The sequence below is a fragment of the Kineococcus rhizosphaerae genome, from assembly GCF_003002055.1.
Classification (GTDB): domain Bacteria; phylum Actinomycetota; class Actinomycetes; order Actinomycetales; family Kineococcaceae; genus Kineococcus; species Kineococcus rhizosphaerae.
Map to the genome: position 1 here is coordinate 1 of NZ_PVZF01000007.1, position 57,671 is coordinate 57,671.

The 57,671-nt window shown below is 74.4% G+C and carries 48 protein-coding genes and 2 pseudogenes; 17 read left to right on the forward strand and 33 right to left on the reverse strand.

Features of this window, described 5'->3' with window-relative positions; translation table 11 throughout:
* The 3 genes and pseudogenes from CLV37_RS28130 to CLV37_RS14095 form a co-directional block, all read left to right on the forward strand.
* Positions 1 to 409 (forward strand): annotated as a pseudogene (locus CLV37_RS28130) (hypothetical protein); the annotation flags it as partial.
* 322 nt (positions 410 to 731) lie between these two features.
* Positions 732 to 1,175, forward strand: a complete 444-nt coding sequence (locus tag CLV37_RS14085) for a hypothetical protein (RefSeq protein ID WP_106211444.1) — start codon at positions 732 to 734, stop codon at positions 1,173 to 1,175.
* A 504-nt stretch (positions 1,176 to 1,679) separates the two neighbouring features.
* A pseudogene (locus CLV37_RS14095) lies at positions 1,680 to 2,627 on the forward strand (RNA polymerase sigma factor); the annotation flags it as partial.
* Positions 2,628 to 2,677: 50 nt separating this feature from the next.
* Here the strand turns inward: CLV37_RS14095 and CLV37_RS14100 are convergent.
* On the reverse strand, positions 2,678 to 4,510 hold the full coding sequence (locus CLV37_RS14100) for a VanW family protein (protein WP_106211448.1): 1,833 nt from the start codon (positions 4,508 to 4,510) through the stop codon (positions 2,678 to 2,680).
* Between the two features lie 175 nt (positions 4,511 to 4,685).
* Here CLV37_RS14100 and CLV37_RS14105 point away from each other — a divergent pair, with 175 nt between their 5' ends.
* From CLV37_RS14105 to CLV37_RS14125, 5 genes are read left to right on the forward strand one after another with little or no spacing between them, the layout of a single operon-like run.
* Positions 4,686 to 5,288 (forward strand): TetR/AcrR family transcriptional regulator, encoded by a 603-nt coding sequence (locus CLV37_RS14105; protein ID WP_170127266.1) that lies wholly within the window; start codon positions 4,686 to 4,688, stop codon positions 5,286 to 5,288.
* The gene (locus CLV37_RS14110; protein WP_106211452.1) at positions 5,285 to 5,986 is read left to right on the forward strand and encodes an ABC transporter ATP-binding protein; all 702 of its coding nucleotides are present in this window, start codon (positions 5,285 to 5,287) and stop codon (positions 5,984 to 5,986) included. The genes CLV37_RS14105 and CLV37_RS14110 overlap by 4 nt, the downstream gene beginning before the upstream one ends.
* Positions 5,987 to 5,999: 13 nt before the next feature.
* The gene (locus CLV37_RS14115) at positions 6,000 to 8,180 is read left to right on the forward strand and encodes a YhgE/Pip family protein (RefSeq protein WP_106211454.1); all 2,181 of its coding nucleotides are present in this window, start codon (positions 6,000 to 6,002) and stop codon (positions 8,178 to 8,180) included.
* 11 nt (positions 8,181 to 8,191) lie between these two features.
* Positions 8,192 to 8,800 carry a flavin reductase family protein gene (locus CLV37_RS14120; RefSeq protein ID WP_106211456.1) on the forward strand — a complete coding sequence of 203 codons (609 nt, stop codon included), beginning with the start codon at positions 8,192 to 8,194 and terminating at the stop codon, positions 8,798 to 8,800.
* A gap of 55 nt (positions 8,801 to 8,855) precedes the next feature.
* Positions 8,856 to 12,305 (forward strand): bifunctional diguanylate cyclase/phosphodiesterase, encoded by a 3,450-nt coding sequence (locus CLV37_RS14125; RefSeq protein WP_106211458.1) that lies wholly within the window; start codon positions 8,856 to 8,858, stop codon positions 12,303 to 12,305.
* On the opposite strand, the gene CLV37_RS14130 is transcribed toward CLV37_RS14125, so the two are convergent.
* From CLV37_RS14130 to CLV37_RS14185, 12 genes are all read right to left on the reverse strand, one after another.
* Positions 12,283 to 13,011, reverse strand: coding sequence for a hypothetical protein (locus CLV37_RS14130; protein ID WP_106211460.1), 729 nt, complete (start codon positions 13,009 to 13,011; stop codon positions 12,283 to 12,285). The genes CLV37_RS14125 and CLV37_RS14130 overlap by 23 nt on opposite strands.
* Positions 13,012 to 13,163: 152 nt before the next feature.
* The gene (locus CLV37_RS14135; RefSeq protein WP_146149410.1) at positions 13,164 to 13,664 is read right to left on the reverse strand and encodes a CAP domain-containing protein; all 501 of its coding nucleotides are present in this window, start codon (positions 13,662 to 13,664) and stop codon (positions 13,164 to 13,166) included.
* Positions 13,665 to 13,740: 76 nt separating this feature from the next.
* Positions 13,741 to 16,344, reverse strand: a complete 2,604-nt coding sequence (locus CLV37_RS14140) for a diguanylate cyclase domain-containing protein (protein ID WP_106211465.1) — start codon at positions 16,342 to 16,344, stop codon at positions 13,741 to 13,743.
* Between the two features lie 90 nt (positions 16,345 to 16,434).
* Positions 16,435 to 17,460: a sugar phosphate isomerase/epimerase family protein gene (locus tag CLV37_RS14145; protein ID WP_245885411.1), complete on the reverse strand. Its 1,026-nt coding sequence runs from the start codon at positions 17,458 to 17,460 to the stop codon at positions 16,435 to 16,437.
* Positions 17,461 to 17,471: 11 nt separating this feature from the next.
* On the reverse strand, positions 17,472 to 18,665 hold the full coding sequence (locus CLV37_RS14150) for a Gfo/Idh/MocA family protein (RefSeq protein WP_106211467.1): 1,194 nt from the start codon (positions 18,663 to 18,665) through the stop codon (positions 17,472 to 17,474).
* 65 nt (positions 18,666 to 18,730) lie between these two features.
* Positions 18,731 to 19,768 carry a LacI family DNA-binding transcriptional regulator gene (locus CLV37_RS14155; RefSeq protein ID WP_170127268.1) on the reverse strand — a complete coding sequence of 346 codons (1,038 nt, stop codon included), beginning with the start codon at positions 19,766 to 19,768 and terminating at the stop codon, positions 18,731 to 18,733.
* 171 nt (positions 19,769 to 19,939) lie between these two features.
* Positions 19,940 to 20,680: a PIG-L deacetylase family protein gene (locus tag CLV37_RS14160; protein WP_106211472.1), complete on the reverse strand. Its 741-nt coding sequence runs from the start codon at positions 20,678 to 20,680 to the stop codon at positions 19,940 to 19,942.
* Positions 20,677 to 21,984: a glycosyltransferase family 4 protein gene (locus CLV37_RS14165; RefSeq protein WP_106211954.1), complete on the reverse strand. Its 1,308-nt coding sequence runs from the start codon at positions 21,982 to 21,984 to the stop codon at positions 20,677 to 20,679. The genes CLV37_RS14160 and CLV37_RS14165 overlap by 4 nt, the downstream gene beginning before the upstream one ends.
* Entirely contained in the window at positions 21,981 to 23,546 is a 1,566-nt protein-coding gene (locus tag CLV37_RS14170; protein ID WP_106211474.1) for a YcaO-like family protein, read from the reverse strand. Before CLV37_RS14170 ends, CLV37_RS14165 begins: the two co-directional genes overlap by 4 nt.
* Positions 23,543 to 24,478 carry an MBL fold metallo-hydrolase gene (locus tag CLV37_RS14175; protein WP_106211476.1) on the reverse strand — a complete coding sequence of 312 codons (936 nt, stop codon included), beginning with the start codon at positions 24,476 to 24,478 and terminating at the stop codon, positions 23,543 to 23,545. The genes CLV37_RS14170 and CLV37_RS14175 overlap by 4 nt, the downstream gene beginning before the upstream one ends.
* Before the next feature lie 18 nt (positions 24,479 to 24,496).
* Positions 24,497 to 25,591, reverse strand: a complete 1,095-nt coding sequence (locus CLV37_RS14180; RefSeq protein WP_106211478.1) for a Gfo/Idh/MocA family protein — start codon at positions 25,589 to 25,591, stop codon at positions 24,497 to 24,499.
* A 22-nt stretch (positions 25,592 to 25,613) separates the two neighbouring features.
* Positions 25,614 to 26,531, reverse strand: a complete 918-nt coding sequence (locus tag CLV37_RS14185; RefSeq protein WP_211298650.1) for an HD domain-containing protein — start codon at positions 26,529 to 26,531, stop codon at positions 25,614 to 25,616.
* Positions 26,532 to 26,835: 304 nt separating this feature from the next.
* Between CLV37_RS14185 and CLV37_RS14190 the strand changes: the two genes are divergently transcribed.
* Positions 26,836 to 27,789 (forward strand): sugar phosphate isomerase/epimerase family protein, encoded by a 954-nt coding sequence (locus CLV37_RS14190; protein ID WP_211298651.1) that lies wholly within the window; start codon positions 26,836 to 26,838, stop codon positions 27,787 to 27,789.
* 75 nt (positions 27,790 to 27,864) lie between these two features.
* Here CLV37_RS14190 and CLV37_RS14195 read toward each other — a convergent pair whose 3' ends face one another.
* The 6 genes from CLV37_RS14195 to CLV37_RS14220 form a co-directional block, all read right to left on the reverse strand.
* Positions 27,865 to 28,911: a ParB/Srx family N-terminal domain-containing protein gene (locus tag CLV37_RS14195; RefSeq protein WP_106211482.1), complete on the reverse strand. Its 1,047-nt coding sequence runs from the start codon at positions 28,909 to 28,911 to the stop codon at positions 27,865 to 27,867.
* Positions 28,912 to 29,103: 192 nt separating this feature from the next.
* Entirely contained in the window at positions 29,104 to 30,141 is a 1,038-nt protein-coding gene (locus tag CLV37_RS14200) for a Gfo/Idh/MocA family protein (protein ID WP_211298685.1), read from the reverse strand.
* 26 nt (positions 30,142 to 30,167) lie between these two features.
* Complete coding sequence (locus CLV37_RS14205) at positions 30,168 to 30,944, reverse strand: ThuA domain-containing protein (protein ID WP_106211486.1); 777 nt, start codon at positions 30,942 to 30,944, stop codon at positions 30,168 to 30,170.
* Between the two features lie 9 nt (positions 30,945 to 30,953).
* The gene (locus CLV37_RS14210) at positions 30,954 to 31,823 is read right to left on the reverse strand and encodes a carbohydrate ABC transporter permease (RefSeq protein ID WP_106211488.1); all 870 of its coding nucleotides are present in this window, start codon (positions 31,821 to 31,823) and stop codon (positions 30,954 to 30,956) included.
* A gap of 10 nt (positions 31,824 to 31,833) precedes the next feature.
* Positions 31,834 to 32,787, reverse strand: a complete 954-nt coding sequence (locus tag CLV37_RS14215) for a carbohydrate ABC transporter permease (RefSeq protein WP_106211490.1) — start codon at positions 32,785 to 32,787, stop codon at positions 31,834 to 31,836.
* Complete coding sequence (locus CLV37_RS14220; protein ID WP_106211492.1) at positions 32,780 to 34,018, reverse strand: sugar ABC transporter substrate-binding protein; 1,239 nt, start codon at positions 34,016 to 34,018, stop codon at positions 32,780 to 32,782. The genes CLV37_RS14215 and CLV37_RS14220 overlap by 8 nt, the downstream gene beginning before the upstream one ends.
* Positions 34,019 to 34,382: 364 nt before the next feature.
* On the opposite strand from CLV37_RS14220, the gene CLV37_RS14225 reads away from it, so the two are divergent.
* Complete coding sequence (locus CLV37_RS14225) at positions 34,383 to 35,624, forward strand: S8 family serine peptidase (protein ID WP_170127269.1); 1,242 nt, start codon at positions 34,383 to 34,385, stop codon at positions 35,622 to 35,624.
* 24 nt (positions 35,625 to 35,648) lie between these two features.
* Here CLV37_RS14225 and CLV37_RS14230 read toward each other — a convergent pair whose 3' ends face one another.
* From CLV37_RS14230 to CLV37_RS14245, 4 genes are all read right to left on the reverse strand, one after another.
* Positions 35,649 to 36,308, reverse strand: coding sequence for an HAD family hydrolase (locus CLV37_RS14230; RefSeq protein WP_106211496.1), 660 nt, complete (start codon positions 36,306 to 36,308; stop codon positions 35,649 to 35,651).
* A gap of 46 nt (positions 36,309 to 36,354) precedes the next feature.
* Complete coding sequence (locus CLV37_RS14235) at positions 36,355 to 37,233, reverse strand: MSMEG_6728 family protein (RefSeq protein WP_106211498.1); 879 nt, start codon at positions 37,231 to 37,233, stop codon at positions 36,355 to 36,357.
* A gap of 67 nt (positions 37,234 to 37,300) precedes the next feature.
* Positions 37,301 to 38,215 carry a D-isomer specific 2-hydroxyacid dehydrogenase family protein gene (locus CLV37_RS14240; RefSeq protein ID WP_106211500.1) on the reverse strand — a complete coding sequence of 305 codons (915 nt, stop codon included), beginning with the start codon at positions 38,213 to 38,215 and terminating at the stop codon, positions 37,301 to 37,303.
* 93 nt (positions 38,216 to 38,308) lie between these two features.
* Complete coding sequence (locus CLV37_RS14245; RefSeq protein ID WP_170127270.1) at positions 38,309 to 39,358, reverse strand: cation diffusion facilitator family transporter; 1,050 nt, start codon at positions 39,356 to 39,358, stop codon at positions 38,309 to 38,311.
* A 126-nt stretch (positions 39,359 to 39,484) separates the two neighbouring features.
* Between CLV37_RS14245 and CLV37_RS14250 the strand changes: the two genes are divergently transcribed.
* Positions 39,485 to 40,291: a hypothetical protein gene (locus CLV37_RS14250; protein WP_170127271.1), complete on the forward strand. Its 807-nt coding sequence runs from the start codon at positions 39,485 to 39,487 to the stop codon at positions 40,289 to 40,291.
* A gap of 10 nt (positions 40,292 to 40,301) precedes the next feature.
* On the opposite strand, the gene CLV37_RS14255 is transcribed toward CLV37_RS14250, so the two are convergent.
* Positions 40,302 to 40,673, reverse strand: a complete 372-nt coding sequence (locus CLV37_RS14255; protein WP_106211506.1) for a hypothetical protein — start codon at positions 40,671 to 40,673, stop codon at positions 40,302 to 40,304.
* Positions 40,674 to 40,957: 284 nt separating this feature from the next.
* Here CLV37_RS14255 and CLV37_RS14260 point away from each other — a divergent pair, with 284 nt between their 5' ends.
* Complete coding sequence (locus tag CLV37_RS14260; protein ID WP_106211508.1) at positions 40,958 to 41,794, forward strand: hypothetical protein; 837 nt, start codon at positions 40,958 to 40,960, stop codon at positions 41,792 to 41,794.
* A 3-nt stretch (positions 41,795 to 41,797) separates the two neighbouring features.
* Here the strand turns inward: CLV37_RS14260 and CLV37_RS14265 are convergent, their stop codons facing one another.
* Positions 41,798 to 43,063 carry a glycosyltransferase family 4 protein gene (locus tag CLV37_RS14265; protein ID WP_170127272.1) on the reverse strand — a complete coding sequence of 422 codons (1,266 nt, stop codon included), beginning with the start codon at positions 43,061 to 43,063 and terminating at the stop codon, positions 41,798 to 41,800.
* Positions 43,064 to 43,203: 140 nt separating this feature from the next.
* On the opposite strand from CLV37_RS14265, the gene CLV37_RS14270 reads away from it, so the two are divergent.
* Positions 43,204 to 43,605 carry a GNAT family N-acetyltransferase gene (locus tag CLV37_RS14270; protein ID WP_106211512.1) on the forward strand — a complete coding sequence of 134 codons (402 nt, stop codon included), beginning with the start codon at positions 43,204 to 43,206 and terminating at the stop codon, positions 43,603 to 43,605.
* A 40-nt stretch (positions 43,606 to 43,645) separates the two neighbouring features.
* Here the strand turns inward: CLV37_RS14270 and CLV37_RS14275 are convergent, their stop codons facing one another.
* Positions 43,646 to 44,551 (reverse strand): ROK family protein, encoded by a 906-nt coding sequence (locus CLV37_RS14275; RefSeq protein ID WP_106211514.1) that lies wholly within the window; start codon positions 44,549 to 44,551, stop codon positions 43,646 to 43,648.
* 205 nt (positions 44,552 to 44,756) lie between these two features.
* On the opposite strand from CLV37_RS14275, the gene CLV37_RS14280 reads away from it, so the two are divergent.
* Positions 44,757 to 46,982: an EAL domain-containing protein gene (locus tag CLV37_RS14280; RefSeq protein WP_106211958.1), complete on the forward strand. Its 2,226-nt coding sequence runs from the start codon at positions 44,757 to 44,759 to the stop codon at positions 46,980 to 46,982.
* A gap of 135 nt (positions 46,983 to 47,117) precedes the next feature.
* Positions 47,118 to 47,993 (forward strand): DUF4241 domain-containing protein, encoded by an 876-nt coding sequence (locus CLV37_RS14285; RefSeq protein ID WP_170127273.1) that lies wholly within the window; start codon positions 47,118 to 47,120, stop codon positions 47,991 to 47,993.
* On the opposite strand, the gene CLV37_RS14290 is transcribed toward CLV37_RS14285, so the two are convergent.
* Complete coding sequence (locus CLV37_RS14290) at positions 47,972 to 48,562, reverse strand: TetR/AcrR family transcriptional regulator (protein ID WP_106211518.1); 591 nt, start codon at positions 48,560 to 48,562, stop codon at positions 47,972 to 47,974. The genes CLV37_RS14285 and CLV37_RS14290 overlap by 22 nt on opposite strands.
* A gap of 52 nt (positions 48,563 to 48,614) precedes the next feature.
* On the opposite strand from CLV37_RS14290, the gene CLV37_RS14295 reads away from it, so the two are divergent.
* Positions 48,615 to 48,995, forward strand: coding sequence for a DUF1304 domain-containing protein (locus CLV37_RS14295; protein ID WP_106211520.1), 381 nt, complete (start codon positions 48,615 to 48,617; stop codon positions 48,993 to 48,995).
* 11 nt (positions 48,996 to 49,006) lie between these two features.
* Positions 49,007 to 50,011, forward strand: a complete 1,005-nt coding sequence (locus tag CLV37_RS14300; protein ID WP_106211522.1) for an NADP-dependent oxidoreductase — start codon at positions 49,007 to 49,009, stop codon at positions 50,009 to 50,011.
* Between the two features lie 53 nt (positions 50,012 to 50,064).
* On the opposite strand, the gene CLV37_RS14305 is transcribed toward CLV37_RS14300, so the two are convergent.
* The 6 genes from CLV37_RS14305 to CLV37_RS14330 form a co-directional block, all read right to left on the reverse strand.
* Positions 50,065 to 51,684 carry an FAD-dependent oxidoreductase gene (locus tag CLV37_RS14305; RefSeq protein ID WP_106211524.1) on the reverse strand — a complete coding sequence of 540 codons (1,620 nt, stop codon included), beginning with the start codon at positions 51,682 to 51,684 and terminating at the stop codon, positions 50,065 to 50,067.
* Positions 51,681 to 52,592, reverse strand: coding sequence for a carbohydrate ABC transporter permease (locus CLV37_RS14310; protein ID WP_106211526.1), 912 nt, complete (start codon positions 52,590 to 52,592; stop codon positions 51,681 to 51,683). The genes CLV37_RS14305 and CLV37_RS14310 overlap by 4 nt, the downstream gene beginning before the upstream one ends.
* Positions 52,589 to 53,488: a carbohydrate ABC transporter permease gene (locus CLV37_RS14315; protein WP_146149413.1), complete on the reverse strand. Its 900-nt coding sequence runs from the start codon at positions 53,486 to 53,488 to the stop codon at positions 52,589 to 52,591. The genes CLV37_RS14310 and CLV37_RS14315 overlap by 4 nt, the downstream gene beginning before the upstream one ends.
* A complete protein-coding gene (locus tag CLV37_RS14320; protein WP_106211530.1) occupies positions 53,488 to 54,834 on the reverse strand; it encodes an ABC transporter substrate-binding protein in 1,347 nt (448 codons plus the stop codon). The genes CLV37_RS14315 and CLV37_RS14320 overlap by 1 nt, the downstream gene beginning before the upstream one ends.
* Positions 54,835 to 54,901: 67 nt before the next feature.
* The gene (locus CLV37_RS14325; RefSeq protein WP_170127274.1) at positions 54,902 to 55,930 is read right to left on the reverse strand and encodes a LacI family DNA-binding transcriptional regulator; all 1,029 of its coding nucleotides are present in this window, start codon (positions 55,928 to 55,930) and stop codon (positions 54,902 to 54,904) included.
* 138 nt (positions 55,931 to 56,068) lie between these two features.
* The gene (locus CLV37_RS14330) at positions 56,069 to 57,478 is read right to left on the reverse strand and encodes an MFS transporter (RefSeq protein WP_211298652.1); all 1,410 of its coding nucleotides are present in this window, start codon (positions 57,476 to 57,478) and stop codon (positions 56,069 to 56,071) included.
* Positions 57,479 to 57,671: the final 193 nt, after the last annotated feature.

Sequence of the window (57,671 nt, forward strand, 5' to 3'; positions counted from 1 at the left end):
CGCACCGGTGCCCGCACCCGCCAAACCCGCACCGGTGCCCGCACCCGCCAAACCCGCACCGGCGCCCGCACCCGCCAAACCCGCACCGGCGCCCGCACCCGCCAAACCCGCACCCGCCAAACCCGCACCGGCGCCCGCACCCGCCAACCCCGCACCGGTGCCCGCACCCGCCAAACCCGCACCGGTGCCCGCACCCGCCAAACCCGCACCGGTGCCCGCACCCGCCAAACCCGCACCCGCCAAACCCGCACCGGCGCCCGCACCCGCCAAACCCGCACCGGCGCCCGCACCCGCCACACCCGCACCCGCCGGACCCGCACCCGCCAAACCCGCACCGGCGGATCGCGGGGCCGAGGAGGTCGCCCCGGTCAGGCCTGCGCCCGCTCGACCTGCGCCGGGGACGACCTGACGACCGACGGCGCCTGCGCTGTCCACGCTCGGGCGACGGAACCGTGACCGGGGGCGGCCACCGTCCGCGCTCCGGGTGGACGGCACGCGTACAGTCGAGGGAGTTCCACGTCGAAGTCGCGGTCGCCGCGGCACGGGGAGCGGTTCTGGATCGTGCCCGCTCCTGGTGACGGTGCTCCTCGAGCCGGTGGTCCCTGTTCGCCGACGTCGGCGCACCGGGTCACCCGGGTCGTCGACGGTCGGGTGGTGAGGTACGGCGCGTGCGTCGGCGGGATCACCCGCCGACGAGGAGGACGACCACCACCGAGTGAGGACACCTGACGATGAAGCTCCACAGCAGTGCGCACGGGGACGAACGGATCGTCGTGGTCGAGGGAGCCGTGGGTACCCCCGAGGTGGCCGAGTTGCGGGCCGGTTTGTTGGAGGCGGTGACGGGCGACGGAGGCCACGACGTCCTCCTGGACGTGCACGGGGTCCCGTCGTTCGCGGACGAGGCGCTGACGGCGTTGACGGCCGCCAGGTCGCAGGGGAAGTCCCTGCGTCGCCGTGTCGTGGTCCTCGACGACCAGGACGGCGCGACGTCGAGGAGCTTGCGGCGCAGCGGTCAGATCTTCCGCTTCCCGGTCCACCCGGACGCGGTCAGCGCCCGGGCCGCCCTGGCTGCCGACCGGGCGTCGGTGGCGGGTACCAACCCCGTGCGGCCCCCGGGCGACCGGGGTGCGGAACCCGTTCGAGCGCGGCCCGGACGGGCGGGTGAACCCCGGTGAGGCTCCTGTGCGCCGAGCACCTCCTGACCGGTGACGCCGAGGTCGAGGCGGCAACCGTCTGGAACGGGCGTGCGGTGTGCCGCGAGTGCCTGACCAGTCTCAGCGACAGGTCCACGACCGAGGGGTGGGACGTCGAGGAATCCCGCGACCGCGAAGAACGGCGCGCTGTGGACGACTTGCGTCGCTCCCCCCGGACGAACCGGTGAGCACCGGGCCGGCGACCGTCCCGCAGCCCGGCCGGGGCGGTGGTGTTCTGGTGCCCGACGTGGTGTGATGATCGCGCTCAGGGGTACATCGAGAGCCGTCGGTGCGTGCTTGGACGTCAGACCGGCGTGCAGATCGATGGCCGCGCACCGGTGCCGGTACCGCCACGGAAGGCCCCTCGTGTCCTCTCCACCCGTTTCCAGCCGGCCGCTACCGCCGGGAGCCGCCCCGGTCGTCGGGCCGGGTGGGTGGCACCGAGAACTCGTTCCCGTCGCCGTCTCCGCCGTCGGTCCCGCCGGGGAGGACGACGAGCCGGCTGCGAGGGTGCTCACCCCCGGGGCGAGCGGGGACCCGGTCAAGGACTACCTGCGGCTCATCGCGAAGGTCGCCCTCCTCGACGCCGAGCAGGAGGTCGAGCTCGCCCAGCGCATCGAGGCCGGTCTGTTCGCCGAGGAGAAGCTGCGCTCCGGCGGCGAGATCGACCCGGTCTTCAAGCGCGAGCTGTGGTGGATCAGCGAGGACGGCCGACGCGCCAAGAACCACCTGCTCGAGGCCAACCTGCGCCTGGTCGTGTCCCTGGCCAAGCGCTACACCGGCCGCGGCATGCTCTTCCTGGACCTCATCCAGGAGGGCAACCTCGGTCTGATCCGCGCGGTCGAGAAGTTCGACTACGCACGGGGTTACAAGTTCTCGACGTACGCGACGTGGTGGATCCGTCAGGCCATCACCCGCGCCATGGCCGACCAGGCCCGCACCATCCGCCTCCCGGTGCACGTGGTCGAGGTCATCAACAAGCTCGCCCGCGTCCAGCGGCAGGTGCTGCAGGACCTGGGCCGCGAGGCCACCGCGCAGGAGCTCGCCGAGGCGCTCGACATGACCCCGGAGAAGGTCGCCGAGGTCCAGAAGCAAGCCCGCGAGACGATCTCGCTCCACACGCCCCTGGGTCAGGAGGGCACCGCGGAACTGGGTGACCTCATCGAGGACTCCGAGGCGGTCGTCCCGGCCGACGCCGTCAGCTTCACGCTCCTGCAGGAGCAGCTGCACTCGGTCCTGGACACCCTGTCCGAGCGCGAGGCCGGTGTGGTCTCGATGCGCTTCGGTCTGGGGGACGGGCGGCCACGGACGCTCGACGAGATCGGCAAGGTCTACGGGGTGACGCGTGAGCGCATCCGGCAGATCGAGTCCAAGACGATGTCGAAGCTGCGCCACCCGTCGCGTTCCAACGTCTTGCGCGACTACCTCGAGTGATCCAGCGCGGCCCCGGCGGCCGTCGCGCCGACCGCGCCCGGGGGCGGCTCCTACTGCGCCGGTGTCCCGGCGGGAGCGCTGGGCGCGGCGCTCGCGGTGGCGCTGGGCTTCGGCGCCGACGGGTCCGGCCCGCAGACGACCCGGTTGTCGGAGTTGTAGACGGTCGTCCACGTCTCGCGCTGCTCCGGACCGCCCGCCACGGGCGTCATGACGCGGGTGACGTCGACGGTGAACCCCGTGTGCGGCGTGGAGTTCGGCGTGCAGCGGGCCGAGGTGTCGTAGACGGTCCGGCCGGTCTTCACGTTGCGCCGCGGTGAGGTGATCGACTCGACGTCCATGAACTTCGTCCCGTACATGGACACGACGACCTGGTTGCCGACGACACCGGCCTGGATGTAGACGCCGTGCCCGGAGTCGTTCTTGAACCGGTTGTCGATGCTGCGCCAGTCCAGGGTCGCCTCGCGGCCCTCGGGGTAGCGCGAGATGTACAGCGAGTGCGGCTTGTGCTCGATCTCGTCGAGGCCGGCGAAGAACACGTTGTTGAACAGGGTCGTGGACAGCTGCGAGACCCCGCCGCCGTAGTCGTCGACGAGCTTGCCGCCGGAGATGACGGGCGCCTTGTTGAACCCGCGCTCGGGGGTGCGCTCGCCGACGGTGTCGTTGAGGGAGAACTCCTCGCCCGGCTTCAGGATCGTGCCGTCCACGTACCGGGCGGCGATCCGGATGTTCTCGGTGCGCTTGGCGTCGGCGGTGAGCTTGGTGGAGAAGGTCGAGATCCGCTCGACGATGCCGAGCGACTGCAGCTCCTCGGTGCTGAGCGCGGGCTGCGACTGGGTGAGGGCCACCTCGGCCCGCCGCGTGGGGCTCGTCCCCGTGAGCGCCGCCGTGACGGCGGCCGCGAGGTCGGCCGGGGGCGCGGCCCGGCCGGCGACGGCGGGCACCACCTGCGGGCGGTCGCCGACGATCTCGATCCGCGCGTCCTGCGGCGGGGTCTCGAACTGCGGGTCGGCGGCGGTGACGGCGGCCTGCAACCTCTCGCCGTCGGCGACGAGCGCGGCCTTGCCGTCGACCGGGCGCACGGCCAGCGCGGGCGCGAACGCGGCGGGGGCGAGCGTGGCCTGGCGCCCCCCGCCGGCCACGACGAGGTCCCCCGCGACGGCGGGCCGGGCGATCGCGTCGACCGCGGCCCGGATCCCGGCGGCGTCGACCGCGGGCTGCACCGCGGTGACGGTCAGCGGGACGGCCCCGCCCGCCAGCCACCCGTCGGCGACCTTCCCGGCGGCGGCGTCGAGGTCCAGCGCCCGGCCCACCACGGGGTCGGTGACGGCGGGTTCGACGGTGCCGTCGGCGCGGACGTCGAACGTCACGGCCCCTTCGACGGGGGCGACGGCCACGGAGTCGGCGACGGGCTGCAGCGCGGCCCGCACGGCGTCGGTGTCGACGTCCACGACGGGCGCGACGGCGCTCCCGCCGGCCACGTGCCGCCACAGCTGGGCGGGCGTCCACGCCGGTCCGGCCAGCCGGTCGGCGGTGCGCTCGACGTCGACGGCCAGCCCCGCCCGGTCGGGGACGACCTCGGCGGTCGTGGCGGCCCCCGCCCCGCTCAGCGCGAGCGCCACCGGCTGCGCCTGCAGCTCCTGCGCCCGCTGCCCCAGGGTCCGTCCCAAGGCCGCGCGGTCCTGCCCGCCGACGTCCTGCCCGAGGACGGTGGTCCCCCGGGGGGCCTGGCCGCCGAGGGCGAGCGCCGCGGCGCAGTACCCGCCGGCGACCACGACGGCGCCGAGCCCGATCCAGGTCGCCGGCCGCCGAGCCCACGGCCGCCGCGGCCGTGCCCCGGCGGGCCGTGCCGTGTCCTGCTGCGCCGGACGGTCCGTGTTCGTCACCCGCTGGTCCCCCTGCTCGATCCCCCGTGACGGGCCCCGGTCCGGCCCGCGCGGCCCAGCCTAGGAGCCGGGTGTGCACCGGACGTGCTCTTCCCAGGGCCACCCGCCGGAGAACACCACTTCGATGCACAACGAATCGGATGCATTTCGTATCGAAGACGCGTACGCTGGTGCCGTGACCACGTCCGCGCCCACCCGGCGCCGCGCCGAGACCCGCGCCCGGCTCCTCGCCGCCGCCCTGGAGGTCCTCGGCGACCAGGGCCTGGCCCGCAGCAGCGTCGAGAGCGTCTGCGACAAGGCCGGCTACACCCGCGGCGCGTTCTACTCCAACTTCGCCACCATGGACGAGGTCGTCGCCGCCCTGCACGCGGCCCAGACCACCGAACTCGTCGACCGCGTCACCGAACGCCTCGCCGGCGGCCTGCCCGGCACCGACCTCGACCAGGTCGTCGCCCACGTCCTCGAGGTCCTGCCCGTCGACCGCCAGTGGCACGCCGTCCGCACCGAGTTCACCGCCCAGGCGCTGCGCAACCCCGAGGCCGCCCGCGCGCTCGCCGCCCAGCGGGCCCAGCTGCGCGAACGCCTGGCCCCCGTCCTCGTCGAGGCCCTGCACCGCCTGGGCCGGCGCCCCGCCGTCCCCGCCGACGAACTCGTCCGCGCCCTCGTCACCGCCCACGAGGGGCTCACCACCGCCCGGCTGCTCGGCGAACCCCCGGGCGTGGGCCGGCGCCTGCTGACCGCCGCCCTGGAAACCTTCACCGAGGAGGTCCCGACGTGACCGACACGCTCATCCGCGCCGAGGGGCTCGGGCTGCGCGCCGGCGGGCGCACCGTCTACTCCGACGTCGACCTCGACGTGCCCGCGGGCGGGACGCTCGTCGTGCGCGGACGCGCCGGATCGGGCAAGACGTCCCTGCTGCTCACCCTCGCCGGGCGCATGCGACCCAGCGCCGGGACGCTCACGGTCCTGGGGCAGACGCTGCCGCAGCGCGCAGCGGCGGTCCGGCGCCGGGTGGCGCTCGCCGAGGTGCGCGGCGTCAACGAGCTCGACGACGCCCTGACCGTCGAGCAGCACGTCGCCGAACGCCTCGTCCTGCACCAGCCCTGGCACCGCCCCTGGGCCGGCGGCCGGCAGGTCGCCGAGCAGCTCGAGCGCGTCGAGCAGTTCCTGGCCCTGACCGCCGAGGCCGGCGCCGACGTCCCCGCGCTGCGGCCCAAGGAGTTCGTCAGCGACGTCGACCCCCTCGAGCGCATGGTCCTCGGCGTGGTCCTCGCGCTCATCGGCAAGCCCGACGTGCTCGTCGTGGACGACGTCGACTCGTTGCGCCGCAGCGAGGACCGCCGCCGCGCCTGGGAGTCCCTGGCCGCCCTGCAGGAGACGACCCCGCTGACCGTGGTCGCGAGCTGCTCGGACGCCTCCGACGTCCGCTGGCACCCCGGCGACCACCGCATCCTCCTCGACCTCCCCGAACTGTGAGACAGGACACCCCGTGATCCCCCGTTTCTCCCTGCCCGGTCTCGAGCTCGCCCGGTTCCGGCGGGCCACGATCACCCGGCTCGCCCTCGTCGCGGTCGTCGTCGTCCCGCTCATCTACGGGGGCCTGTACCTGTGGTCGAACTCCGACCCGGTCAGCCGGTTGTCGAACCTGCAGGCCGCCGTCGTGAACTCCGACACGGCCGCGACCGTCACGGGCGTCGACGGTTCGCCGCGCACCGTGCAGGCCGGGCAGGACCTCGTCACCGAGCTCACCGGCCCGGACGCCGCCGCGGGGTTCAGCTGGCACGCCACGTCGGAGGCCCGGGCCGCGAAGGGCCTGGCGGACGGCGAGTACGCCGCGGTGCTGCGCATCCCGAAGGGTTTCTCGGCGGCCCTGGCCTCCACGGGCGGTGACGCCCCGCAGCAGGCGAAGCTCAGCGTCACCACGGACGACGCCGAGAACTACATCCTCGGCCAGGTCACGAACACCATCGCCACGACGATCCGCACGAAGGTCGCCGCGGGGGCCACGACGGACTACCTCGAGAACGTCTACGTCGCGTTCTCCAAGGTCCACGACTCCCTGGGGCAGGCCGCCGACGGGGCGGGCCAGCTCAAGGACGGCGCCACCCGGGCCGGCGAGGGCGCCGACTCCCTCGTCGTGGGGCTCGGCGACCTGGGCACGGGGGCCCAGCGGCTGGCCACCGGCACCGGGCAGCTGCGCACGGGTGCGGCGGACCTGGCCTCGGGGACCGCCCGGCTGGCCACCGGCGCCGACAGCGCCGCGGCCGGCGCGGGGCAGCTGTCCACGGGCCTGGGCCGGCTGCGCACGGCGACGAAGGACCTGCCCTCGCAGACGGCGCAGCTGTCCGACGGGGCCGCGCAGGTCGCCCACGGCGCCGGTCAGGTCTCGGCCGGAGCGGCCGCCGTGTCCGCCGCCGCCGACCGGCTGCTGCCCGCGGTGAGCGCGGCGCAGGACCTCGGCCCCCTCGTCGACCAGCTGCTGACCCAGACCCGGGCCCTGGCGGCGGCGAACCCCGGCGACGCGAACCTCGCCCAGGCCGTCACGACCCTGCAGGAGGCGCAGCAGGCGCTCGCCGACGGTTCCGCCGCCGGCGTCGCCACCCAGGTCCGCCAGCAGGTCGGCGCCCTCGCGACGGGCGCGCAGCAGCTGTCCGACGGCGCGAGCGCGGTCTCCGGCGGGGCGAAGCAGCTCGCCGACGCCGCCCCCGCGCTGCAGCAGGGCATCGCCTCGGCCGCCGACGGGGCCGCGACCCTGGCGACGGGCACGAGGACCCTGGCCACCGGCGCGCACTCCGCCGCCGACGGCGCCGCGGCGCTGTCGGCGGGGGCCGCGCGCGTCGACGACGGCGCCACGTCCCTGGCCACGGGCACGACGCGGGCGCAGACCGGCGCCTCGCAGCTGGCCGACGGGACGAAGCAGCTCGCCGACGGGGCGGGCACCCTGCAGACCCAGCTCGCCGACGGTTCGCAGCAGGTCCCCGACTACGGCGAGGAGGGCACCGCCCGCGCCGGCGTCGTCGCGTCGCCGGTGGCCGCCGACCGCGTCAAGGAGAACGCGGTGCCCCGCTACAGCGACGGGCTCGCGCCACTGTTCGTGCCGGTCGCGCTGTGGGTGGGCGGGATGGTCACTTACATGGTGCTGCGGGCGGTCTCGCAGCGGGCGCTGGCCTCCACGGCCTCCTCGTACCGCGCGGCGGTCGCCGGGTGGGTCCCCGGGGCCCTGCTCGGCGTCGCGCAGGCCGTGGTGCTGTGGCTCGTCCTGTTCCTGGCCGTCGGGATCGCGTCGCCGAACCCCGTCGCGACGGTGCTGTTCGCGGCCCTGGTCGCGGTGGTGTTCACCGCGATCCACCAGTGCCTCAACGCGCTGCTCGGCGGGGTGGGCCGGCTGGTCGCGCTCGTCCTGCTGGTCCTGCAGCTGACCTCGGCGGGCGGGACGTACCCGGTGGGCACGTCCCCGGACTTCTTCGGCGGGCTGCACCCGTTCCTGCCGATGTCCTACGCCGTCGACGGCCTGCGGCACCTCGTCACCGGCGCGCCCGCGGGCCCGGTCTGGACCGACGTGGCGGTGCTGCTGGGCTTCGGGGTCCTCGCGCTGGGGGTGACGGTGCTCGCCTGCCACCGCCGCCGCACCTGGACGGTCGCCGAGCTGCACCCCAGCCTGTCGCTGTAGCGTCCCGGCGCGTGCACTCCTACGAACCCCGCCAGGGCCACCGCCTCGCGCACGACCCGCTGAACGCGATCGTCGCGCCGCGGCCCATCGGGTGGGTCTCCACCACCGGGGCCGACGGGACGCCGAACCTGGCGCCCTACAGCTTCTTCAACCTCTTCAACTACCGCCCGCCGATCGTCGGGTTCTCCAGCATCGGCCGCAAGGACAGCGTCACCAACGCCGAGGCGAGCGGGGAGTTCGTCTGGAACCTGGCCTCGGTGGCGCTGGCCGAGCGGATGAACGCCACGTCGGCGGCCGTGGGGCCCGAGGTCGACGAGTTCGCCCTCGCCGGCCTGAGCGCGCAGCCCTCCACGCTCGTCGGGCCGCCGCGGGTCGGCGAGAGCCTCGTGGCCTTCGAGTGCCGGGTGACGGGCGTGCAGGAGCTCACCGACACCGCCGGGCGGGGCGTGGACGCCTGGCTCGTGCTGGGCGAGGTCGTCCTGGTGCACCTCGACGACAGCGTCCTCGTCGACGGCGTGTTCGACACGCTCGCCGCGGACCCGCTGCTGCGCGCCGGCGGCCCCTCGGACTACTTCACCCTCGCCCCCGAGCGCCGGCTGCGGATGGACCGTCCGGGCTGACCCTCGGCGGGGGGTCTCAAGCCGTCGCGTCGGCGTGCCGAGACACGCGAGCGTGATGCCCCCCGTCCTCGCCCTGCCGCAGCCGGAGCGCGCCGAGGCCGAGCGGGTCGCGGCGCTGCACTCCTACGGCGTGCTGGACGCCCCGGCCGACGGTGAGCTCGACGACGTGGTGCGCGCCGCGGCGCTGGTGGCGGGCGTCCCGCACGCCACGCTCAACCTCGTCGACGAGCACCGCCAGTGCCAGCTGACGACCGTGGGGTTCGAGGGTTCGGACTCCGCGCGCAGCGACTCGATGTGCGCGCTGCACTTCACCGACGGCGTGGTCGTCCACGTCCCCGACGCCCGCCTGGACGAGCGCTACCGCACGAACCCGTGGGTCGACGGCCGGCTCGGCACGGTCCGGCTGTACGCCTCGGCCCCGCTGCTGGACCCCGACGGTCACGCCCTGGGCAGCCTGTGCGTGTTCGACACCGGGCCCGGGGAGCTGTCCGCCGGGCAGCTGGAGGCCCTGGAGGGGCTCGCCCGGGTCGTCGTGGCCCTCTTCGAGCGCCGCCGCCAGGCCCGGGTGGCCGAGCAGCTCGCCGCCCGCGACGCCGAGCTGCGCCTCGTGCTGGACGCCACGAGCGACGCCTTCCTGGCCGTCGACACCGACCAGCGCATCACGTCCTGGAACGCCGCCGCCGAGCGGGTGTTCGGCTGGCCCGCGCAGGAGGCGGTCGGTCGCACCCTCGCGCAGACCATCGTGCCGTCGTCGTCCGCGGCCGCCCACACCACGGGCTTCACCCGGTTCACCGCCACCGGTGTCCGTCGCCTCACGGGCACGGTCGAGGTGCCGGCCGTGCACCGCGACGGGCACGAGCTGACCATCGAGCTGACCCTGACGCCCGTCGAGACCGGGGGGCAGCGACGGGTCTACGCGGCCGCGCGCGACGTCACCGACCGCCGGTGCCTGGAGCGCGAGCGCGCCGCGCTGGCCGGCATCGTCGCGGGCGCCCGCGACGCGATCGTCGCCGTGGACGACGCCGGGCGGGTCACGTCCTGGAACGCCGCGGCCGAGCGGCTGTACGGGCGCCCGGCCGCCGACGCGGTCGGGGCGCACGTGCACGGCCTGGCCCTGGCCGGGGAGCCGGACCAGCTCGACGGGTGGCTGGCGCGGGCGGTCGCCGGGCAGGTCGTGGACCCCGTCGACACGCCCGGCCGGCACGCCGACGGCACCGACCTGGACCTGTCGGTCGCGTTCTCCCCCGTGCTGGACGGGTCCGGCGCCGTGGTGGGCGCGTCCCTGACCGCGCGGGACGTCGCGGACCGCCGCGCGGCCGAGGCGGCGCTGCGCGCGGCCGAGGAGCGGTTCAGCCTCGCCTTCGACCAGGCCCCCACCGGGGTGCTGCTCACGACCCTCACCGGCGAGCACGCCGGCCGGTTCGCCGACACCAACCCGGCGGTGTGCGCGCTGCTCGGCTACTCGCGCGAGCAGCTGCTGGGCATGACGTTCGCCGACGTCACCCACCCCGACGACCTGGCCGTCTCCCAGGACCGGGTGCGGGCGCTGGTCAGCGGCGCGGTGCCCAGCGTGCACTTCGAGAAGCGGTACGTGCGCGCCGACGGGCGCGTCGTCTGGGTGGCGCTGGACGCCGCCGTCCTGCGCGACCCCGACGGAGCGGCCCGGTTCTCGGTGACGCACGTGGAGGACATCACCGGCAAGCGCGCGGACCGGATGCGGCTGGCGGCCTCCGAGCAGCGCTTCCGGCTCGCCTTCGACACCGCCCCGGTCGGGATGCTCATCGTCGGCCTGGACGAGCAGGACCCCGGCCGGATCCTGCAGGTGAACTCCACGCTGTGCCGGTTCACGGGCCTGGACCCGGCGGGACTCGTCGGGCGGGAGGTGCACGACCTGGTGCACCCCGAGGAGCGGGCCGACAGCCTGGTGGCGCTGGCCCCCTTCCTGCTGGGCGAGCACGACCACGGTCAGTTCGAGCAGCGGTACCGGCACGCCGACGGGACCACGCGGTGGGGGCTGCTGTCGGCCACCGTCATGACCGAGGGGACCCCGGCCGACGGCACGGCCGGGGGTGCGCCCGGCACAGCGGCCGGGCCCCGGCTGCTGTGCCTCATCGAGGACATCACCGCCCGCAAGGCCGCCGAGCAGGCCCTGCGCCACCAGGCGCTGCACGACGGGCTGACGGGCCTGCCGAACCGGACGCTGCTGCACGACCGGCTCGAGCACGCGCTGGCGGCGGCCGGTCGCAGCGGCACCGGGGTCGGCGTCCTCTTCTGCGACCTCGACGGGTTCAAGGCCGTCAACGACTCGGCCGGTCACGGCGCGGGCGACGACCTCCTGCGGCAGGTGGCCGTCCGCTTCGGCGCGTGCCTGCGCCCCGGGGACACCCTGGCCCGGCTCGGCGGCGACGAGTTCGCCGTGGTGTGCCCGGACGTGCCGGACGCCCAGGCGCTGGAGGTGGTCGCCCGGCGTCTGCTGGGCGCCCTGCACGCCCCGGTGACGGTGGAGGCGGGGACCTTCACCGTGGGGGTCAGCATCGGCACGCACCTGGCCCGGCCCGGTGGCGGCGGGGACGGGCTCAGCGAGGCCGAGCACGCCCTGGCCCGGGCCGACGGCGCCATGTACGAGGCCAAGCGGGCCGGCAAGAACCGGGTGCACCTGGTCGACGACAGCCTCGGCGAGGACGCGCGCAGCGGCCGGGCCGCGCGGCTGCTGCCGCAGCTGGCCACGGCGCTGAGCCGGGACGAGCTGGTCCTGCACGGGCAGCCCGTGCTGGACCTGGCGACCGGGCACCCCGTGGCGGTGGAGACGCTCGTGCGCTGGCAGCACCCCCAGCGCGGTCTGCTGTCCCCCGCCGAGTTCCTCGACGTCGCCGAGGAGAGCCCGCTCGTGCTGGCCCTGGGGCGGCGCGTCCTGGACGAGTCCTGCCGGCTGGCGGCCGCGTGGGGCGCCGCGCTCGGGCCGGCGGCCCCGGCCGTGCACGTCAACGTCTCCGGCCGGCAGCTGGAGTCGGGCAACCTCAGCGAGGACGTCCTGGCGGCGCTGGGACGGCACGGGCTGCCCGCCCACCGGCTGGTCCTGGAGCTGACCGAGACGACGATGCCGCGCGTCACGCACTCGCTGCGCGGCGACCTGCAGCGGTTGCGGGACCTCGGGGTGCGCATCGCCATCGACGACCTCGGGACGGGGTACTCCAGCCTGTCCCGGCTGACCGAGCTGCCCGTGGACGTCCTGAAGATCGACCTCGCCTTCGTCGCGGGGCTCGGCGTGGACCCCAGCTGCGACGCGGTGGTGCGGGCCGTCCTCGGCCTCGGCTCGGCGCTCGGGCTGTCGGTGGTCGCCGAGGGCGTCGAGACGGCCGGGCAGGCGGACCTGCTGCGCCGCTACGGCTGCGACACGGTGCAGGGCTACCTGTACAGCCGGCCGTTGCCGGAGCGGACGCTGCTCGACACCCTCGCGGGGGCGCCGTGGACGGCTGCGGGCGTCAGCGCCCCGCCGGCGGCGTGAGCTGCTTGGGCAGGCAGGCGTTGCCCCGCTCGTCGGCCGGGACCCGGGCGAACATGCTGTCGCACCAGGCCCGCACGTCGTCGGAGTCGGCGAAGGGGCCCGCGGCCAGGGTCGCCCAGTAGGGGTTGCCGCGGGCGTCGACGAGCCCGGTGCCGAAGTCGGTGCTGCGCAGCACGAAGACGTCACCGCCCGCGACGCCGGAGGCGATCTCGCGGCTCTGGGCGAGGATGTCGGCGGCGTAGAAGGTGCTGCTGCCGTTGGCGGCGGTCTGCACGGGGTCGGTCGTGCCGACGCTCTTGGCGGCCAGCTGCGCGACCCACTGCCCCCGCGGGGGGTGCGTGGCCAGGCCCCGCTCCCGCAGCCGTTCCAGCTCGCTCGTGGCCGCGGCGTCGGCGGCGGCGGTGCCGGCCGGGGGGTCCGCGGCCGCGGAGCCGACGGGGGTGACCGGGGGCGCCGCGGGGGTGCCGGACCCCGGGACGGCCTCGGGCCCCGGCGCCGCGGCGGGGCCGGTCAGGCTCCGGGCGGCGAGCAGCCCGAGCAGGGCCAGGAGCACGACGCTCAGCACGGCCGCGGTGACCTGCAGCCCCCGTGGCCGGCGGGGCGGGCGGGGTGACGGTACGACCTGCGGCGCGGCGGCGGGTGCGGTGTCCGTGGCGGCCGGTGCGGGACCCGCGCCGAACTCCTCCCACCACGGGGCACCCGCCACGACGACCTCCCGGCGCTCCGGGTGCGGCCTTCGCACCCCCGCGGCGCTCGAACCCTGCGACGTCGTGCGCGCCGGTCGGGTTCCGCGTGCTCGTCCCAGCATGCCTCCGGCCCGTGGTGGGCTGCGCGTCGAGGACCGGGCCGACGGTGCTGCTACCCGGCGAAGACCTGGGTCCAGTACGGGCCGATCGCGCCGGCCTGCTCGGCGATGCCGACGGCGACGAGCCGGCAGTCGAGGATGTTGCGGCGGTGCCCGGGGCTGGCGAGCCAGGCCCCGACGACCCCGTCCGCGTCGTAGCCGTAGGCGACGTTCTCGGCGGTGATCCACGGGCTCAGGCCCTCGGCGGCGAGCCGGGTGCGCGGGGTGCTGCCGTCGGTGCCGGTGTGGCTCATCACGCCGTGGACGGCCATGTCCTGCGTGTGGCGCAGGGCGGCGTCACCGAGGGCGGGGTCGAGCAGCAGCGGGGCGCAGCCGGCCTGGGCGCGGGCGGCGTTGGTGAGGTCCAGGACCCGCAGGGCGGCCGGGTCGGGAGCCGCGGGGACGACCTCCTCCGCGGAGGCGGAGGGGGCCAGGGCCAGCGAGCCGAGGGTCGTCGCGGCGGCGGCGAGGGCCAGCGCGACCCGCCGAGGGGTGCGCCGGGGGTGCGTCGTCATGCGCCGCACTCAACCAGTCCTGTGCGTGGCACAGGTGCGTCGTGTGAGATGAACCACACATCCTGTGCACAACTGGTCACTGAACGCTGTTGCTGCGATCGGGCTGAGACGCGACGGCCGCCAGGACGGTTCCCTCCCGCACCCCCCGGTGCACGACGACCCGTCCCTTGCCCGCCCGCTTGGCCTCGTACATCGCCGCGTCCGCGTCCCGCACCAGCTCGTCCACCGACGCCGGCCCCGAGCACCACCGCACCCCGATGCTCGCGCCCACCACCGCCTGGTGACCGCCGACGTCGAGGGGGTCGCGCAGGGCGGCCAGCACCCGGGTCCCGATCGCGACGAGGTCCGCCTCCGACGTCGGTCCCGAGCACACGACGGCGAACTCGTCGCCGCCGAGCCGGGCCACCGAGTCACCCGGGCGCACGCACCCCGTGAGCAACCGCGCCACCTGCACGAGCAGGTCGTCCCCGGCCTGGTGCCCGGCGGTGTCGTTGACGGCCTTGAACCCGTCGAGGTCGACGTACAGCAGCCCCGCGTGCCCGGCCCCGCGCGCGGCCGCCGCGACCGCGTGCTCCAGCCGGTCCAGGAACAACCGCCGGTTGGGCAGCCCCGTCAGCGGGTCGTGCAGCGCGGTGTGCCGCAGCTCGGCCTGCGCCGCACGGCGTTCGGTGACGTCCTCGACGAGGCAGAGCAGGCTCACCGCACCCCCGCGCGGGCGCACCAGCGAGGCCGTGAGCTGCGCCTGCACCCGCCGGCCGTCGGCCGTGCGCAGCACGACGTCGAGCTGCTGCTCGCGGGTGAAGCCGTACAGGACGTCGGCGAACGCGTCGTCGAAGGGTTCCTCACCCTCGACGAGCCCTGCGAACCCGGCGCCCAGCAGTTCCGGCTCCGGCCGGGCCGTGAACCGGCACAGCGCCCGGTTGACGCGCAGCAGGCGGCCCGCGTCGGCTCCCGCCGTGCCCAGGATGGCGATCCCGACCGGCGCCGTGTCCAGCGCGACCCGGAACAGCTCCTCGGAGTTCTCCAGCTCCGAGACGTCCGTGGCCATGCTGATCCAGCCGACGACCCGCCCGGCCTCGTCGTGCATGGGCGAGGTCGTCAGGCTCACCGGGACGGTGGAGCCGTCCGCGCGGACGTAGGTGGACCGCCCGGTCGTCGGTTCGTCGCCGCGCTCCGCCGGCGTCCGCGGGTCGAGCACCCGCGCGACGTCACCGCCGACGACCTCCTGCGCGCTCCAGCCGAGCATCCGCTCGGCCCCCTCGTTGAACAGGGTCACCGTGCCGCGGGTGTCGACGGCGATGATGGAGTGCTCGGTGGCGGCCCTCAGGACGTCGCTCATGAGGTCGTGGGCCCGCCGGACGCGGGCCGCCGCGGCCCGCACCTCCGAGACGTCGTGGAAGGCGGCGACCACGCCCCCGCTCCACACCGCGTCGTGCCCGTGAGGCAACGGGTGGGCGCTGACGTTGAGGTGCAGCCCCTCGGGGGTCCGCGGCGTGTGCAGGCGCAGGTCGAGGCCGTCGACGGACTCCCCGGCCAGGGCCCGCACGATCGGCAGCTCGGCGTCGGCGAACCGGGTCCCGTCGGGGTGGAAGAACCCGTACCGCTCGTCCCACTGCCGACGCTGGACCGGGACCTTCGTGCCCAGCAGCGTCTCGGCGGCCGGGTTGCGCAGCAGCGAGTCCCCGTGGCGGTCGAAGACGCAGACCGCGTCGGAGATCGAGCCGAAGACGGCCGTGAGCAGGTCGGCCTGCTCGGCGGCCGCCCGGGCGTTCTCGACGCTCTCGTCGCGGTACAGGGCCAGCACGAGCGTCACGAACGCCAGGGTCCCGACGAAGGCGTCGGCGCACAGGGCCTGGACGTCGGGGTCCAACCCCGCCCAGGGGCCGCGGTCCGCCCACGTCGAGACGACCACGACGACCGTGGCCAGCACGACGTTCACCGTGGCGGCCGTCGTCGTGCGGCGCAGCGCGACCCACACCGCGACGGGCAGCACGAGGAAGGCGATGGGAGCGTCGGGCAGGAGCCAGAAGACGAGCCCGTAGGCGACGACGAACGCAGCGGACACCGCGCACCGCTCCGGCCAGCGCGCCTCGCTGCCGGGGGCGCCGGGACGGCTCTCCGCGGCGCGCAGCACGATCGCCAGGACGACGAACGTCGACACCGCCGTGCGCAGCAGCCACTGCGCCGCCGACGGGGGCACCGGGACCCCGGGGGTGACGGCGAAGGCCAGCGCGGCCACGGGCGTGGAGGCGAGCGCTCCGCTCAGGGACGACAGGGCCAGCGAACGCAGGTGCGCGGGCCTAGCGAGGTGGAAGCCGTCCGGCTGCAGGCGGCGGTAGGTGAGCGCCCCGGTGAAGGCCTGGACGACGGCCGCGCAGGCCAGGACCGCCGACTCCGCGACGGGCATGTGCGTCAGGACCCGCAGCGCGACGGTGAGGGCGAGGACCACCGCGCCGTCGACGACGCGACCGCGCCGGCCGGGCGAGCCCGCGACCCACAGCAACCCGACGGCCGACGCCGGCCAGAAGATCGCGAGGTGCGCGCCGTCGGCCTGGGCGCTGCGGCCCACGAGGGTCGCCGCCGCGAACAGCGCGCAGAAGACCAGCCGGCGGCGCCAGGTCCCCCGCAGCAGGGCCGGTTCACGGGGGGCCTCGACGAGACGTCCCGGGACGGACGACACGGTGGGGCACCTCCGGCGATCGGGACCGTGGCGCGCCGGGGGTTGGACGCACCACGGTCTCCATCGACCGGACGGGCAGGAGCCTTGAGATCAGCCCTTGGAGCTGAAGGCGGCGTCGAAGGCGGCGGCCGGCGGCTGGAACAGCTCACCGAGGCCCCGCACGAACGCCAGCGCGTCGGGCGCGCCGCGCAGGCGGTCGATGCCGGCGTCCTCCCACTCCACGCTCGTCGGCCCCGCGTAACCGATGTTGTTCAGCTCGCGGAAGATCGCCTCCCACGGCACGTCGCCGTGGCCGACGGAGGTGAAGTCCCAGCCGCGGCGCGAGTCCGCCCACGGCAGGTGCGAGCCGAGGCGGCCGTTGCGGCCGTCGAGCTGCTTGCGGGAGTCCTTGCAGTGCACGTGGTAGATGCGGTCGGCGAAGTCGCGCAGGAACGGCACCGGGTCCAGGTCCTGCCACACGAAGTGCGACGGGTCGAAGTTCAGGCCGAACGCCTCGCGGTGGCCGATGGCCTCCAGCGTCCGCTTCGTCGTCCAGTAGTCGTAGGCGACCTCCGAGGGGTGCACCTCGAGGGCGAACTTCACCCCGACCTCGTCGAACACGTCGATGATCGGGTTCCAGCGGTCCGCGAAGTCCCGGTACCCGCGCTCGACCATCGCCTCGGGGGTGGGGGGGAACATCGCCACGGTGTGCCACACCGAGGACCCGGTGAACCCGGTGACGGTCTTCACGCCGAGGCGGGCCGCGGTGCGCGCGGTGTCCTTCACGTACTGCGCGGCGCGCTGGCGGACGCCCTCGGGGTCGCCGTCGCCCCACACGTCGACGGACACGATGTCCTGGTGGCGCTCGTCGATGAGGTCGCAGACGGCCTGCCCGGACAGGTGCGCCGAGATCGTCCAGACCTTCAGGCCGTACTTGTCGAGCGTCGCCTTCTTCTCGGCGATGTAGTCGTCGTCGGTGGCGCCGCGGGTGGAGTCGAGGTGGTCGCCCCACGTCGCGATCTCGAGGCCGTCGAAACCCCACTCGGAGGCGAGGCGGCAGACCTCCTCGAACGGCAGGTCGGCCCACTGGCCGGTGAACAGGGTGACGGGACGGGGGGTCTTCAGCGGTTCGGCCACGGTTCTCCTCCTCAGATCTCGGTGTACTGCGAGTTGTTCTCGGCGCTGCGCTGCACGGCTTCGAGGACCTGCTGGACCTGCAGGCCGTCGGCGAAGCTCGGCGAGGGGTCGCGCCCGTCGGCGATCGCGCCCAGGAACTCCTGCAGCTCGTGCACGAACGGGTGGTCGTAGCCCAGGCCGTGCCCGGCCGGCCACCAGTTCGCCACGCCGGGGTGCTCGGGTTCGGTCGCCAGGATCCGGCGGAAACCGTTCTCGGCCGCGGGGATCGAACCGTCGAAGAAGTGCAGCTCGTTCATGGACTCGAAGTCGAACGCGATCGAGCCCTTCGACCCGTTGACCTCGATCCGCATGCCGTTCTTGCGGCCGGTCGCCATGCGGGTGGCCTCGAACGTCATGAGCGCGCCGCCGTCACCGCGGCCGAAGAACACCGCCGCGTCGTCGACGGTCACGTCGCCGTACTCGCTGGAGGCCTCCGCGCCCAGGCCGGTGTTCGCGCCGGTGCGGGTCGCCTCCAGCGGGCGGCGCTTGACGAACGTCTCGACCGTGCCGGAGACGCCGGTGAGGCGCTGGCCGGTGATGAACTGCGCGGCGTCGATGATGTGCGAGCCGATGTCGCCCAGCGCGCCCGCGCCGGAGCGGTCCTTCTGCAGCCGCCAGGTCAGCGGGAAGTCGGGGTCGACGATCCAGTCCTGCAGGTAGACCGCGCGCACCTGGCGCACCTCGCCGAGGCGGCCGGCGTCGACGAGCTGCTTGGCCAGCCCGATCGCGGGGACCTGGCGGTAGTTGAACGCCACCATCGACCGCACGCCCTGCGCGGCGGCGGCCTGCGCGGCCTCGGTCATGCGCTGCGCCTCCTCGACCGTCTTGGCCAGGGGCTTCTCGCAGATGACGTGCTTGCCGGCCTGCAGGGCCGCGATGGCGATCTCGGCGTGCGAGTCGCCCGGGGTGAGGATGTCGATGACCTGGACGTCGTCGCGCTCGATCAGGGAGCGCCAGTCGTCGACGCCCTCCTCCCAGCCGAACTGGGTGGCCGCGGCCTGCGCGCGGGAGGCGTCCCGGCCGGCGAGGGCGACGCGCCGGGTGCGGAACCGCGGGGTCCCGACGTGGTCGACCGAGCGCCACGCGTGCGAGTGCACCGCGCCCATGAAGGAGTGGCCGACGACGGCGACCCCGAGTTCCGGCAGTGCGTTCTGGTCAGCGGACATGCTGGCTGGTCCTCCCGGGGACTTCGTCGTCGGTGGCTGTGCTGGTGCGGATCGTACTGACCGGTTCAGGCCGGTGGAACCGGCGGGGTGGGGCCCGGCAGCGGGTCCCGGACGGAGCGGCGGCGGGTGATCGAGGCCGGCACGGACCGCACCTGCGCCTCGCCGGAGTTCCCCTCGAGGAGCCCGAACAACCAGGCCATGGCCTGGCGGGACACGTCGCGCGGGTGGGTGGAGACGGCCGTGACGGGCACGGGGAAACCCGTCGCGTCGGCGTCGGTGGCCAGGGCGACCAGGTCGAGGTCGGTGCCCGGCTGCAGACCGGCGGAGCGGACGGCGTGCACGACCCGGGTCAGCTCGGTGGTGACCAGCAGGGAGCGGTGGCCCGCCGCGAGGACGTCCTGCACCTGCGCCTCGACGCGGTCGCGCTCGACCGGGACCCAGTCCAGCGCGACGCCCTGCGCGGCAGCGGCCTCCTGCGCCGCCCGGCGGAACCGGGGGACGTAGTTCAGGTCGCGCTCGGTGGCCTCCGGGCCCCAGCCGAGCACCGCGACGCGGCGGCCGGCGGCGAGCTCGGTGACCAGCAGGCGCGCCCCGGCCTCGAAGTCGAAGTCGATGCAGTGCAGGCCGTCGGCGTCGGCGGGGAACCCGATGAACAGGGTGGGGACGCGCAGGTCGCGGGCGATCGCGGCCCGCGGGTCGGCGGTGCGGACCTCCATCACGACGATGGCGTCGCACAGGGCGCCGCCGGCGACCCGCCGCAGCCCGTCCCCACCCTCCTCGGCCGTGACGAGCAGGACGTCGTGGTCGTGCTGGCGCGCCGCGAGGGTGATCTCCTCGATGAACGCCATGAGCCCGGCCGCCCCGAGGGTGGAGTCGAACGGCACGACGACGGCGATGACCTGGGTGCGCTGGCTGGCCAGCGCCCGGGCGCCCGCGTTCGGCTGGTAGGTGAGCTGGTCGATGGCGTCCTGGACGAGGCGGCGGGTCTTCTCCGAGATCGGCCGCTTGCCGCTCATGACGTAGGAGACCGTGGACTGCGAGACGCCGGCGACGCGTGCCACGTCCTTGCTCGTCACGGTCCGGCCGTTCGCTGCCCGGGCCACGTCGCCTCCCCCCGCCGTCGCTGCGCGTCGATGCGCATCGACGCCTCCGGACGGTAGTCCACCCCCACCCGCCCCCACAACCCCTCTCCCACCACGCTCGAGGCACACCTCCCGCCCCCGCGACGCGGCGCGTCGGGGCGGGAGGTGTGCCTCCGGCGGGAGGGGGTCGTCTCAGACCGGTGCGGCGGGCAGCGGCGGGTCGAAGGTCTCCGGCAGGGCCCGCAGCGCCCGGACCATCGCCGCCGTCCCGTCGAACTGGAAACCCAGCTGGGTGGCGTACGCGGCGCAGGCCTCCACCTTGGCGTCGAGCTCCTCCTCGGTCGGGTACCGGGGGTCGCCGGCGGGGGTGTCCGCCCCGGCGCGCAGGACGTAGGGGGTGTCCGCCCACCGGGCCAGGGGCAGACCCCTGTCGCGCGCGAGGGCGTCCACGGCGGTCCGCACGTGGCGGTGGTCAACGTGGTCGCCGAGGGCCTGGGGCCCCAGCAGCAGGTCCACCGCACCCGTGGGGCGTGCGTCGAGGAACGCCGCCAGAGCCCGCCCCACGGCGTCCGGGCACCCCTCGTCCCCGGCAGCGACGGGCCCGAAGAGCGCTGCGGCGCTGTGGTACCCGCGGTGCGGTGCCTCCAGCAGGGGCAGGTGGACGCCCCCCACGCCGAGGACGGCGGTGGCCGCGTCGTCCTCGGCCCGGCGCAGGGCCATGTAGTCGGCGTCCTCGGGCAGGCCCTTGTCGGTCTGGCAGGCCAGGGCGAAACCCGTCGGGTCCGCCACGCTGCCGGTGAAGACGGTGAGCACCACGACCTCGGCCCCCGCGGCCGCCAGCCCGGTCAGCAGCCCCCCGGCGGAGAACACCGCGTCGTCCAGGTGCGGGGAGACGGCGAGGACCCGCGCGGGACCGGTTCCGGCGCGGTTCACAGCAGGTGGGGCGTCACGAGGAACCGGCAGTCCGCGTCGGCGGTCGTCGGTTCCACGCCCCGGCCCGTGCTGGTGGGTCGCTCGGCGGGCGGGACCTGCGTCCACGAGGTGTCCGGGGGCGTGCCCACGAGCCGGTCGTAGACGGCTTCCACGCGCTCCGTCAGGGCCGGCCAGGACCACACGTCGCGCACCTCGGTCAGCGCCTGCTGGGCGAGCTTCGGGCCCAGCGCCGGGTCGTCGAGGAGCCTGCGCAGGGCGTCGACCAGACCCGCGACGTCGCCGACGTCGTGGAGCAGACCGTTCTCGCCGTCGCGGACGCAGTCCACGACCCCCACCGTGCGGGTGGTGACGACGGGGAGCCCGGCGGCCATCGCCTCCAGGATCGTGTTGGAGAAACCCTCGGACTGGGTCGGGGAGACGAACGCGTGGGCGTCGCGGTAGACGGCGGGCGCGCCGGTGTACGGGACGTAGCCCCGCCGCTCCACGACGTCGTCCAGCCCGAGTTCGGCGGTGAGTTCGTCGACCGCGGTGACGTCGGGACCGATCCCGGACACCAGCAGCCGCACGTCGCGGCCCTCCGCGCGCAGCGCCGCGAGGGCGTGCAGGAGGTCGAGGACGCCCTTGCGGCGGTCGATGCGGCCGTGGAAGAGCAGCGTCACCGGCGCGTCCAGGGGCAGCACGCCCACGGCGGCCTCGTCGGCGGGGGTGAAGGCCCGCGTGTCGGTGGCCCCACCCACCAGGTCGAACCGCTCCGGGTCCGTGCCGTGGTGCTCGACGACCTCGTCGGCGAACGTCCGGGAACCGATGAGCACCGCCCCGGCGCGGTCCAGGACCGTCCGGATCCCGACGGAGTGGGCGGGGCAGCACAACCCGACCCAGTGCCCGTCGCCGCCCTGGACGCTGACCACCGAGGGCAGGCCGAGCGCGGCGGACGCCTCCAGGACGGCCATGCCGGTGGGCCAGGCGTACTGGGCGTGCAGCAGGTCGAACGGTTCCTCGGCGTGCAGGCGTTCCACGGTCTCGCGCATGGCGGCGATGTCCGCGTCGAAGTCGGCGGGCAGTCCCTCGCCCGAGCGCTGCTCGCCGAACGCCTCCAGCCCGACGGCGCGCACGCCGGCCGGGACCCGGTCCGCGGGCGGCGGGCCCCCGCCGTAGACGGCGCTGCCGGCGGGGTCGCCCCGGAACTGCGAGACGAGGACGACGTCGTGACCGCGGGCCACCAGCCCCTCCATCAGCTTCTCCGCGTACACGCTCATGCCCGACACGGCGGGCCAGTAGCGGCGGGAGACGAGGCAGATCCTCATGCGGTCCATCCGTTCTCGCGGGCCACGGCGGCCGCGTGCAGTGCCGGTTCGCGGTACAGCGGGTACAGCTCGCCCAGGACCCGGTCGAGCGCGGCGCGGTCCAGCCACGCCGGGCCGCCGACGCGCTCGCGGGCGGCGTCGGTGAGGTGGACGGGGACCGCGGTGGCGGGGACCCCTGCCTCGCCGGGAGTCCCCAGGCCGACGATCGCGTGCAGCCCGGTCCGGCCGTCCCCGCGCGCCAGCAGGTCGGCCAGCCCGCGTTCGCCGATGCGCCCGTAGCTGACGATCTCGACCTCCAGGCCGGGCACGACGACCCGGGCCACGGCGACGCCGTCGTGCGAGCAGTCCAGCACGAGGACGTCGAAACCCTCCGCGCGCAGCAACCCGACGAGGTGGGCGCACAGGGCCTGCTGCTCGTCGGCGCCTTCGGGGGCGCTCCAGGTGGGCAGGGTGTCGAACCGGCGGCGGCTGCGCTCGGCCAGCACGACCGGTTCGAGCAGCGCCCGCAGCCCGGCGGCGTCGCGCTCCAGCCAGCCCAGCATCCCGCGCAGCGCCCGCTGCTCCTGGGTGGCGGGGTCGGCGGCGTAGCGGTCGACGTACCCCTCGGGGCTGATGGCGCGCACGGCGTCGAGGTCGCCGTGCGTGAACGCCTTGCGGGAGCGGGCCGCGGCGAACTCCAGGACGGCCTTGCGCAGCGCCACCTCCCGGTCGGGGTGGGCGGCCTCGCCGGCGGCGGTCACCATGACGGGTTGCAGGGGGTTCTCGTCGGCGCCGACGACGGTGACGTTGACGATCCCCCACCAGTCGTTGGCGAGCTTGGGCACGACGCGCACGCCCTGCGCGCGCAGCTTGGCCAGCGCCTCGCGCGTCACGGGGTCCTGCACGAGTTCGTCCCCGGGTCCGAGGTCGAGGACGACGCCGGTGTCCAGGGCGCGGAACCGGGTGCCGTTGCCGTCGCGCTGCAGGAGTTCACCGATGCCGTGGGCCACGGCCCGTTCCAGGCTGTCCCCGGCGCCCAGGCCGTTGCCGTGGCGGGTCACCAGGCGCGGCAGGTCGTCGACTAACCCGGGGGGCAGTTCGTCGGCGTCGCGCAGCACGACGTCGGCCGGGGCCCACACCCGCTCCCCGGTCCCCCAGCGCTGCAGCGGCAGCCAGTTCAGCGGCGCGTCGGGGGCGTAGGGGGCCCCGGCGTCCAGGCACACCGCCGGCGGGTCCAGCACGGCGTCCGCGCCGAACTCGGCGACGAGGTCGGCGCGGGTGCCCCGGCGGTGCTCGAGGGTGGCGACGGTGCGGCGCAGCAGCGCCAGCTCCGCCGACTCGCCCCAGCTGGAGCGGCGCGCGTCGGCGTCGGTCGCGCCGTAACCGTGGCCGATGGCCGCCGCGCCGGACGCGCCGGTCGCCGCGATCGTCCACCAGGAGGGGATCCCCACGGTGTCGAGGCGGTAGGTGGGGAACTGGAACCGGTCGCGCTCGCCGAGGGCGGCGCGGAACGCGTCGGTGGCGCGGTGGTCGTCCCCCTCCTCGACGGGGTGGTCGACGGTCAGGGGGTGGGTGGTCTTCACGCGAGCACCGTCACCTTCGTCGTGAGCAGGTCCATCGGGACGGGCGCCGCCGACGGGGGGTTGGTGAGCATGTGGTCCACCAGGGCCGTGACGTGCCGGGTCGTCACGCCGCGCGCGAACTCGAAGGGGCTGAAGACGGTGTCGAACTCCAGCGCGCCCACGATCTCGCGCATGCTGCGCAGTTCGGCCCGCGACAGCGGGATCTGCGCGTGGAACGCCTTGTGGGCGCTCAGCGCCACGGCGTTCCCGTGCTCGTCGAGGTCGATCTTCAGGGAGTCGCCGCAGAAGAACAGACCGCGGCCGGCGTCGTGCAGCACGCTGTGCCCGGGGAAGTGCCCACCCGTGCGGTGCAGCGTGATCCCGGGCGCCAGTTCCGTCCGGTCGTCGGCGGGCCAGGTGACGCGGAACGCCTTGGTCCAGGTGAGGTCGTGGACCCCGACGGAGACCACGGGCGGGTCGAGCTCGTCCTGCAACTGCCACAGGCCGCCGAAACCGTGCACGTGGCTGGAGGCCAGGACGCGCAGGCCCCCGCGACGGCGCAGTTCGGCCAGCGCGTCGGCGGAGTACCACGGGGCGGCCTCGAAACCGAGCAGACCCTCGGCGGTCTCCAGCACCCAGCCGTGCGACCCGAGCCCCACGACCGGGTCGCACCAGAACTCGGTGACACCCGGCACGGCCTCGCGCCAGGACGTGGTGACGAGCTCGTCGACCTCGGTCTCGCGCAGGAACTCGAACCCGTCGACGGGCAGTTCGTTGCGGACGTCGGAGCACACCGGGCACGACGGCGGCGGGGTGTGCGCGAACCAGCGCTGCCAGTGCCCGCAGTTCGTGCACGAGTACGCCCGGTGCTGACGGTGGGCGCGGGTTGGCAGCGGGGCGAGTTCGGCGGCGCGGACCCCGCGCAGCGCGTGGGAGTCGTCCGGACCGGTCATCGTGCAACCTCCAAGGGGTCAGGCTTCCTGAGCGGCGAGGACGGGGTCGGGACGGGACCCGGTGACGCCGGCGCCGAGGGCGTCGTGCAGCAGGTTCAGCAGGCGCAGGTCGCGCGACATCGGGAAGCGCCACGGCACCCCGCCGGTGACCGCGGCCTCCAGGGCGCGCAGTTCCCCGGTGAACGGCGAGGTGGTGGTGTCGAACTCCAGGTCGCGGGACTCTCCCGTGACGGCGTCGATGAACTCCACGCGGCCGCCGGCGTCCTGCCCCATGGTGTCGTTCGCGACGAGCTGGCCCGCGGTGCCGACGATCTCGAGCCGGCGGCGCGGCAGGGTCTCGACGGTGTTGAACGAGTTCGAGATCGTCACCAGCACCCCCGAGGGGGTGGAGCCGACCAGGACGGAACCGTCGTCGACGGCGTAGTCGTGGACGCGGTGCTGCACGTGGGTGGTGGCCGTGACCACGTCCTCACCCAGCAGGGTGCCGACGAGGTCCAGCCCGTGCGGGGCGAGGTCGACGTAGGCCCCGCCACCGGCCCGCACGGGGTCGACGCGCCAGTTGTCGCCCGTGGTGCTGCCGGGCGGCGCCCACCCGGGCGGCAACCAGCACGCGTAGACGATGCGCACGGCGGTCACGGTGCCGAGGTCGCCGCGGGCGATCAGCCGCGCCATCAGCTCGTGGGCGGGGTGGAACCGCTGGTCGAAGGCCGTCGCGGCCACCACCCCGGCGCGTTCGCACCCGGCGACCAGCGCCGCGGCGTCGTCCAGGGCGGCGGCCAGCGGTTTCTCGCACAGGACCGCCAGCCCGGCGTCGGCCGCGGCGAGGGCGACCTCGCGGTGAGCGTGGTTCGGCGTGGCGACGTAGACGACCTGCGCGCCGGGAACGGCGAACGCCGCCGTCAGGTCGTCGTGGGCCTCGGCCCCGGGGAAGCGCGCCGCGAGGGCGCGGGCCGCCTGCAGGTCCCGGTCGACGACCGCGACGACCCGGCTGGTGGTGGAGGCGGCCAGCGCGGGCGCCATGTGGTCGCGGGCCACCCAGCCCGCGCCCGCGATGACCCACCCGGTGCGGGGGTCCTCGGCCCGGTGCTCGGTCTGCTCCTCGGGAGTGGTCAACTGCGCTCCTTCGTCGGGGTGCTCAACGCACCGGGATGCCCGCGCCGGCCAGGACGTCGAGCTGGAACCGCTGGACGGTCCCGGGGTGGACGATGTCCAGGTCGTCGAGGGCCTGGGCGGCGGTGAACGCCGCCGCGCGGGCGTGGTGGTGGACCTGCAGGACGCGGTCCAGGACGTCGGCGGTGTTGAAGACCCGCCCCACGGCGGTCTCCGTGGTCTCGCGCTGCGGCAGCAGCACCCGCAGGCGCTCCGCGAGGCCCTGCGGCACCTGCTGCAGGGACCGCTGTTCCAGCACCGCCAGCACGCGCAGGTAGTGCTCGCCCAGCAGGACCTCGCCTCCGAAGCCGGCGTCGGGCAGGTCGCCGTTGGGCAGGTGGTGGGCCAGCGCGACGAGGAACGCCTCGCCCCGGCCCACGCCGAAGCGCGGCGCGACCAGCGCGGAGTACACCGCGGTCACGAAGCAGTGGTCGCCGTGGCTCTCAGGGGGTTCGACGACGACGCGCGGCAGGACCGGGTGGGTGGCCCCCGCCCGCGGCTGGCGGACCAGGGCGTCGACGAAGGGCGGTGCGGCCGGGAGGAGGTCCTCCGCGAACGGGTCGGGGTCCAGGGCGGCGCGCAGGTCGGCGAGGTCGCCGAAACCACCTTCGGCGGTCGCGGTGACGGCGTCGAAGGCGCGCTGCAGCACGAGCAGGCGCTCACCCCGGTCCAGGCCGGCCAGGGCCAGGACACCGGCGTCGACCCCGGCGAGACGGGCCGCGACGAGCGCGTGGGCGACCTCGCGCAGCGCCAGGGCCAGGACGCGGTCGGTGGACCAGTCCCGCAGGAGGACGCGCCAGGAACGCACGAACGCGCGGTCGGCCAGGGAACCCGGGCCACGGGCGTCCCGCAGGCGCTTCACGTCCGCCACCTCCCGCAGGAGCTGCAGCGTGCGGGGTTCCACCACGGGACCCGCCTCGGGACGGGGGTTTGCGGTGTCGGGTCCCGCTAGAACGGGCGGCGGGGAGGTCATCGACGAGTTCGAGCGACTGCGCTCGGCACGGTGAACGGCACGACGTCACTGTGCCTCCCTCCCCGGAGGTCCGCACACCGGACCGGACGCCCCGTGACGATCCTCACGTGGGGAGGTTCAGGGAGCGCTCCCGGCCGGACCGTGCCTATCGTCGACGAGCGCAGCCGCGGGAACGCTGCCACGCTGACCCGATCCTTCCCTCCCCCGCGACCCATCGCGATCACGAGGAGCACCCGTGCCCGAAACATCCCTGCCGTCGCCGACCTCGCACGCCCGGCTGGCCTACAACGCCAACGGTTTGCGCTCGGTCAGCCTCGACGACGCCGTCCGCACGCTGGCCGACCGCGGGTACGACGGCATCGAACTCTCGCTCAACGCCCAGCACGTCGACCCGTGGACGTTCTCCGCCGCCGACGCGGCCCACCTCCGCGAAACCCTCGCGGAGACCGGCATGGTCGCCTGCAGCCTGGCCACCGGCGACCCGCACCTGCTGAGCGAGCACGCCTTCGAACCCGCGCTGGTGGATCCCGACCCCGCCGAACGCGCCCGCCGGCTGGACCTGCTGCAGCGCGGCGTGCGCACCGGGGTCCTCATCGGGGTTCCGCTCGTGGTGTTCTCCACCGGCAAACGGCGTCCGGAGGTCAGCGAGGCGCAGGCCGACGCGTGGCTGGACGAGGCCCTGGCCGTGCTGCTCGACACGCTGCACGAAACCCTCGACGCCGCCGGGCTCCCCCGCGGCAGCACGGTCCTGGCCATCGAACCCGAACCTGGTTTCCACTGCCGGACGAACGCCGACGTCGCCGCGGTGCTGGAACGGACCGGGAGCACGGACCTGTGGCTGAGCCAGGACCTCGGCCACTGCGTCGTCGAGGAGGAGGACGCCCTGGGTTCGCTCGCCCGTCACCTGCCGGTGACCCGTCACCTGCAGGTCGAGGACATCGCCGGCAGGGTGCACGCGCACCTCGTCCCCGGCGACGGCGACGTCGACTTCGACGCCGTCGGCCGGGTGCTGGCCGACGGGTACGACGGCTGGATCAGCGTGGAGCTGTACGACCACGACCCCGTGCACCGCGAGGCCGCCCGGCGCAGCGAGGAGTTCCTCCGCGACCGCTTCCCGTCGCTGACGCGCTCGTCGGACGCGATCGACCTGACGGTTCTCGAGGAGCGGAGCACCACGGCCGTCCACTGAGGTGGACCGTCCTGCCCGCCTCACCCGGGAAGCCCGTGGAACCTCCCGGGTGGGGCACCCGTCCGCCTGGACGGGTCAGTTCAGGTGGTGGACCCGCCGGTACTCCAGGGCGTAGGCGAGCTTGCCGGGCTTGTCGGCGGAGTACGGCTGGCTGAGCTTGGCGAACTCGCCCTTCGTGGCGGCCTTGCCGTCGTTCCACTCCTCCAGGGCCCCGAGCTCCTCGGCGGTGAACCCGCTGTCGACGACCTCGTCCCGGGGCAGCGCGGTCATCGCGCGCGTCACCGACTCCACGGTCGACAGGTAGCTCGGCAGGTCGTCCCGGTCCCACCCGCACAGGTCGACGCCGGAGGAGTCGCGGACCCAGCTGCCCCAGTAGAACTCCTGGAACGGCACCCCGCCGGCGGCGTAGCCGATGTCGCGGCCGAAGTAGAGCAGGCTGCGGTAGCGGTCGTCCTGGAAGTTCGCGAGCCCGATGCTGGTGGGCAGCTGGTCGACCTTAACGGCGCGGCCCTCGGGGTCCTTCAGGTAGACCCACTGGTGGGCCTGCACCAGCGCCCAGAAGTCCTTCTTCCCCAGCGTGCTGTAGTTCGCGACCACGCGCAGCCGGACGTGCAGGTCCGCACCGCCGTCGGGGGTCTCGTAGAACGAGGTCAGCGTGTGGTGCCCGTCGGTCAGGAACGGCTCCCCGCCGGGGCCGATGACGACGGTCTTCATGGGCGCCGTGCTGTCGGCCGTCTCCGCCCCGCGCGGGAGTTCGCACGTGAACGACGAGGGACGGTCCAGCCGGGCCCCGGGCGAGACGGTCGCGGCCTCGACGCGGCCGTCGGCCTCGCACCAGTCGTCGAACTTCTTGTTCACGGCGTCCTTGCCGAGCGTGTACCGGCCGAGCTTGTAGTAGACCTCGTCGTACCCGAGCGAGGGCTGGGTCGGGTGCACGTCGCCGATGCGGACGTCGAGCAGTTCGCCGATCGTGGCGCACACGTACTGCGACCAGTGGCCCTCGGCCTTGCAGACGGCAGGCTTCTTCTCGGCCGAGGCGGTGGCGGCCGGGGCCGTCAGGCCCAGGCCGACGCCGGCGGCGAGGACGGCGGCGAGGACGGTGCGCAGGGTTCTGCGGCGCATGGGTTCGGGCTCCCGGGTCGGTGGTGTCGACGGTCCCGGTGAGACTGCCGAGGACGTCGGGCCCGGGGACGGACGGGAGGTGACGCCCCGGCGACCGCTGCGTGAACCGCCTCCCGCACGCGCCGAAGGCACACCTCTCGCCCTCACGACGCGGCGCGTCGGGGCGCGAGGTGTGCCTTCGGCGGGAGGGGGTCAGCGGCTGAGGGCGGCGCGGGCCGAACCCCAGCCCTTGAGGACCTCCAGCACGTCCTCGCGCTGCTCGTCGGCGACGGCCTGCGCGTGCGCGCGGTCCAGGACGTCGTCGAGGCGCACGCGGGTGCCGGTGGCGGCGGACTCGACGGCCGCCTCGACCATCGCCAGGCTCAGGACGTTGTCGTGCACCTCCCCCCACAGCGGGGTGCCGTCGGCGAGGAAGCGCGTGAACGCCGCGAGCGAGCCCGCGATGCCCTCCCCCGGGTCGTCGGCGGGGCCGGCCTCGGCGCCTTCGACGACAGGGTCGTGGTCGCCGTCCCACAGCGCCGAGCCGCGGGCGCCCGACAGCCGCCAGGCGCCGTTCCACGACGTCTCCAGCCCGGGGGCGCACCAGCTGCCCGTGAAGGTGTAGCGGGCGCCGGTGGACATCTCGAAGACGGCCGCGGCCGAGGCGGCCCCGGCGTACCAGGACCACGACGGGTTGAACTCCTCGCAGTACACCGAGACGGGTTCGGCGTCGAGCAGGAACCGGGCCAGGTCGAACTGGTGGATGGCCATGTCGACGAGCAGGACGTGGTCCATCTCCTCGCGGAACCCGCCGAAGTGCGGGGCCTTGAAGAACTCCGTCGCCAGCGACCCCAGGTCGCCCAGCGCGCGGGCCTGCGCGCGGAAGGCGTCGACGTGCGCGTTGTAGCGCCGGGACTGCGAGACGACGAACGGCTGGCCGGACACCTCGGAGGCGGCGACGAGCGAGAGGGCCTGCGCGACGGTCGGGGCGACGGGCTTCTCCCCCAGCACCGGGTAGCCGGCGAACAGCGCGGCGGTGGTGACGGGGTGGTGCGCCACCGGCACGGTGACGTTGACGACGGCGTCGGCCCCGACCTCCCGGGCCAGCGCGACGGTGTCGGTGCCGACGGGCACGTCGGGGACGCCCGCGTCGGCCAGCGCGGCCCCGGCGACGCCGAGGTCGAGGTCGACGACCCCGGCCAGTTCCACGGCCGGGTCGGCCAGGATCGTCGCGAGCCAGGCCTTGCCCATGCCGCCGGCGCCGACGAGGACGACCTTCACTTCTGCTTCTCCGGGTCCAGCGCGCCCTGGTAGCCCTGGCCGTTGTAGAAGTCCTCGGTGTCGTAGCGCAGCAGGACCGGGTCGGTGCGTTCGGGGCGGACGGTGACGGCCCACTCGACGGCGTTGGAGATGACCTTGCGGACGCCCTCGTGGAAGTACGTGGGGAAGTCCTGGTCGCCGGGGCGGAAGTAGAAGATCTTCCCGAAGCCGCGCTTGAAGGTGATGCCGGAGCGGAACACCTCACCGCCGGTGAAGGAGGAGATGAAGACGATCTCGTCGGGGGCGGGGATGTCGAAGAACTCCCCGTACATCTCGTCCTCCTCGATGATCAGGGGGTGCGGGACGCCCTGCGCGATGGGGTGGGTCGGGTCGACCGTCCACAGCAGTTCCCGGTCGTGCTCGGAGCGCCAGCGCAGCGTGCAGCTCGTGCCCATCAGCCGCTGGAAGATCTTCGACCAGTGCCCGGAGTGCAGGACGACGAGGCCCATCCCGGCCAGAACGTGGCGCTGGACGCGGTCGACGACCTCGTCGGAGACCTCGGCGTGCGCGGCGTGCCCCCACCAGGTGAGGACGTCGGTGTTCTGCAGGACCTCCTCGGTGAGCCCGTGCTCGGGGTCGTCCAGCGTCGCGGTGCGGACGGTGACGCCCTCGCCGAGGTTCGCCTCGATGCCCTCGGCGACGGCGCCGTGCATGCCGTTCGGGTAGCGCTTGGCGACCTCGGGTTCGAGCTGTTCGTGGCGGTTCTCGCCCCACACGGTGACACGGATCGTCATGGTTCTCTCCTAGGACTTGACGGCCCCGCCCGTGACGCCGGCGGCGACGTACCGCTGGGCCAGGACGAGCAGGGCGATGGCGGGCAGGGACGACAGCACGGCCGTGGCCATGATGGGCGACCAGTCGGCGACGAAGCTGCCGACGTAGGTGTACAGCCCCAGGGTGATGGGCCGCAGGTCGGCCGTGGTCGTCAGGGTCAGGGCGAACAGGAAGTCGCCCCAGGCGAACAGGAACGTGAACAGGCCCGCGGTGATGAGGGCGTTGCGGCTCATGGGCAGGACGATGGAGAAGAAGGCGCGGACGTGGCCGGCGCCGTCGACGTAGGCGGCCTCGACGATGGAGGCCGGGATCGACCCCATGAAGGCGCGCATGAGGATGATGGAGAAGGGGATGCCCGCCGCGGAGTCGGCGAGGATGAGCCCGCCGAGGGTGTTCAGCAGCCCCAGGTCGCTGTAGGCGGAGTACAGGGCGTTGGCCACGACGATGCCGGGGACCATCTGCGTGATGAGGATCCCGAACAGCACGACGGTGGCCCAGCGGCCCAGCTTGAAGTGGGCCATGGCGTAGGCCGCGGGGGTCGCGATCAGCAGGCTGAACACGACGGAGCCCAGGCTGATGAGCAGCGACGTGACGAGGTTGCGGCCCTGCTCGGAGATCGCCGTCGTGTAGCCGCGCAGCGACAGGTCGAACGGCAGCCAGGGGGTCGCGACGGCGTTGCCGGCCGGCTGCAGGGACACGTTGATCATCCAGTACAGCGGGAACAGCATGAACGCCAGGATGACGATGCCGATCACCGTGTAGACGGGCCGCCGGGGGGCCTTGACCTTCGCCGGCGACCCCTCGGGCGCCCGCGTGCGGGTGGGGACCATCGCGCTCACTCGTCTGCGCTCATTCGTCTACAGCCTTCCGGTTGAGCCGCAGGTACACCACGGCGAAGACCAGCGAGATGACGATGAGGATGTTGCCCAGGGCCGCACCCGCACCGAAGTCGAACTGCCTGAAGGACATGTCGTAGGAGAACGTCGAGATCGTCTGGGTCGAGTTCGCCGGGCCGCCGTTCGTCAGCCCGAGGATCACGTCGAGCACCTTGAGGGTGTAGACGACCCCGAGCACCAGGACCACCGTCACGACGGGGCGCAGCATGGGCCAGGTGATGTGCCGGAACGCCCGCCACCCGGTCGCGCCGTCGAGGGCACCGGCCTCGTACAGCTCCTCGGGGATCTCCTGCAGCCCGCCGTAGAGGATGGTCATGTTGAACGGGATGCCGAGCCAGATGTTCACGCCGATGACCGCGACGAGGGCCAGCGACGTCGACGTGAGCCAGTTCGGGTGCGCGTCGAGGAACGGCACCGCGCCCAGGATCCGGTTGAGCGCCCCGTTGTCGGTGTCCAGGATCCAGCGCCACACGGCGGTCCCGGCGATCATCGGGATGAGCCAGGGCAGCAGGATGAGCGAGCGCAGCACCCCGGACAGCGCGAACTTCTTGTGGAAGAACAGCGCGATGGCCAGGCCCAGGACGAACTGCCCCACGATCGAGCCCGCGGTGAACAGCAGGGTGTTCAGCAGCGTCCGGTCGAAGATGGCGTCGCCGAGGACGTGGCGGTAGTTCTCCAGGCCGACCCAGGGCGCCTCGCCCGTGTAGAACGTCTTGGTCGTGTACTCCTGGAACCCCATGACGACGTTCTTGACGACGGGGTAGCCGAAGAACAGGACCAGGTACACCACGGCCGGGACGATGAACGCGACCTCGACGAGCCGGGTCCGCAGCTTGTGCCCCGCTCCCCTCCCCGCCGGCGCGAGCGCCGACGGGGAGGTGGCGCGGCTGGTGGCCACGTCAGCCATTCTGCGCCTGCTTGAGCGCGTCCTCCGGCGTCATGCCGCCCACGAGGGCGTTCTGGACCGCCGTGTAGATCTTGGTGGCCGCCTTCGGCCAGTCCGGCCCGAGCTCACCGGTGCGGGCGCGCAGGTCCGGGACCTGGTCGGCGAACGCCTTGAGGTTGGGGTTCTTGGAAGTGACCTGGTCGGCCAGCGCCGGCTTGGTGGGCACGGTGCCGGTGCCGAGGGAGATGTTCACCTCGTTCTCGTCGCTGTTGAGGCACTGGACGAGCTCGGCGGCCTTCTTCTGCTTGTCCTTGTCCCCGGTCTGCGGGACGGTCCACGCCTCGCCGCCGAACGGGGAGACGGTCTTGCCGCCGGCCTGCGGGACGGGGATCGGGACGATGCCGTACTCCAGCCCCTCGGCCTTGTCGAGGGTGCCGAAGTTCCACGGGCCGTTGATCATCATGGCGGCCTTGCCGGCGGTGAACTGGTCGGCCACGTCGGCCTGCGACCAGTTCACGGAGGACTGCGACAGCGACTTGGCGTCCAGCATGTCCTTGACGAGCTGCAGCGCGGCGGCGGTCTGGGGCGTGTCGATGTCCTTCTCGTCGCCGCCGTTGGACCACATGAAGGGCAGGAACTGCCAGGTGCCCTCGTAGGTGTTGATGTTCGACATCGCGAAGCCGTACTGGTCGCCGGTGGTGAGCTTGGCCGCGTCGGCCTTCAGCTCGTCCCAGGTGGTGGGCGGGGTGACGCCGGCGGCGTCGAGGATCTTCTTGTTGTAGAACAGCGCGATCGTGTTGGTGACCGGCTGCAGGCCGTAGAGCTTGCCCTCGTACGTGGAGGCCTTCAGGACGCCGTCGGCCACGCCGGAGGAGTCGATGCCGAGGTCGTCGAGGGGGGCGAGCGCCCCGGAGGCGGCGATCTGCTGGACGTCGGGGTTGTCGAGCATGAGGACGTCGGGCAGCGTCTTGGAGGAGGCCTGCTGCAGCACCTTCTGGATGAGCGTGTCGCCGGGGACGGCCTCGCGCGAGATCTTCATGCCGACGGTCTTGCCGCACGCCTCGATGGCGTTCTTCCACAGCGTCGCGTTGGGGTCGGAGTTGTAGTAGTCCAGGACGCGCAGGGTGTCCGAGCTCGACCCCGTCGCGCTGCCCCCCTTCGCGCCCCCGCAGGCGCCGAGCGCCAGCGGCAGGACCAGCAGCGCGGCCAGGCCGGCGCGGGTGCGGAACCCTCGGACCGAGTGTCGAGCCATGTCGTTCCTCTCCTCGTGCTCACGGCATCGTGAGCGCTGGTTCGTCGATGCGTATCGACGATGGGTGCGGCGGACCCCGGTGGGGTCACCGCAGGGGTGGTCAGTGCGCCGGTCGCACCGGCTGTGGTCGGGTCCGGGACGCCGGCACCGGGCGGGTCTCGCCGTCCGCGGGGGACTTCGACACACCACCCTCCTCACCGGGAGTCCGGACCACCGTGTCCTCTGAACCGTCGTCGGGTCGTCGATACGCATCGTCGATGCGAATCGAGAACCTAGCCCGAGCGGGTCGACCTGCACAAGGGGTCCGTCAAGTTCGTCACCCCGGGAGACGATGCAGACTGGTCCCACCGATCCGGAGGCTGCTGTGCCCAAGCCCGCCCGTACCGCCGCCCTGTCGGCGGCCCTGCTCGCCGTGGCTCTCGCGCCCGCCTCCGCGGCCCACGCGGTCGAGGTGACCCCCGGCCCCGCGCCCGTCCAGGTCGACGCGCTGCGCTGGGTCGACGGGCAGCCGCGGCTGGAGACGCGCACGGCGCCCGGCCCCGCCGCGGCGGCCCGGCTGGTGACGGCGCTGGAGCGCGACCCCGCCGTCAGCGACGCCCAGCCCCGCACGACGTACGCGGTGACCCCGCCCACCACGGCCCCCGGCACGGCTCCGCTGCGCCGCGCGCTGCTGGGCACCGACCCCTACCTGCGCTACGCCTACCACCTCACGTCGGTGGACGCCTACGCCGCCTGGACCGTGACCCGCGGGGCCGGGGTGAAGGTCGCCGTGCTCGACACCGGCGTCGACGCCACGCAACCGGACCTCGCCGGCCGGGTCGTGCCCCTGGGGAACTTCACGACGGAGGCGGCCACGACGATCGGGGAGCACGGCACGGAGGTCGCCACCGTCATCGCCGGCGCGTACCAGAACTCCGTGGGCGCGGCCGGGGTCGCGCCCGAGGTCACGATCCTCGCGGGCAAGGTCTGCGCCGTCGACGGCTGCGCGAGCGACGCCGTGGTCCGGGGCATCACCGCCGCCGTCGAGGCGGGCGCCGACGTCGTCAACCTGTCCCTGGGCGGGGACACCTACAACCGGACGACGGCCGCGACGATCCAGTGGGCGATCGCGCGCGGCGTCGTCGTGGTGGCCTCGGCGGGCAACAGCGGCGACAAGGGCAACCCCGTGGAGTACCCCGCCTCCTACGACGGGGTGGTCTCGGTGTCGGCCTCGACGTCGACGGGCGCGGCCGCGACCTGGGCGCAGCACAACTCCGCCGTCGACCTCAGCGCCCCGGGCGAGGCGGTCCCCGCCGGGCAGCCGGGGACGGGCGGGACCTACCCCTACGTGGCCGTGTCGGGCACCTCGTTCTCCGGCCCGCAGGTCGCCGCGGCCGCCGCCCTGCTGACGGCGGTGGCCCCCGCGGCGGACGTCGCCACGATCGAGGGCTGGCTCAAGGGCACCACGACCCCGCAGAGCTGGGGCCCCGGCTACGGGACCGGGATGCTCGACGTCGCGGCCGCGGTGCAGGCCGCGCAGGCGGTTCCCGTGCCCGTCCAGAGCGCGCCCGTCACGGTCGAGCGCGGGACCCGCAGTCCCCGCCACCCCGTGGTCGTCACGGGCTGACCCGTCGGCTGCTCGACCGGCCGCTCAGCTCGGCCGGGCGAACTCCGTGCCGTCCAGCCCGTCGAGCAGCTCGCGCAGCGAGTCGAACACCGCCCCCGCCCCCGCACCGGTGAGCTCCTCCACCGAGAACCCCCCGGTGCGCACGGCGACCGCGGGCATGTCCGCGTTCGCCGCCGCCTCGCAGTCCCACGTCGAGTCCCCGAGCAGCACCCCCGCGCGGCCCGAGACCTTCTCCAACGCCACTCGGAGCAGGTCGGGCGCGGGTTTGGTGCTCTCGGCGTCCTCGGAGGTGGTCCAGGCGTCGCACAGCTCCCGGGCGTCCAGCAGGTCGAGGTAGGCGTCGACGTGCGCGGCCTGCCCGGAGGAGGCCAGGACCACGGTGAAACCCCGGGCCTTCAGTTCGGTGAGCAGGTCCTGCGCACCCTCGAACGCCTGCACCTCGGGCAGCAGCGGGTCGAACTCCTCGCTCCAGGCCTGCCGCGCGGCGTCGCCGTGCTCGGCCTCGAAGGCCTGCCCCGCGACGGCCGGCACGAGCTGGTCGCCGCCCATCCCGATGGCCCGGTGCAGGCGCCACACCGGCAGGGTCAGGTCGAAGCGACGGAACGCGCGGAACCACGCGAGCGCGTGCTGGTAGTTCGTGTCGACGAGCGTCCCGTCGACGTCGAGGACTGCGGTGTCGGGCACGGGGAACCTCTTTCGGGCGGTGGGGACGGCTGGGGCTGGGGGCGGTTCACACGGCGAGGTCGACGCAGAACAGCGCCCGCGGGTCCTGCAGCATCGCGGGTGGGCGGACGTCGGTGCGCGCGGCCCGCCCGCCCCAGCGGACGCGGCGCCGGTGCCGCACGCAGACCCCCTTGGCGGAGCTGAACTCGTAGTCCCCCACGACCTCGCCGAGCAGCAGCGCGCGCTCGGACTCGATGGGCACGGCGACCTCGTCGCCGGGGGCGAGTTCGTGGACGAACGTGTCGAGGACGCGCAGGTCCTTGCCGGGGCGGCGTTCGGGCCGGATCTCCTTCAGCAGCGCCCGCAGCGACGTGCCCGGGGCCGCGCCGCGCACGTCGACGTCCACCCCGGAGGCGGTGCCCAACCCCACGACACCGTCGGCGAGGAACTCCCCGAGGGCCTGCGGCGCAACGGGTCGCACGACCCACACGAGCCGCCCCTGCTCCCGCTCGACGGGTTCGAGGGGTTCGGGTTCGGGCCACACGTACGGCAGGTCGTCGGGTTCGTCGCCGAACAGGGGGCGGTAGAACTCGGGGTCCTTGCGCAGCAGCGCCGAGCGGTGGCTGCGGTGCAGCGCCTCGTCCCCGACCCAGGGCGGCAGCGCGGTCCGAGTGGCGGCGTCGGGGGCGAACTCCGCGATCTGCGGGCCCGTCGTGTCGGCCCGTCCGGTCCGGGTCCACTCGGCGACGACGGCGAGCCCGTAGGCCACCAGCGCGGGGGTGTACCCCCGCCACATCCGCACGGCCGGGTGGTTGGCCCACCCGTAGTCGGGCAGTTCGAGGGCGCGCAGGACCTGCAGCGTCTCCACCCGCTGCTTGCCCAGCCGCGGGCCGTCGAGGACGGCCGCGGACCGGGCGAAGTCGGGGTACGGGAGGAACGTCTGCACGTCCCCACCGTCGCGCGGGCCCCGGCGCCCCGCACCTCGGAGCGGAGCCCGGGGCGGACCCGGAGGGTCAGTACCCCTGCGACAGGTCGACGAGACCGAGAAGTTCCTCGCCCGCGCCGAACCGGCGGACGTTCTCGGCGACGCGGTCGGCGAGCAGCGGCAGGCGCAGCGTCGACGGGTTCGTCGAGTGGGGCGTGACGATCGCGCGGGGTTCGGTCCACAGCGGGTGCCCGTCGGGCAGGGGCTCGGGGTCGGTGACGTCGAGGGCGGCACCGGCGATCGTCCCGGCCCGCAACGCTTCCACCAGCGCGTCGGTGTCGACGAGGGACCCGCGGGCGATGTTCACGAGCCAGCCCTGCGACCCCAGCGCCGCCAGCTCGGCCGCGCCGACGAGCGCTGCCGTCTGCGCCGTCGCGGGGGCGGCGAGCACGACGTGGTCGGCCACGGCGAAGACCTCACCGACGCGGTCGGCGGCCCACGTCTCGTAGGCGCCCTCGACGGGCAGCCCGCGCCGCGTCACGGCCAGCACGCGCGCACCGAGACCGGTGAAGGCCGGGATCATCGCCCGGCCGATCCCGCCGGCCCCGACGATCGCGATCGTCGAGCCCCGCAGGGTGCCCTGGACGCCGTCGAGCGCGGCGCCGTCCCAGGTCCGCGCGCGGGCCGCGCGGCCGATGCCGCGGATCCCGGCGAGCAGCAGCGCGACCGCGCCCTCGGCGACCGACGTCGAGTAGGCGCCCGCCGCGGACGTCCACGTGCGGTCCTCGTCGAGGGCGCCCGAGGCCACCCACGACTCGATGCCCGCCGACGGCAGCTGCACCCAGCGGACACCGTCGTGCAGGTCGGGCAGCTCCCCGTGCCCGCCGGAGACGACGACGGCCTCGGCCTCGGCGAGCGCCACGACCTTCCCGCCGCCGCGTTCGACGGCCTCGGTCAGCAGCGGGTTGTCCTCGGGTCCGACGTACACGGCGGGGGTGGGCACGGGGGCTCCTCTACGGGTCACGGAGTGGTCGGCCCACCCTAGGACCCACCCCCGCTCCCCTCCGCCGCCGCGGGGGCCTCACCCCCGGCGGGGTCAGCGCCCGCCGACCGTGCGGCCGGTCCGCGTGCGCGCCTGCGGGACCCGCGCGCGGTCGGGGTCCAGCAACCCCTCGGCCTCCCGCTCCGTGACGGCCCACCGTTCCCGCGCCGCCGCGTCCGCCGACTCCGAGACCGCGCTCGGGTCCAGGAAGACCTGGGTGATCGTCGGGACCCGGCGGCGCATCTCCTCCTCGGCCCGGGTGCAGATCCGCTCGACCTCGCCGGCGTCGAGGTGGGCCGCGAACTGCACGCGCCCGGCGACCAGGACGTTGCTGGGGCCGAGCTGCATCGTCAGGACCTCCTGCACGCGCACGACCCCGTCCTCCTCCCCCAGCACCCGCACGGCCTCCAGGCGCACCGCGGGGTCGGCCGCCTCGCCGATGAGCAGCTCCTTCGTGTCGCGGCCCAGCAGGAACGCGACCACGGCCAGCAGCAGGCCGATGGTGATGGAGCTCACCCCGTCCCACACGGCCGAGCCCGTGACCTGGTGCAGCACCGTGCCCGCGAGCGCGACGAGGACCCCGAGCACGGCGATGCTGTCCTCGCTGGCGACGGTCTTGACGGTCGGGTCGGGGCTGCGGACGACGTAGGTGAGGAGCCGGCGGCGGGCCGTGGCGGCCTCGCGCGTGACCTGGCGCAGGGCCTTCAGCAGCGAGCCGCCCTCCAGGACGAGGGAGAGGCCGAGGATCGCGTAGATCACGACGAAGTGCTTCGTGGACGTGGGCTCGGCCTCGCCCCGCAGCGAGGAGACCCCCTCGGCGACGGAGAACACGGCGCCGGACAGGAAGATGCCGACGGCGGCCAGCAGCGACCAGAAGAAGCGTTCCTTGCCGTAGCCGAAGGGGTGGGTGCGGTCGGCGGGGCGCTCGGCGCGGCCCAGGGACAGCAGCAGGAACACCTCGTTGAGGGTGTCGGCGACCGAGTGCGCGGCCTCGGCGAGCAGGGCGCTGGACCCGGTGACGATCCCGCCGACCGCTTTCGCGACGCCCACCCCCACGTTCGCGAGCAACGCCACCAGCACGGTTCCGCGGGTCTCCTCAGCCACGCACCGAATCTGCACCGGTCGGCCGCTGCCCGCCCGTCGACCACCCGACGATGTACGTCCGGTCACTGGAAAGTCACGGTGAGATACCGATACCGTCCTCCCACTCCGCCGAGAGGGAGAAGAGACGTGCGCCGCCCCCACCACCGCCCGACCGATCGCGACCTCAGCGCCGAGGCCCACCGGGTCCTGTCGGACCTGCGCCGCGACGGCGTCGCCCGCACCACCCTGACCGCGCTCACCGGTGGCCCGACGCTGCTGGCGGACGTGCTCTCGCGCACCGACGACCTCATCGCCGACCAGTCCGCCGACATCGTGCGCCGCCGCCGGTACGTGGCGGGCGACCCCGTCGCCCGGTGCGGTCCGGGCGACCCGCACCGGGTGGAACTGCTCGGCGACCACCCGCCCGTCGACCCCGAGGACCCCTACGCGCGGTTCCTGCGCCACCCCGCGATCGCGGGCGTCGCCACGGCCTACTGCCGGCGCGACGTGCGCATCTGGGACATGAACGGACTGCTCACGCTCGCCTCGGCCCCCGCCCGGGAGGACGACTGGGGCCGTTCCGTCGAGGGGGCGGGCGTGGAGGTCCACCTGCACCTGACGGGTGTCGACGACGGCGTCGGGCCGTTGTCCTACGTGCGCACCTCGCACCGGCGGCGGGGCCGGGTGCGGGGCCTGGAACGGACCGGCCGCCGCATCGGCGACGAGGACCTCGGGCGCGTCTTCGGCACCGGCTGCACCACCACGCTGACGGGGGCGGCCGGCACGGTGGTCTTCGTCGACCCCCGTGGGCTGCACCGCAGGGCGCGCCCGACGGCCCGCGACCGCCTGCTGCTGCAGGGTCGCTACTCGCCCCGCGGCGGCCGCGAGCGCGCCGTGCTGCTGCCCGCCGAGGAGGTGCCGCGCAGCGCGCTCGCCGACTTCGCCCTGGCCTGAGGGCCCGGGGTCAGCGCCCGAGGAGCTTGTCGATCAACCGGGCGAAGAAGCCCTTCTTCACGGGCTCGGCGACGGGCGCCGCGACGGGCGCGACGGGTTCGGCGACGGGCTGGACGCGGGCGGGTGCCGCCGCGGGCTGGACGCGGGCGGGTTCCACGACCGCTTCCTCGACGGGCTCCACGACGGGCTCCACGACCGGTTCCACGACGGGCTCGAGGGCGCTCTCGTGCGGGCGGGAGGCGTTCAGGGTCCCGTGCAGCTCCTGCTCGGGGGTGTAGCTGGCCTCGCCGAGGATGGACGCGGCGTGCAGCAGGGCCGACGCCTGGACGGGGGCGACGGTCTGCGCCCCGCGCACGGGGGTGGTCTCGTCGAGGGTGGACATCAAGCAGCTCCCGGTGTCGTGGCCGCCTCTTCGGTGACCGTCGTCCCGTCATCGGCCCGCCCGGTCGGCCCCCTGAGCCGGCGCGGCGAGCACCACCCGGACGGACGCCGGGGACACGCGGCCGTCCTCCCCGCGCGTCGCACACGTTCGACCCGGATCGCGGCGCGGTCGCGGCCCGACGTGTGCTCTCGACCCCGTCCGGACGCGAACCGGGGTCCGACGCGTGCGACGCGCGGGACAGTCGCCCGCGCTCACGTCGGCCCCCCGTCCGCCGATGGGACGACGTGCGGGTACCCGACCTGGAGGCGCTGCGTCCCGGAGACTTCGTCAAGGTCCGCGGCAACCCCAACCCGCTGCACACCGGCGGCCGGGCCGTCGTCGTGGCCGTCCACCGGCAGGACGGTCCGCCGTGGCGCGTCGTCGCGCTCGACCTGCGGTACTCGGCGACGAGCCCGGCGGTCCGCGTGGACGTCGCCGACAGCGGGGAGCTGGCCCGGTGGGAGACGCCGTGGGCCCCGAAGCACACCGTCGAGGACGAGCCCGAGGTCCGCGAACTGCTCGCCGCCGGGGCCGCGCACGTCGAGTCGCGCACCCCGCGCCGCACCCTCGTCGTGGCCGGTCTCGCCGCGCTGGCCGTCGTCGCCGGCGTCGGGGTGCTCGAGCACCAGCAGCGACCCGCGCCGAACCCCGTCGTCGTCCAGCGCGCGCTGGCCGAGGGCGCGCGCGGCACCGCCGGAGCCACCCCGGTCCTCACCGCGACCCCGACGGCCACCCCCACCCGGGTCGCGGCGACGGCCTCGGTCGTGGCGTACGCGGCGGGTCCGGTGCCGGTCGTCGCCGGCGCCGACGGAACCCGCCCGACGCCACTGGCCGGGCTCGCCGAGGCCCCGGGCTGCCACGACGCCTACGTGGCGGACCTGTTCTCGTACCTGCCCGTGGGCCAGGCCGTCGACGTGGCCGGCGCCGGCTGGTACCGCACCGACGACGGCCTCGACGTCAACGCCGAACTCGTGCGCCAGGGGGTCGCGGTGCCGGTCGCGACGACGGCCGGTTCCAGCACGACCGACACGAGGAACTACGCGCAGCTGACCGAGCTCGCGGCCGACGCGCCGCACTGCTGAGCCTCAGCGCCCGGCGACCTCCGCGAGCGCGGCCTCCACGCGCGCGACGACGACCCCGGGCGAGAACCGCTCCTCGACGTGCGCGCGGGCCCGCCCGGCGAGGTCGGAGCGCAGCTCCAGCCCGCGCAGGACCGCCGCGGCGAGGTCGGCCGGGGCGGTCGAGGCGGCGATCGTGCGGGGGTCCAGGGACCCGGCGACCTCGGGGTTCGCGCCGACGGGGGTCGCCACGACGGGCAGCCCGCTGGCGAACGCCTCGACGGTGACGATGCCGAAACCCTCCATCTCCAGCGTCGGCAGCACGAACAGGTCCGCCGACCGGTACAGCTGCGGCAGGTCGGCCTCGGCGACGAAACCGGGGAACAGCACGGGGATCCCGAGCCGTTCGGCGCGCGCACGCAGTTCCGGGCCGAGGTACCCGGTGCCTCCGATGACCAGTTGCGCCGCAGGGTGTTCGGCGAGGACGGCCGGGAACGCGTCGAGCAGGTTCTCCAGCCCCATCCGGCGCACGAGGCGCCGGACCGTCACCAGGACCGGGCCGCCGGTCAGCCCGAACGCGGCGCGGTCCCCCGGCCCCGGGGCGAACCGGCCGAGGTCGACGGCCAGGGGCACGACGTCGACCCTCGCCCGGGCCGCGGGGTGGACCTGCTGCAGCAACCGGCGGACGTACCAGCTCGTCGCCAGGGTCCGCGCGGTGCCGTTGACGGCGACGAGTTCGGCGCGGCGGGTGAGGTCGGCGACGACACCGCTCGCGGCGCGCGCCAGCGGGTACTTCCCACCGGCGGCGTCCAGGCGGACCTCCAGCGAGGAGGGGGCGTGGAAGCGCAGCACGGTCCGGGGACCGAGCCCGGCGCGGACCGCGGCGGCGGCGTGGAACGTGGAGTGGACGTAGACGGCGTCGAACCGCGCGCGGGCGTCGAGGGACCGCAACCAGCCGGGGACCTGCAGCAGCGTCGTGGCCGGGTGGGCGTAGTAGGCGCGGCTGCCGCGGGCCGGGGCGGGGTGGCGCAGCAACCGGTACCCGCCGCCGCCCTCCACGACCCGGTGCTCGACGAGAGGGGCGTCCCGGTCGTGGCGGCGCACCAGGAGGGTGACGTCGTGCCCCCGCCGCACGAGCTCGTCGACCTCGACGAGCACGGAACTGGCCACCCCGCCGCGGTGCTCGGGCGGGACTCCATCGGTGATCACGAGCAGGCGCACGCGACGAGCCTGCCAGACGGGGTGGCCGCGACCGGGCCCCGCGGCCGCCGGGCGCGCGCTGCGGCTGCTCACCGCGGCGCTCCGCGAGACCTCGCACCCGTCGCCGGCCGCAGGTGCCGCCGGGTCAGGGGTGACCGCTCCGGGCCGGTGCGGGAAGCTGGGCGGCCACGGCCGGTCGACGGGTCCGGCACCGACGAACCACGGGAGGACCGATGGACGACTCGTCCGCGAAGGCGGCGCCGGGAGCGGCACCGTCGGCGGGGGACGCGGCCGGGGCGACGCCCACGGTGCGCGACGTGCCCGACCGGGGGCGGTTCGAGGTCCTCGTCGGCGACCAGGTCGCCGGTGCGGCGCACTACCTCGACGTGGACGCCGTCGGGGGCGGTCCCGGGCGGGAACGGATCTTCTTCCACACCGTCGTCGAGGACGGTTTCAGCGGGCAGGGTCTGGCGGGGCGGCTGGTGCGCTCCGCCCTGGAGGAGACCGTGCGGTCGGGCCTGGGCATCGTCCCGGTGTGCCCGTTCGTCAAGACCTACGTCGGCCGCCACCCCGAGTACCGCCCGAGCACCCGCACCGTCCGGGGGGAGCACCTGCAGGCCCTGGCCGACCGCTGAAACGTTCCCGCTCGGTTCAGCGGCCGCCGCTGCCGGTCGCTCAGAACTCGAAGGCGGGTTCGATCCCCACGCGCTCGAACCCCAGCAGCGCCGCCCCGATCCGCCCGGCCCGCGCACCCCAGCGCGCCGTCCGCAGCGGCGGCGGTTCCCGCCACGCCAGCAGGGACCGCAACCGCGCCTCGAGCGGGTCCAGCAACCGGGGACCCGCGCCGGAGACCCCACCGCCGAGGACGATCTCCGCCGGGTCGAGCAGCATCGTCAGCCCCTGCAGCCCCAGGGCCAGCGCCCGCACGGCGTCGTCCCACACCTCGTCGGCGACCGGGTCCGCCCCCAGCCGCTGGACGACCTCGACCGTCGAGGCGGCCGTCCCCCCGCGCGCGCGGTACCGCCGCAGCACCGCCGCACCGGCCGCGTAGGCCTCGACGCAGCCCCGCTGCCCGCACGGGCAGGGTTCGCCGTCGGGGTGCACGACGACGTGCCCGAACTCCCCCGCCGCTCCCGAGACCCCCGAGACCGCCGAACCCGCCACGACGAGCGCCGCGGAGATCCCCGTGCCGATGGGCACGAAGACGAAGCTGCCGTGCGTCCCGGAGACCAGCTGCTCGGCGCGGCCCGCGGCGCGGCCGTCGTGCCCGACCGCGACGGGCAGCCCCGTCGTCTCCTCCAGCCGGGACCGCAACGGCAGGTTCCGCCACCCGAGGTTCGAGGCGTAGACCACCGTCCCGCTCGCCTCCTCGACCGTCCCCGGGGTCCCGATCCCGACGGCGACCGGTCGCGACGGGGCGGCGGCGGCCAGTTCGGCCAGGAGCTCGCGCAGGTTCTCCTCGACGGCCGACCCCCCGGACCGGGTCGGCCGGTCGCGCACCGCGACCTCCCGCCCCCGGGCGTCGACGACCGCGCCCTTGAGCCCGGTGCCGCCCACGTCGACGGCGAGCACGACGCTCACGCGGCGGCCGGGGAGTCGATCGACCCGGCCGACCCGGCCGGTGCGGCCGCGGTCGCGACCTGCCCGCTGTTCATGCGGGGACGATAGCCCGGACCGTCGACGCGCTCCGCCGGCGCGGGAGCCGCCCGAACGGTCCGGGCGGTTCGTCCGGCGAACGAGTGAGGGGCTTCAGGACCGGGCGCCGGGTGCCGAGGAACCCCTGGTGATGACGGCCCCCACCATCCACGACGTCCTGAGCGCCGCCGCGGTGCGCAGCGAGTTCCAGCCGATCGTCGACCTCGACTCCGGGGCCGTCGTCGCCTACGAGGCGCTGGCCCGCGGCCCCGTCGGGCCGCTGCACCGCCCCGACCACCTGTTCGCCGCGGCGCGCGAGGCGGGGGTGCTCGCCGAGCTCGACCACGCCTGCCGGGCCGCTGCGCTGCACGGCGCCGTCGAGCACGGTCTCGTCGCGCCGCTGACGCTGTTCGTGAACGTCGAGCCCGAGATCCTCGACTCCGCGCCCCTGACGGAGCTGGTGCAGCTCGCGGACGGTGCCCCCGGGGGGCTGCGCGTCGTCGTGGAGATGACCGAGCGGGCGCTGGCCGCCCGCCCCGCCGAACTGCTGCGCACCGTCGAGCGCATCCGCGAGATCGGCTGGGGCGTCGCCCTCGACGACGTCGGCGCGGACGCGATGTCGCTGGCGTTCATGCCGTTGCTGCGCCCGGACGTCGTCAAGCTCGACCTGCGGCTGGTCCAGGACCGCCCCGGCCCGGCCGTCGCGCAGATCATGAACGCCGTCAACGCCTACGCCGAGGAGTCCGGCGCGCTCGTCCTGGCCGAGGGCATCGAGGACGAGAAGCACCTGCTGATGGCCCGGGCCCTCGGTGCGCGGCTGGGCCAGGGCTGGCTGTTCGGGCGCCCCGCCGCCCCGCCCCCGGCCCCCGTGGCCGTGGCGGCGCTGACGCTGCCGCCCGCCGTGCCCACCGCGTCCCTGTCGGCGAGCTCCCCCTTCGCGGCGCTGACCGAGGGGACCCCGTTGCGGCGCGCCCCCAAGGGGCTGCTCATCGAGCTGAGCAAGCAGCTGGAGCGGGAGGCCCTGCGGCTCGGCGACACGTGCGTCGTGGCCTCGACGTTCCAGGAGGCGAAGCACTTCACCCCCGCCACCCGCAGCCGCTACCGCGACCTCGCCGAGCGGGTCGGGTTCGTCTGCGCCCTCGGCGAGGGGCTGCCCGAGGTGACGGTCCCCGGGGTGCGGGGGGCGACGTTCGCGGCGGGCGACCCGGTCCGCGGCGAGTGGGACGTCGTCGTGCTGGCCCCGCACTTCGCGGCGGCGCTGCTGGCCCGCGACCTCGGCGACGACGGTCCCGAGCGCGAGCGCACCTTCGAGTACGCCCTGACCTACGAGCGCACCACGGTGGCGGCGGCCGCGCACTCCCTGCTGGCCCGAGTGGCCCCGCGCCGCGCCGAGGTCGTGCCCGTCGCGGCGCCGGCCCCGAGCGCGTCCGCCCCGGCCCCCGTGGCCGTGGCCGCGGTCGACCCCCGCGCCTTCCTGGAACGGGCGCTGAGCGCGACCACCAGCGGGGTGTCGATCGCGGACGTGCTGCGCCCGGACCACCCGCTCGTCTACGTGAACTCCGCGTTCGAGGAGCTGTCGGGGTGGCGCTCGGAGGACGTCCTGGGCCGCAACTGCCGGTTCCTGCAGGGGCCGGACACCGACCGCGCGACCGTGGACGAGGTCCGGGCCGCGATCCGCGACGGCCGGGAGTGGCGGGGCGTGCTGCTCAACGTGCGCGGTCCCGAGCGCACGCCGTGGTGGAACGAGGTGCACCTGGCCCCCGTGGTGGACTCCTCGGGGCGGGTCGTGCAGTACGTCGGGATCCAGAACGACGTGACGGCCCGGGTGCAGGCGCAGCGCGACCTCGAACGGGAGCGGGAACGTTCGCGAGCGTACGTGCGGCGGATCGAGGAGCTCGCCTCCACCGACCCCCTGACGGGGCTGGCGAACCGGCGGCACGTGGAGTCGGCGCTGCGCACCGCCGAGCACGCCACGACGTTGCTGTTCTGCGACCTGGACGGGTTCAAGGTCGTCAACGACGAGCTCGGGCACGCCGCCGGGGACGAGCTGCTGGTCGAGGTCGCCCGGCGGCTGCGCGCCGCCGCCCCGGCCGACGCGCTGCTGGCCCGGCTGGGCGGCGACGAGTTCCTGCTGGCCCTCACGGGGCCGGACCCGGACGCCGTGGCCCGCCGGGCCGCCGGCCTCGCCGGCGAGGTGGCCGCACGGGTCGCCGACCCGTTCGCGGCGGGCGGGCGGCAGGTGTCGGTGGGCGTCAGCGTGGGGGTCGCCCACGGCGGGCCCGGGGAGTCCTTCGAGGACCTGCTGCGCGCCGCCGACCACGCGATGTACCGCGTGAAGAACCGTCGCGCGCAGCAGCAGCGCCTCCCCGTCGGCTGACCCCGCCGGGCCTGGGCCCGGGCGGGGTGAGGGGTCGCGACGCGGCGCGCCCGGCGCACGGGCGAACGGGTGACGGTCCCGGGGGAACCTCGCGGGTGGCCCCCAGGGCGGCGGGGTCCGTGCTGTGCTGCCCGGGTGCGCCGCCCGTCCCCCGCCACCCCGCTGTTCCTGCTGCCGGTGCTGCCCCTGCTGCTGACCGCCTGCGCCACCGCCGGTCCGGGGGCCGGACCTGGTCCTGGTCCTGGTCCCGGTCCGGACGAGCCCGTGGCCACCACGGCCGCAGCACCCGAGCAGGTCGCGCCGGTCGTCGGGTTCCGCGCGTGCGAGGACACCCCCGCCGCCGTCGGCAGCACCCACCTGCGCCCTCCTGCGGCGATCGAACTGCCGCCCGCCGGACCCGACGCGCCCGGACTGTCCGGTCCCGTGCGGCTGCAGCACGTCCTGAGCCTGCAGCTGCCGACGGGTTCGGTCCGGGCCGGGTCCGGGGCCGACGCCGTGTGGGCCCTCGGCGGGAACGCCTTCGCGCTCGCCGACGGCGCGGTGGACGCCGAGGTGACGGCCGCGGTGTGGGCCCCGGGCGACGTCCGCCAGGTCGCGTGGCTGGAACTGTCCCTGGGGCCCACCGACCCCGTGCGCTGGGAGACGGCGGCGGACCTGACCATCGTCACGGACGGGGGCGACGGGGGTTTCTGGTCGCCGGACGCGCCGGACGCGTCCTCGCAGCTGCCGGAGGACCCGGAGTCCGGGGACCTGGGACCGGCGTTCGCGGCGTACCTGGCCACCGCCGTCCCGGACGGCGGTCCCTACCCGACGTGCGTGGTGCGCGACAGCGACGGGGTCGACGACGGCCTCGTCTTCCCGACCGGCACCGGCGACGGCTGGTACCCGACGTACGCGGGGTACGACGCGCAGGGACACGTCGTCTCCCTGCTCAGCGACGGCGGGATGGACTGGGACACGGCGGGCGTCACCGGGACCCCGCCGCCCGACTACCTGCCGCCGGAGCCCTGAGCCAGAGAGCTCTGGACCACGGTGAGCGCGGTGCCGAGGGCCTGCACGGCGGCCGGGGGGTCGACGCGGGCGAGGACGAACGCCGTGACGACCGCGGAGGTGCACACGGTCGCGATCCGCTCGGCGTCCTGGATCCCGGCCGCGACCGCCCCGCGCCCGAACGCGGCGTGCAGTTCGGCGCGGTAGGCCGCGACGACCTCGGCCACGGCGCTGTCGCGGCCGACGGGGGCGGTGGCGGCGTTGACCAGCAGGCACCCGCTGCGCGCGGCGGCGCTCGTCCCGGCCAGGGCCGTCCGCAGTCCGGTCAGGTAGTCGTGCAGGGCGGCGGGTTCCACGGCGGGACCGAGCAGCGGGCGCAGCCGGGGGCGCACGACCTCCTCGAGGTAGTTGTCGACGGCGGCGTCGAACAGGCCACGCTTGCTGCCGAACGCGTGGTAGAGGCTGGAGCGGCCCACCCCCGTGGCGGCTTCCAGGTCCGGCACCGCGACGTCCTCGAAACCCCGCTGCCAGAACAACGTCCGCGCCGCCCGGACGACGGTGCCGGTGTCGAAGGTCTGCGTCCTGCCCATGGACGTGAGTATAGTGGAACAGTCATCACACAAACGAGCGTCAGGAGCCGTCGTGATCGTCGCCGCCCTCGCCCTGGCCGCCGTCGCGGCCCTCGTGCACGTCTACGTGTTCGTGCTGGAGTCGATCCTGTGGACGGGGCCGCGCGCCGCGCGCACCTTCGGCCTGGACGTCCCCACGGCGCGGGCCAGCGCACCGATGGCCTTCAACCAGGGGTTCTACAACCTGTTCCTGGCCGTCGAGATCGTCGCCGGGATCGTGGTCCTGGCCACCGGCCACCGCGCGGTCGGTGCGACCCTCGTGCTCGTCGGGACGCTGTCGATGGTCGGCGCCGGTCTGGTGCTCATCGCCTCGGACCGCTCGAAGGCCCGCGCCGCGCTCGTCCAGATCGGGCCCGCGCTGCTCGGCGCCCTGCTCCTGCTGCTCGCGCTCTGAGAGGAAAACCCGTGACCACCAGCACCCAGGTCCAGCTCGTCTCCCGCCCGAAGGGCTGGCCGACGCCGGAGGACTTCCGCACCGTGCAGGTCGAGCTGCCGGAGCTCGGCGCCGGCGAGGTCCGCGTCCGCAACGAGTTCGTCTCCGTCGACCCGTACATGCGCGGGCGCATGAGCGACGCCAAGAGCTACGTCGCTCCCTACGCCCTCGGCGAGACCATGACCGGCGGGGCCGTCGGCCGGGTCACCGAGTCCACCGCCGAGGCGCTGCCCGTCGGCACCCTCGTCCTGCACGGGCTCGGCTGGCGCGACGTCGCCCAGGGGCCCGCTGACCAGTTCCGCCAGGTCGCCGAGATCCCCGGGGCACCGTCCTCGGTGCACCTCGGGATCCTCGGCATGATCGGCCTGACCGCCTACGTCGGCCTCACCGAGATCGCCCACCTGCAGGCGGGCGAGACGGTGTTCGTCTCCGGTGCCGCCGGCGCCGTGGGCACGGCCGTCGGCCAGATCGCCCGGCTGCTGGGCGCCGGTCGCGTCGTCGGGTCGGCGGGTTCGGCCGAGAAGGTGGACCTGCTCACCAGCCGCTACGGCTACGACGCGGCCGTGAACTACAAGGACGCCCCGATCCGCGAGCAGCTCCCGGCGATCGTCCCCGACGGCGTCGACGTGTTCTTCGACAACGTCGGCGGCGACCACCTCGAAGCCGCCATCGACGTGTTCAACACGAACGGCCGGGCCGCGCTGTGCGGGGCGATCTCCGGGTACAACGACGTCGAGCGCCCCGCGGGGCCGAACAACCTGTGGCACCTGGTGAGCAAGAAGCTCACGCTGCGCGGGTTCATCGTCGGCGACCACGCCCACGTCGCCGCCGAGTTCGGCGAGAAGATGGCCGGCTGGTTCGCCGAGGGGAAGGTCGTGTTCGACGAGACCGTCGTCGACGGGATCGAGAACTCCGTCGAGGCGTTCCTCACGATGATGCGCGGCGGGAACACCGGGAAGATGGTCGTGCGCGTCTGACGTCGACGGGTACGGCGGTCGGAGCGTCGGTGATGCTCCGACCGCCGTACGGGTCAGGAGGCCGCGACGCGGGCGGGGTCCTTCAGGGGAGTCCCCACGAACACCTCCGCGGGCCACTGCAACGTGATCCCGAGCCGGTCGGACAACAGGGACCGGTAGCGCTCCAGGTGGGCGGGGTCCCCGTGGACCTGGTGCGGTTCGGTGCCCGTCCGCGTGCAGTAGGCCGCCAGTGCACCCACGGCCTCACCGATCGACCACTCCACGGGGTGGAGCCGGTAGGCCCCGTTCGTGACGTGCGTGGTCCCGATGTTCTTGTTCGCGGCCAGCAGGTTCCGGCAGTCGCGCGGGACGAGCGTCCCCAGCGGGATCTGGAACGGCAGGGAGTCGATGTCGACGTACGTCCGGCCGGCCGTGGAGGGGTGCAGGTCGATCCGGTAGTACCCGGTGCCCACGGAGTCGTGGAACTGCTCGGCCACCCGCGACCCCCGCTGCTCGGCACCGATGTGCTCCTCGGTGACGGTGAACAGCGCGCGGATCCGTCGCGACTCGCGGACGTACACCTCACGGGCCAGCCCGTCGTCGGTCCCCGTGGCGTCACCCCGCAGACGGAGCTCGGGGTAGCCGGTACCCCCGTCGTGGCGGGGGGCGGCGGTCTGGAGCCAGTGTACGAACGACAGCGTGAGGTCGCGGGCCCCCTCCAGGGCCTGCGCACGGGTGGAGTCGGGCACCCCCAGCAGCGGGAGGTCCCAGTAGTCGATCTGGGGCCAGTTCACGCACGTGATCTCGCCACCGGGGAAACCCTCCTCGAGCTGCGCCCGGGCCAGGATGCGCCGGTACTGCCACAGGTCGTGCGTCGACTCCCGCTCACCACGGGCGGGGTCGACGTCGAACAGGGGGCGGGTTCGCCGTTCGAGGGTGTGCGGGACGACGTCGTCGAAGGAGAGCTGCGACCCCGGCCAGAAGGGGTCGCGCTTGGTCAGCCACCGCTGGTACCCGGCCGGTTCGGGGATCGTCCAGTCGCCCGAGCGGGTGAACTCCAACGCGGCGCACCACGTCACGGCCTGCTGGTCGAGCGGGTCGGCGACGTCGGGCGCGTGCAGCTCCCCCGTCTCGGCCCGGGACTCGGCGCCGATGACGTGGTCGAGGCCGGCGAGGTCGAGGACGTCGCCGAGCTCGGTGGCGTCCGCGACCCAGGACGCGGTGAGCTCGCGCTCACCCCCGGGACCGCGGACGAGGACGCCGGTGATCCGCTCCCCCTCCCGGCGCACCTCGACGACCTCGTGCCGCCGCAGCACGGTGAGCAGGCCCGAGGCCTGCGCACCGGACAGCAGTTCCTCGACGGCCAGCTCGGCGACCCGGGGTTCGCAGCACAACCTCGACACGTACCCCAGTCCGGGGTTCAGCGCCTCCACCTGCGCCGCGCTGCGCTTGAGCGGGTAGGCGCGGCGGTAGTGGTCGCGGATGCCGCTGCGCAGCCGCTGGTACGACGGCGCCGCGAGCGGGCCCTCGATCCACCGGTGCTCGTCCGGGGGGACGGCCTGGGCGGTGAGCTGGCCCCCGAGCCAGTCGCCGCGCTCGACGAGCACGACGCGCAGGCCGAGCGAGACGGCGGTCGAGGCTGCGGACACCCCGCCCAGCCCACCCCCCAGGACGAGCAGATCCGTGTGAGTCATCCCTTGACGCTCCCGTCGGTGAGTCCGGACACGAAGGCCCGCTGGTTGAAGAGGAAGACGGCCAGGACGGGCAACGTCACGAGGACCGCCCCGGCCATGAGGGGCCCGTACTGCACGTTGCCGGTGGACAGGAACCGCGCGAGGGCCAGCTGCACGGTCTGGTTCTGGGGTGAGCTCGTCACGACGAGCGGCCACAGGAAGTCGTCCCACACGCCGGTGAAGGAGAAGATCGCGACCACCGCGACGAGCGGCCGGGCGAGCGGCAGGTGGATCCGCCAGAAGATGCGGAACTCCCCCGCCCCGTCGAGCCGGGCGGCCTCGGACAGGTCCGGGCTCGTCGCCGCGAAGTACTGCCGGGCCAGGAAGATGTTCATCGGGGTCACCACGTACGGCAGCAGGACACCGCCGAGGCTGTCGAGCAGCCCGCTCCCCCCGACGCCCATCAGGTCGTTGCCCCCCGCGAGCGGGAACTGCTTGGCCATGAGGAACAGCGGGATCAACGTGACCGAGGCGGGGATGGCCGCGGTCGAGACGAGGCCGTAGAAGAGCACCCGGCTCCCCCGGAACGGCAGGAGCGCGAACGCGTACCCGGCGGCCGTGGCGAGCGCCACGTTCGTGACGACGGCGACGACCGTGAGGATCGCCGAGTTCAGGAACGCCCGCCCGAGGTCGGCGTCGACGACCGCGGTCGCGTAGTTCGACAGCGTCGGGTCGGCGGGGAACAGCCGGGGCTCGCCGAACGCGTCGCGCGTCGGTGTGAAGGACAGGCTGATCACCCACAGGAACGGGATGAGGACCAGGACCGTGGCCACGGCGAGCACCGTGACGTTCAGCGCCCGGCTGCGTGGTCGGGACCGGCGGCGCGAGACGTGCCGCACGTGGACGGGCGGTGGGGCCAGAGCGGTCACGACTTCCTCCCGGCGACTCCCCGCACCGCGACGGCGGAGAACGAGACGATGAGGGCGAACAGCACGAACGCCATGGCTGACGCCGACCCGAAGCTGTTGTACTGGAACGCTTCGGTGTAGACGAGGTAGTTGACGGTGGTGGTGGAGCCGAGCGGGCCGCCCTGGGTGAGGACGAAGATCTCGGCGAACCCCTGGGCGAGGAAGATGATGTCCATCGCCACGACGTAGGTCAGCATGGGTCGCAGACCGGGGAGCGTGACGTAGCGGAACTTGTGCCACCACCCGGCACCGTCCACGGACGCGGCCTCGTACAGGTCCCGGGGGATGCCTTGCAGACCGGCCAGCAGCAGGACCATGTTGCTGCCCAGCGCCTTCCAGATCCGCATGGCCGAGGCCGCGGCCAGCGCGGTGTCCTGGTCCAGCAGCCAGCGCTGACCCGGCAGCCCGAGGCCGTCGAGCCAGTGGTTGAACAACCCGTCCGGGCTGTACATCCACAACCACACCATGGCGACGACGGTGAGCGACACGATGTGGGGGACGTACAGCGCCGACCGGAAGAACCCGACACCGCGGAAGGGGCGGTTGGCCAGCAGCGCCAGACCCAGGGCGATGAGCACCGTGAGCGGGAGCACCAGGAGCACGTACTTCCCCGTGACCCACAGCGCCTTGCCGAAGTCGCTGTCGTGCAGCAGGGCGGCGTAGTTGGCGAGGCCCACGACCCGCGGTGCGGAGCGGCTCAGCGGCGAGTACTCCGTGAAGCTCAGCGCGAGCCCGTACAGCACGGGGAACAGCTGGAACACGACGAGGTAGAGCGCGGCGGGGGCGACGAAGACGGCGCCGACCCAGTGGGTGCGCCCGACCCGCCGGGGTTTGGCGTACAGGGGTGCGGTGGCCATCACGAGCCACCGGCCCGGGCCGCCTTGGCCAGCACGTCGTCGACGGCGGGCGCGGCCTGGGCCAGGGCGTCGTGGGCGGGGACCTGGCCGTTGAGCGCCTGCTCGAGGAACTTGCTGAGGGTGTCGCGAACCTGCACCCAGCCGGGGACGTTGGGGTTGGGGACCCACGCGTCGGCGGCGTCCACGAAGGCCGTCATGATCCGGCTCCCGGTGACGTACTCGCTCGTCGAGGCCGACCGGCGGACGGGGATCGCCCCCACCCCCTGGGTGTACGTCGTCGACGTGGCGGGGTCGATGAAGTAGGTGATGAACCTCCAGGCCAGGTCCTTGTTCACGGAGTCCTTGTTGATCATCAGGCCGGGCCCGGCCCCGCCGAGGACCCCGGGTTCGCCCCCGGCCAGCGGGAGCGGTGGCACCACGCGCAGGTCGAACTCCGGGTGGGCCGTCGCGATGGTCTGGGCCACCGTCGCGGTCAGCATCGTCATGGCCGCCCGGCCCGTCACCAGGGGTTGCTGCTCGGTGGGCAGGCTCGTCCAGTCCTCGCCGAGGTCGGCGGCGACGGCGGGGTTCCCGCGCCAGAGGGCCGTGAGGTAGTCCAGCGCCGTCTCACCCTCGGCGGTCGCGAACGACGCCTTCGCAGGGTCGCTGTCGGTGAGCTGACGGCCGCCCGTCGAGGCGAGCAGCGTGGCGAACGACTGCTGACGGCCGATCGGGTGGGAGGCGAGCAGGAGGCCGCTGCGGGTGATCCGGTCGCCGTCGCGCGCAGTGAGCCGCAACGCCGCGTCGTGCAGCTCCTCCCACGTCGCCGGGGGGCGGTCGGGATCGAGACCGGCGGCGGTGAGGTCGGCGGCGCGGTAGGCGATGAGGCTGCCCTGCAACGACAACGGGATGAGGTACTGCCGGCTGTCGACCTGTCCCCCGGGCAGGGCCGCCGACAGGTCGTCGCGATCGTCGCCGGGCAGCTTCGCGACGAAGGGGCTGAGGTCCTCGAGCCGGTCGTTCACGACGAAGTCGGCCACGGCTGCCGGGCCGTGGCCGAAGACGTCGGGCGCGGTCCCGGCCGCGAACGCGGCGTTGAGCTTGGTCGACAGGTCTCCCCAGTCCAGGTAGGTGACCTCGACCCGCACCCCGTGGTCCTTCTCGAACTGCGGGACGATCGTCTTGGTGACGAGGTCGATCTCGGTCTGGTTCGTGCCGGGGAACCAGACGACGAGGCGGTCGGTGGACCCCGCGGACGAGTTCGACGCGGGCCGGTCACCGCCGGCGAACGCGCAGCCCCCGAGGCCGAGGGTCGCGGCGCCGAGTCCGCCGAGGACGGTCCGACGGCGTGCTGCGGATCTGGACATGGAGCCTCCTGTTTCGTATGAGCGAGCGACGTTGCTGCGACAGGAACTGCGGGTTCTCAGGGGTGGTTCAGCGGGGCGGGGCGATGGTGCTGCCCCGCAACGGGGTGCAGGGCACGACTTCGACGTGGGTGCGCGGCAGGTCGCCGTCGAGCAGCCCGAGCAGGACGCGGACGGCGGCGGCCCCCATGGTGCGCCGGGCCACCCCGACGTGACTGACGTGCGCGGCGAGGTGGTCGGCACGGGGGACGTCCAGGAGGACGACGGACACGTCGCCCGGCACGTCGCGGCCGAGGTCGGCGAGCAGTTCGAGCACCTCCTCGCCGTGCTGCGGCGACTCGACGACGAAGGCCGTCGCCCGCTGGTCGCGGACCCACTCCGGGCCGACCCCCCCGTGCGGCACGAGCAGGGGTTCCGACGAGGACAGGCCCGTCGCGGCGAGCAGGGTGCCGTAGGCGTCGAGGCGTTCGGCCTGGGGGCGGCTGCGCTGGTCGAGCCCGACGTAGGCCAGGTCGCGGTGGCCCGCGGCCTGGAGCGCCTCGAGGGTCTCGGCCACGGCCGCGACGTAGTCGGCCGCCACGTACGGCATGGGGTGGACCGCCCCCGAACGGTTCCCGATGAGGACGTACGGGAAACCCTCGGCCGCGAGCCGTTCGAGCTCGTCCTCGTCACGCTCGCGACCGAGGACGACCGCCCCGTCCGCGAGACGCAGCCGGTTGGCACCGGCGTTGTAGACGCTGCGGGTCCCGTCCTGCCGCTGGGTGGAGGCGAACAGGACCAGGTCCTGCCCGGCGGCCACGGCCTGCTCCTCGATGCCCACGAGGAACTCGTGGTAGTAGTCGTCCGGTGCGACGGGGAAGATGCGTTCGAACGTGTGGACGCCGAGCAGGCCGTTCCGCCCGCCGCGCAGGGAGCGCGCGGCCGCGTTCGGGACGTAGCCGAGCGCTGCCATCGCCTCTTTGATCTTCGCCTGGGTGGCCGGTGCGATGCCGCGTTCGGTGGCCTTGCCCGTGAGCACCAGCGATACCGCGGCCTGCGAGACCTGCGCGACCCGCGCGATGTCCCGCTGGCTCGGGCGCCCGTCCCTGGTGTTCGGCACTCGTCCGCCCCCGTCGTCCTCGACTCGGCTCATACGAAGCAGTAGTTCGTATGAGGAAGAAAACCACCTCGCTCAGGGACCTGTCAACGACAACGCCCCCCGTCCCGGTGGGGGACGGGGGGCGCTGTGCGTCCCGGGTCAGCGACCGGCGGGTTCCGCGGCCTCCGGGAACGGCAGCTCGGAGACCTCCAGGTCGGGGTTCTCGTCCTGACCGGCGACGAGCTCGCGGGCCTCCTGCTCGCTCGCCACGCTGGGCATGGCGCCCGGCAGCGGGCGGCGCGCGGACTCCTTCATGAGGCCCACGGCGATCGCGCCGACGACCGCCGTCAGCACGAGGTAGGCGGCGGGCACGAGGTCGTTGCCGGTCCACTGGACCAGCGCCTCCTGGATCAGGGGCGTGGTCCCCCCGAACACCGCGACGGCGATGTTGAAGGAGATGCCCATCCCGCCGTAGCGGCTGGAGGTCGGGAACAGGGCGGGCAGCGCCGAGGCCTGGCAGGCGATCCCGCACGCGACGGGGACCGTCAGCAGCGCCAGGCCGAGCAGCGTCGTGACCGTGGTGCCGCGGCCGATGAGCCAGAACGTCGGGAACGCCAGGAGGATCATCCAGCCGCCGCCGAACCACATGACCGGGCGGCGCCCGAACCGGTCGGACGCCCGGCCCGCGGCCGGGAGCATCACCGCGAGCAGCAGGAGCACCGGGACGGTGAGCAGCGTGCCGTGCAGCGCGTCGTACCCGAGGGAGTCGGTGAGGTACGTCGGCATGTAGCTGGTCAGCGTGTAGCCGACGCTGTTCGCGGCCGCGACGAGCGCGAAGGCGATGAGGATCGAGCGCCAGTGCAGCTTCACGAGGTGGAGGGTGTTGCGTGGGCGGCCCTCGGCGTCGGCCGTCGCGGCGGAGTTCGCCTCGTGCAGGTCCTGGGTCGCCTGGAAGGCCGGGGACTCCTCGATCCGCAGGCGGAAGTAGATCGAGACCGAGCCGATGACGCCCGCGAACAGGAACGGCAGTCGCCAGCCCCAGCCGAGCAGCTGTTCCTCCGAGAGGGCCAGTTGCAGCGCGGTGACGATGCTGGCGCCCAGCGCGAACCCGAGGTAGCTGCCGAAGTCGAGCAGGCTGCCGAAGAACCCGCGCCGCGCGTCGGGGGCGTACTCGCTGACGAACGTCGTGGCGCCGGCGTACTCACCACCGGCGGAGAACCCCTGCACGAGCTTGAGGACGACGAGCAGGACGGGCGCGAGCGCGCCGAGCGTGGCGTAGGAGGGCAGGAGACCGATGACGAACGTCGCCCCGGCCATGAGGATCAGCGTGGCCGCCAGCACCTTCTGCCGTCCCACCCGGTCGCCCAGGCGGCCGAAGAAGATCCCCCCGAGGGGCCGGGCCAGGTAGGTGGAGGCGAAGACCCCCAGGCTGAACAGGACCTGCAGACCGGGGTCGGCGCCGGGCAGGAAGACCCGCCCCATGGTGACGGCGAGGTAGCCGTAGACGCCGATGTCGTACCACTCCATCGTGTTCCCCACGACGGTGCCGCCGACGGCGCGGCGGAGCATCGAGGAGTCCACGACGGTGACGTCGTCGACCCTCAGGCGCCGACCCCGTGGACGAAGGGGCCGCTGTCTCGAGCCGGTCTTCGGAACGCGTGTGTCATGCGACATTCAAACAATTGTACCGAGACATCGGATCGTCGCCACATCGCGCGATCCCCCCGCTCGGGCAGGATCGATGCACCCACAGCCCCTCGGA

Bases quoted from the DNA above. Each gene is read 5' to 3' on its own strand.
- CLV37_RS14315 (WP_146149413.1), bottom strand. From the start codon at position 53,488: ATGGCCACCGCACCCCTGTACGCCAAACCCCGGCGGGTCGGGCGCACC.
- CLV37_RS14320 (WP_106211530.1), bottom strand. From the start codon at position 54,834: ATGTCCAGATCCGCAGCACGCCGTCGGACCGTCCTCGGCGGACTCGGC.
- CLV37_RS14290 (WP_106211518.1), bottom strand. From the start codon at position 48,562: ATGGGCAGGACGCAGACCTTCGACACCGGCACCGTCGTCCGGGCGGCG.
- CLV37_RS14135 (WP_146149410.1), bottom strand. From the start codon at position 13,664: ATGACGACGCACCCCCGGCGCACCCCTCGGCGGGTCGCGCTGGCCCTC.
- CLV37_RS14270 (WP_106211512.1), top strand. From the start codon at position 43,204: ATGGACGACTCGTCCGCGAAGGCGGCGCCGGGAGCGGCACCGTCGGCG.
- CLV37_RS14205 (WP_106211486.1), bottom strand. From the start codon at position 30,944: ATGACGATCCGTGTCACCGTGTGGGGCGAGAACCGCCACGAACAGCTC.
- CLV37_RS14085 (WP_106211444.1), top strand. From the start codon at position 732: ATGAAGCTCCACAGCAGTGCGCACGGGGACGAACGGATCGTCGTGGTC.
- CLV37_RS14280 (WP_106211958.1), top strand. From the start codon at position 44,757: ATGACGGCCCCCACCATCCACGACGTCCTGAGCGCCGCCGCGGTGCGC.
- CLV37_RS14305 (WP_106211524.1), bottom strand. From the start codon at position 51,684: ATGACTCACACGGATCTGCTCGTCCTGGGGGGTGGGCTGGGCGGGGTG.
- CLV37_RS14220 (WP_106211492.1), bottom strand. From the start codon at position 34,018: ATGGCTCGACACTCGGTCCGAGGGTTCCGCACCCGCGCCGGCCTGGCC.
- CLV37_RS14195 (WP_106211482.1), bottom strand. From the start codon at position 28,911: ATGCGCCGCAGAACCCTGCGCACCGTCCTCGCCGCCGTCCTCGCCGCC.
- CLV37_RS14255 (WP_106211506.1), bottom strand. From the start codon at position 40,673: ATGTCCACCCTCGACGAGACCACCCCCGTGCGCGGGGCGCAGACCGTC.
- CLV37_RS14215 (WP_106211490.1), bottom strand. From the start codon at position 32,787: ATGGCTGACGTGGCCACCAGCCGCGCCACCTCCCCGTCGGCGCTCGCG.
- CLV37_RS14175 (WP_106211476.1), bottom strand. From the start codon at position 24,478: ATGACCGGTCCGGACGACTCCCACGCGCTGCGCGGGGTCCGCGCCGCC.
- CLV37_RS14150 (WP_106211467.1), bottom strand. From the start codon at position 18,665: ATGTCCGCTGACCAGAACGCACTGCCGGAACTCGGGGTCGCCGTCGTC.
- CLV37_RS14330 (WP_211298652.1), bottom strand. From the start codon at position 57,478: ATGCTCCGCCGCGCCGTCGGCGGCACCGTCGTGGGGAACACGATGGAG.
- CLV37_RS14125 (WP_106211458.1), top strand. From the start codon at position 8,856: ATGCCCCCCGTCCTCGCCCTGCCGCAGCCGGAGCGCGCCGAGGCCGAG.
- CLV37_RS14200 (WP_211298685.1), bottom strand. From the start codon at position 30,141: ATGGGCAAGGCCTGGCTCGCGACGATCCTGGCCGACCCGGCCGTGGAA.
- CLV37_RS14165 (WP_106211954.1), bottom strand. From the start codon at position 21,984: ATGAGGATCTGCCTCGTCTCCCGCCGCTACTGGCCCGCCGTGTCGGGC.